Origin of the sequence: Zooshikella harenae, assembly GCF_018837975.1 — a bacterium.
Taxonomy (GTDB): Bacteria; Pseudomonadota; Gammaproteobacteria; order Pseudomonadales; family Zooshikellaceae; genus Zooshikella; species Zooshikella harenae.
Genome location: NZ_JAGSOY010000031.1, coordinates 1 through 56,503 on the forward strand (window position 1 = coordinate 1; position 56,503 = coordinate 56,503).

Genomic DNA, 56,503 nt, shown 5'->3' on the forward strand with positions numbered 1-56,503 from the left:
CTTTAGGAGATTTTTCTTAGTAGCAGTAGAGTTGCTTTAAAAGATAAGTTTTTTACAGCTACTTTTCCTGTTTTGGATTTTTCCCTACTCTTCTCATCTTTGTTTGTATTTTGTTGCCTTACAACTACCTCCTAACTTATTCTTGTACACTTTCCTTTATTATTCCCTCTCTATTTAGACTTGTGACATGAAGGCTCTTTTAGAAATATTAAGTGATGGTAAATTTCACTCTGGTGAAGCTTTGGGAAAAAGCTTAGGGGTGACCCGCGCTGCTGTATGGAAGAAACTAAAAAGCCTACAGTCTTTGGGGCTACGTTTAGACTCTGTACCTGGTAAAGGATATCGAGTGCAGAAAGGCGTTGAATTGCTTGAAAAGCAAAAAATTATTAATGATTTAAGCTCCGATTTTACTGATGGTTTAGAAATGGATTTTTTTGTCACTATTCCTTCATCAAATGATGTAGCAATGAGTAAAGCGCGTTCAGGTATCAAAAAGAATTATTTTTGTTTTACTGAGCACCAAAGTGTTGGGCGTGGAAGGCAAGGACGAACATGGGTAAGTCCGTTAGGAAATAATCTGTACTTTTCTACACTAAGGACATTTTACAATGGCATTGCTGGGCTGGAAGGTTTAAGTCTGGCGGTGGGATTGACTGTCGTAAAAGGCCTTGAGCAACTAGGTGTACAGCAGTTAACACTTAAGTGGCCGAATGATGTTCTTTTAGGGGGAAAAAAGGCAGCAGGTGTTTTACTGGAAGTGATGGGAGACCCTGCTGGAGAATGCCAGGTTATTATTGGGATAGGTATAAATATAGATTTGCCAAGTACAAGTGAGACAGAAAAAGAAATTAGTCAGTCTGTTGCTGCAGTCAGTCAGTATACCTCAAATAAAGTCAGCCGAAATAAACTTGCTGCTGTTTTAATCAGTGAGCTAAGTAAAATGCTTTCTACATTTCAACGTGAAGGTTTTACCTATTTTCAGAGTGACTGGCAAAGTTATGATGCATTTTTCGAACAGTCTGTAAATATCATTCATGGGGATCAATATATCCCTGGTGTTGCAAAAGGCGTTGATGTGTCTGGTGGAATTAAAGTGCTTACTGCAGAAGGAATGGTGGTATATAAAGGTGGTGAAGTTTCTTTGCGTAGAAGAATAGAGTCTTATGGCTAGTATATGGCAACTTGACGCGGGTAACTCTCGCATAAAATTACGAGTAGTGCAAAACGACCGAGTTATTTACTACGATGCTTTTAACTCTGAGGATGTGTTTATTAACTATTTCTTAGAGAAAACAGAAAGTATTGATGAAGTTCAACTTGCGTGTGTTTGGAGTGAAGAGCGTAAGAAAAGATTAATTGAAGTAATTGTCAAAGCATGTAACTGCACACTGAAAGTTGCAAAAGTAAAAAAGGAATTTGCTGGACTCAAAATTGCTTATCAGGATGAAGCTACGCTAGGTGTTGATCGCTGGCTAGGAATGCTAGCTACCCAAGTCCAGTATCCAGATGAAGTTATACTATTGGTTAGCCTCGGCACAGCAATAACAGTCGATGTTATTGATAAAAGAGGAGATCATTTGGGAGGGTATATTATTCCAGGCTTTCGCTTGTTGCATGAGTCTCTAACGAAAAATACTGGACGAGTGTGGTTTACCAGTAATGAGTTAAATGAGATGGCATTGGGACAGTCAACAACTCAGGCCGTGAACAATGGTATCCGAAGGCTTGTAGTTAGCATGTTGAAATCCTTAATTGCTGATCAAAGCTTACAAGTTGATAGAGTCATCTTGGCAGGAGGGGATGCTGAGTACGTTAAAGCATTGGCAACCATTGATGCAGAAATCAAGCAAGATTTAATATTTGAAGGTCTTACTCTGGCTTTTCATAAATAGGACTGAGAATGCGCTGGATTTTTTTAACCCTATTATTAGCAAATGGTTTTTTATATGGGTATTTTTGGTACCAAGGAAATCATAGTAACCCTGTTCAAGTCGAGCCAGAAGTAGTTGAGACTTTTTCTGAAGGGAAGGGGATTCAGTTATTAACAGAAGTAAACCCAACCAAGCTTGAAAAGTTAGATCAAAATAATACGACGGTTGCTGTTCCTCAAAAAACACCTCATGAACCTGAACGGTTTTGTATAGGGCTTGGACCTTTTACGGAAGTTGCTCCTTTTAAAGAGGTTCAGCAGCGTTTTTTTGCGTTAGGTGTCCAGCCTGATGTTGAAAAACAGCATATTGAAACTGAGCCTGATTACTGGGTTTATATTCCTCCACAGCCATCAAGAAAATACGCGTTACGAAAATTAAAAGAGCTGAAAGAGCAAAATATTGATAGTTACATAATCAATGATGGTGAGTTGAAAAATGGTATCTCACTTGGTTTATTCACTAAGAAAGCATCAGCTGATAAATTGCATAAGACCATTGCTCAGGCTGGATATAATGTAAAAGTTAAGCGAGTAGAGCGTTTTAAAGACGAGATTTGGCTTGTTTTTGCGCCGGATCAAGTTGATTTAGTAGGTGATAAAATCTGGGTCGAAATTGCAAAAAAATATCATTACATAGAAAAAAGAAGAAATCGTTGTAAACCCATTGCATCTTATATAAATATCCCTTAGAATTGCGCCCGCGATTGAGGGAGAGCCGGTATAGCTCAGTTGGTAGAGCAACTGACTTGTAATCAGTAGGTCCTGGGTTCGACTCCTAGTGCCGGCACCAAGCCTTAAATTAATCGCTCCTCTTTAGGTGGGGTTCCCGAGTGGTCAAAGGGATCAGACTGTAAATCTGACGCGCGAGCTTCGAAGGTTCAAATCCTTCCCCCACCACCAAATTTTTCACTATGATTGTTTAAGTGGTAATGTGCGGGCGTCGTATAATGGCTATTACCTCAGCCTTCCAAGCTGATGATGCGGGTTCGATTCCCGCCGCCCGCTCCATATTATATTTTTCAGGTTGCTCATATAGCTCAGTCGGTAGAGCACTTCCTTGGTAAGGAAGAGGTCACCGGTTCAAATCCGGTTATGAGCTCCAGTTTTAAGAGAAGAGGGTGGAACATAGTTCTACCCTTATTTGTGTTGTAGATCTTCGTCTGGTAGGAGATGGTCTCGATGGCTAAAGCTAAGTTTGAGCGTAATAAGCCGCACGTTAACGTGGGTACTATTGGCCACGTTGACCACGGTAAAACTACATTGACAGCAGCCCTGACTCGCGTATGTGCTGAAGTATGGGGTGGTGAAGTTAAAGCGTTTGACCAAATCGATAACGCACCTGAAGAGCGTGAGCGTGGTATCACAATCTCAACAGCACACGTTGAGTATGATTCTCCAAGCCGCCACTATGCACACGTAGATTGCCCCGGACACGCTGACTACGTTAAGAACATGATAACTGGTGCTGCACAGATGGACGGAGCGATTCTGGTTTGCTCTGCTGCTGACGGCCCCATGCCTCAAACACGCGAGCACATCCTGTTGTCTCGTCAGGTAGGCGTACCTTACATCGTTGTGTTCCTAAATAAAGCGGACATGGTTGATGATGAAGAGTTGTTAGAGCTGGTTGAAATGGAAGTACGTGAACTGTTGAGCGAATATGAGTTCCCAGGCGACGATACTCCAATCATCACTGGTTCTGCGTTGATGGCGTTGGAAGGTAAAGACGACAACGAAATGGGTGTTTCTGCAGTGAAAAAACTAGTAGAAACATTGGATGAGTATATCCCTCAGCCAGAGCGTGCGATTGATCAGCCTTTCTTGATGCCAATCGAGGACGTATTCTCAATTTCTGGTCGTGGTACTGTAGTAACAGGCCGTGTTGAGCGTGGTATTGTTAAAGTAGGTGATGAAGTAGAAATTATTGGTCTACGTGACACCACTAAAACTACCGTAACAGGTGTTGAAATGTTCCGTAAGCTGCTTGACGAAGGTCGTGCAGGTGAGAACGTTGGTGCCTTATTACGTGGTACTAAGCGTGATGATGTAGAGCGTGGTCAAGTATTAGCTATACCAGGTTCTATTACACCACACACTAAGTTTGAATCAGAAGTTTACGTGCTGAGCAAAGAAGAAGGTGGACGTCATACTCCATTCTTCAAAGGCTACCGTCCACAGTTCTACTTCCGTACAACTGACGTGACTGGTGCATGTGAGTTGCCAGAAGGTGTTGAGATGGTAATGCCAGGTGACAACGTGCAAATGAAAGTAACATTGATTGCACCAATTGCGATGGAAGACGGGCTACGCTTTGCGATTCGTGAAGGTGGCCGTACTGTTGGTGCGGGTGTTGTTGCCAAGATTATCGAGTAAACCACTTTACAAATAACGGCATGAGCTGCATAATGTGCGGCTCTGCACTACAGATACAGGCCAGTAGTTCAATTGGTAGAGCACCGGTCTCCAAAACCGGGGGTTGGGGGTTCGACTCCCTCCTGGCCTGCCATTTAAAGTTTCCCGCAAGCTTGATGAGGCGCTTACTTCTATGAGTTCCAAAGCTGAAAGCGATAACAGCAATCAGTCAGGTTCTACTAAGACCTTGGATGGTCTGAAGTGGTGTCTGGTTGTTATTATTGTCGGAGTTGGCGTCTACGGCAATCACTACTTTGCAAAGTACTACGAGCAATTTCTGCTGTATAGGGTGTTAGGCTTATTAGTTCTAGCTCTATTTGCGGGTTTTGTTGCATTTAGTACAGAAAAAGGCAGCCGCTTCTGGACATTATTAAAAGATGCAAAGGCTGAAATAAGAAAAGTAGTTTGGCCAACTCGTCAGGAAACCACACAAACGACACTTATCGTAGTTGCTGCTGTTTTATTAGTAGGGCTACTTTTGTGGGGCCTTGACTCCTTGCTAAGCTGGATAGTAAATAGTTTGATTGGGTAACATAACATGGCGAAGCGTTGGTATGTGGTTCATGCCTATTCCGGCTTTGAAAAGCAGGTAATGCGTTCTATTAAAGAACGTATTGAGCTGCATGAAATGCAAGATCAGTTTGGTGAAGTTTTAGTGCCGACTGAAGAAGTCGTTGAAATTCGTGGTGGGCAAAAACGGAAAAGTGAGCGTAAATTTTTTCCTGGCTATGTATTAGTCGAAATGGAAATGAATGACGACACTTGGCACCTTATTAAAGATACACCGCGAGTGATGGGTTTTATCGGTGGAACTGCCGATAAACCAGCACCAATTACCAAGCGAGAAGCCGACGCTATCCTTCGTCGAGTACAAGATGGTTCTGATAAGCCTAAACCGAAAACCTTATTTGAGCCAGGTGAAGTCGTTCGTGTTATTGATGGCCCATTTAGTGACTTTAATGGTGTAGTTGAAGAAGTTAACTACGAGAAAAACCGCTTACAAGTTGCTGTATTAATTTTTGGCCGTTCTACACCGGTTGAATTAGAATTTAGCCAAGTAGAAAAAGGTTAGTTGAATTTTAGTAGCTTCCCCTCACTGCCATCGCGGTGAGGGGTTGTTGCGTCTGTAGAAGCTGTTTAAATAGGGGAGCCGAAAGGCGTTTAACCCAACTGAGGTAGTGTAATGGCTAAAAAAGTCCAAGCATATGTAAAACTGCAAATTCCTGCAGGTCAAGCAAACCCAAGTCCACCTGTTGGTCCTGCTCTGGGTCAGCAGGGTGTGAATATTATGGAGTTCTGTAAAGCGTTTAATGCTAAAACGCAAGGTATGGAACCCGGTCTACCTACACCTGTTGTTATCACTGTTTATAGTGATCGTAGTTTTACATTTGAAACTAAAACTCCACCTGCATCTGTACTATTGAGAAAAGCACTTAAGCTGAAAAAAGGTAGTAGTCGTCCTAATACCGAAAAAGTAGGCACTGTAACTCGTGAGCAATTGGAAGACATTGCTAAGCAAAAAGAGCCTGACTTAACGGCTGCTGACTTAGATGCTGCTGTACGAACCATTGCTGGAAGTGCTCGTAGTATGGGCTTGAATGTGGAGGGTGTGTAAATGGCTAAAATGACTAAGCGACTAAAGATGATCGCAGAAAAAGTTGAAGCCAATAAAGCATATCCTATTGAAGATGCTGCAAAATTGCTGGCTGAAATTTCTACAGTAAAGTTTTGCGAATCTTTTGATGTGGCGGTCAACTTAGGTGTTGACCCACGTAAATCAGATCAGGTTGTTCGTGGCTCCACTGTACTTCCTAATGGAACTGGTAAAGACGTTCGTGTAGCGGTATTTACTCAAGGGGCAAATGCAGACGCTGCGAAAGAAGCTGGTGCTGATCTTATTGGTATGGAAGATCTGGCTGATGAAGTAAAAGCTGGAAATCTTAACTTCGATGTTGTGATTGCTTCTCCTGATGCAATGCGCATTGTTGGCCAATTAGGTCAGATTCTTGGGCCTCGCGGTTTGATGCCCAACCCAAAAGTTGGCACTGTGACTCCTAATGTTGCAGAAGCTGTAAAAAATGCTAAGGCTGGTCAGGTGCGTTACCGTACTGACAAAAACGGCATCATTCACTGTGGTGTTGGTAAAGTTGGTTTTGCACCAGAAGCTGTTAAGCAAAATATTGAAGCATTGTTGGCGGACCTTAAAAAGGCTAAGCCTTCATCTTCAAAAGGTGTTTATATGCAGAAGGTTACCCTGTCTACCACTATGGGGCCAGGTATAGCTATTGATATGGCATCACTAAACATCTAATACCCAACTTTGGGGCTCTTGCCAGCTCTTTTCAGTGAGGCAGGAGCCGTCAAAGACCGTAGGTGTCACATTTATGCTGACTTAATCTTCCTACGTAGACGGTGTTGTTTCTAGACCTCTTATCTAGAGCCCTTCACCGTATATTCCACGGGATGCATGTGTATCTCGGTGGTTCTAAACCACATTACGGTTATACCCAGGAGTAAAGCCGATGGCATTAAGACTCGAAGACAAGAAAGCGATTGTCGCTGAGGTCAACGAGGCTGCCGGAAGCGCTTTATCCGCTGTGATTGCTGACTATCGTGGCCTTACTGTTAGTCAGTTAACTGTGCTACGCAAGCAGGCTCGTGAAGGTAATGTTTATCTTCGCGTTGTGCGTAATACGCTTGTGCGTCGTGCAGTTGTTGGTACCGATTTTGAGTGTCTAACAGAGGCTCTAACTGGACCAACCATTTTAGCATTCTCTAAAGAAGATCCAGGTGCAGCAGCACGCTTGATCAAAGATTTTGCTAAAGAAAATAAACAGTTGGAAGTAAAAGCGCTGTCCATTGGTGGCAAGCTACTAGGTGCAGATCAAATTGATGTGTTGGCGAAGATGCCAACCCGCGAAGAAGCATTAGCTATGCTGGCTCGCGTAACAATTGCACCTGTGACCAAGCTGGCACGTGCTTTAAACGATATCCCAACACGCGTCACTCGCGTTATCGCAGCTGTTCGCGATCAGAAGCAAGAAGCTGCTTAATTGACTGTTGGTTTATCGCTTACGTAGTAAAAGTTTTTACACAGTTTACAGGAGATAAGAGTCATGGCTCTGTCTAAAGACGATATTTTGAATGCAATTGCTGAAATGAGCGTAATGGAAGTTGTTGAGCTTGTTGAAGCAATGGAAGAAAAATTTGGTGTTTCTGCTGCTGCTGCACCTGTTGCTGTTGCTGCTGCTCCAGCTGCTGCTGCAGAAGAAGAAAAAACTGAATTTGATGTAATTCTGACTGGCGCTGGTGACAAGAAAGTTAACGTAATCAAAGTAGTACGTGGCTTGACTGGTCTTGGTCTGAAAGAAGCTAAAGCACTAGTTGACGGTGCTCCTTCTCCATTGAAAGAAGGTGTATCTAAAGAAGAAGCTGAAGCAGCTAAGAAAGAGCTGGAAGAAGCTGGTGCTGCTGTGGAAGTTAAGTAATTCTGCAGGATTTTGCACCAAAGCAAGCCTAATATTAATTAGTGCTTATGGCTGGTGCCTCCGGGCACCGGCCTTTTTCCGTTGTAATATGAAAATTTGATGGTCCGCTTAGGGCAGGTTATATACCACATCGGGTATTTATTATAAGAGCAATACCTTGTTCTTGATCAACACAGTGGCACTAATAATGCCTGTTAGGCCGCAATGATTAGCAGGTGACCAAGCTGGGGAACGCTAATGGCATACTCGTTTACTGAGAAAAAACGTATCCGTAAGGATTTCGGCAAGCTGCCGCATGTAATGGATATACCCTATCTCCTAGCAATCCAGTTGGATTCCTATCGCAAGTTTTTGCAATCGGGAGAAAGGGAAAGCCGCAAAGACTATGGCTTGCATGCCGCGTTCAAATCAGTCTTTCCAATTGTCAGTTATTCTGGCAACGCTGCATTGGAATACGTCAGTTATAAACTGGGAGAGCCGGCATTTGATGTTAAAGAGTGTCAGCTTAGAGGTATAACCTATGCAGTACCTTTAAGAGTAAAAGTTCGGTTGATTATTTATGATAAAGAGTCAGCCAACAAAGCGATAAAAGATATTAAAGAACAAGAAGTCTATATGGGAGAAATCCCATTAATGACGGATAACGGTACGTTTGTAATTAATGGTACTGAGCGAGTTATTGTTTCTCAGCTACACCGTTCTCCAGGCGTCTTTTTTGACCATGATAAAGGTAAAACACACTCTTCTGGAAAGTACCTCTATTCTGCCAGAGTTATTCCTTATCGTGGTTCATGGCTTGATTTCGAGTTTGATCCAAAAGACCTGTTGTATGTTCGTATAGACCGTCGTCGTAAATTGCCTGCGACAATATTACTGCGTGCTCTTGGCTATACTGCTGAGCAAATTCTGGACATGTTCTTTGAAGCGACAACGTTTCATATGTCAGAGCAGGGTATCACATTTGAGTTAATTGCTGATCGTCTTCGTGGTGAGGCAGCAACCTTCGATATTAAAGATACTGAAGGTAATGTAATAGTTGAAAGTGGTCGACGTATTACTGCCAAGCATATTCGCCAGCTGCAAAAAGCAAATATTAAACACCTTGAAGCGCCGCTAGAATTTTTAATTGGCAAAGTGCTCGCTAAAGATTTGGTTAATCCTGCAACGGGTGAAATTATTGCGCCATGCAATGTTGAAATTACTGCAGATATCATTGAAAAAGCCGTTAATAACAACATTAAAGTAATCGAAGCTCTTTACATTAATGAGCTAGATAGCGGTCCTTATATTTCAGACACATTGAAAGCCGATAGTACTAATAGTCAGTTAGAAGCTTTAGTTGAAATTTATCGGATGATGCGTCCTGGTGAGCCACCTACTAAAGAAGCCGCTGAAGCACTTTTCGAAAACCTCTTTTTCGCTGCTGAGCGCTATGATTTGTCAGCGGTAGGTCGAATGAAGTTCAACCGTCGCTTAGGTCGTGGTGTTGATGAAGGCCCCGGTGTTCTGGATAACAATGACATTATTGATGTCATGGGATTGTTGGTCTCTATTCGAAATGGCAAAGGTGAAGTGGATGATATCGATCACCTTGGTAACCGTCGTATTCGAAGTGTAGGCGAGATGGCTGAGAACCAGTTCCGTGTAGGTTTGGTTCGTGTTGAGCGTGCAGTAAAAGAACGCTTAAGCATGGCTGAGTCAGAAGGTTTGATGCCACAGGACTTAATTAACGCAAAACCTGTTGCGGCGGCTATAAAAGAATTTTTTGGTTCTAGTCAGCTATCCCAGTTCATGGATCAGAATAACCCCCTGTCTGAGGTCACTCACAAGCGTCGGGTATCAGCGTTAGGCCCTGGTGGTCTTACTCGTGAGCGTGCAGGGTTTGAGGTTCGTGACGTACACCCAACTCACTATGGCCGTGTGTGTCCTATCGAAACACCTGAAGGTCCAAACATCGGCCTGATCAACTCGTTAGCAACTTATGCCCGGACTAATGCCTATGGCTTCCTTGAGAGTCCTTACCGAAAGGTTGTTGATGGCATTGTTACTGATGAAATTGAATATTTGTCAGCCATCGAAGAAGGTGAGTATGTTGTAGCACAGGCTAATGCTGAAGTTGATGAAGAGATGTGCCTGACAGATGCGCTTGTTAATGTGCGGCATCGTAATGAGTTTACCTTGATGCCCCCTGAAAACGTTAACTATATGGACGTTTCTCCTCGGCAGGTGGTATCAGCAGCAGCTTCTTTGATTCCATTCCTCGAGCATGATGATGCTAACCGGGCGTTAATGGGATCAAACATGCAACGTCAGGCTGTGCCTACACTACTTGCAGAAAAGCCATTAGTGGGTACAGGTATGGAGCGTAATGTTGCCAGTGACTCTGGTGTTTGTGTTATTGCGCGTCGTGGTGGTGTGGTTGAGTCGGTTGATGCGGGTCGTATCGTGATTCGTGTTAATCAGGATGAAATCATCACAGGTGAAGCGGGTGTTGAAATATACAATCTAACCAAGTACACACGCTCAAACCAAAATACCTGTATTAATCAGCAGCCATTGGTGAAAACGGGTGATGTTATCAACCGTGGTGATATTTTAGCTGATGGACCCTCAGTTGACATGGGTGAATTGGCACTAGGCCAAAACATGCGTGTCGCGTTCATGCCTTGGAATGGTTACAACTTTGAGGATTCCATTCTTATCTCTGAGCGTGTGGTTCAAGAAGACCGTTTTACCACTATTCATATTCAAGAACTGACCTGCGTTGCACGTGATACCAAGTTAGGGCCAGAAGAAATTACTTCTGATATTCCTAATGTGGGTGAAGGTGCACTCTCTAAGCTAGATGAATCTGGAATTGTTTATGTTGGTGCTGAAGTAGGCAGTGGTGACATTCTCGTTGGTAAAGTGACACCTAAAGGTGAAACTCAATTAACACCAGAAGAAAAACTATTACGTGCAATTTTTGGTGAGAAAGCATCTGATGTAAAAGATACATCATTGAGAGTGCCTACCAGTGTTAAAGGTACTGTTATTGATGTTCAGGTCTTTACGCGTGATGGTGTTGAAAAAGATCAGCGTGCTATCTCTATAGAAAAAGCTCAGCTTGATGAAGTCCGCAAAGACCTGAATGAAGAATTTCGTATTGTTGAACAGGCAACCTTTGAGCGGTTGCGTGTAGCGTTGATTGGGCAAGCCGCAGAAGGTGGTCCAAACTTGAAAAAAGGTGACGTTATATCTGACGCTTACCTTGACGAGCTTGAGCATAAGAACTGGTTTAAGTTGCGCATGGCTGATGATGCACTGAACGAGCAACTTGAAGCAGCTCAAAAGCAACTGCTAGAGCGTCGTGAGCAGCTAGATCAACGCTTTGAAGACAAAAAGAAAAAGCTGCAAAGTGGTGATGACCTGGCACCAGGCGTTTTGAAAATTGTTAAGGTGTATTTGGCAATTAAGCGTCGTATACAACCTGGCGATAAAATGGCGGGACGTCATGGTAACAAAGGTGTTATCTCCGTCATCATGCCTGTTGAAGATATGCCTTACGATGAAAACGGTACACCCGTTGATATCGTGCTTAACCCTCTAGGTGTACCTTCTCGGATGAACGTAGGGCAGATCCTGGAAACTCACCTTGGTCTAGCCGCTAAAGGTCTTGGTGAAAAAATTAATCGTATGCTGGAAGCGCAACGTTCCATTGCTGAAATACGAGAATTTCTGGATCAAGTTTACAACGGAACTGGAGAAGGCCGTTATGAAGACCTCAACTCACTAAGTGATGAAGAGGTTATTGAATTGGCTAAAAATCTCGAAAAAGGTGTGCCAATGGCAACTCCAGTTTTCGATGGTGCGAAAGAGAAAGAAATCAAGGCATTACTCCGGCTAGCTGATATGCCTGAATCAGGTCAAATGAGGTTAAGTGATGGGCGGACAGGTGACCTGTTTGATCGGCCAGTAACCGTCGGCTATATGTACATGTTGAAACTGAATCACTTGGTTGATGACAAGATGCATGCTCGTTCAACAGGTTCTTATAGCCTTGTTACTCAGCAGCCATTGGGTGGTAAAGCTCAGTTTGGTGGTCAGCGCTTTGGAGAAATGGAGGTCTGGGCACTTGAAGCATATGGTGCTGCTTATACCCTTCAGGAAATGCTTACTGTGAAGTCTGATGACGTAGCAGGTAGGACGAAGATGTATAAGAACATCGTTGACGGTGATCACCGAATGGAGGCTGGTATGCCCGAGTCGTTCAATGTACTGATTAAAGAAATCCGTTCATTGGGCATCGATATCGAACTGGAAAGCGAATAACGTTAGCTGGCTTATAGCTATGGGAGGCTTAGCCTCCCTCAGCGAGGAGAGAGGACCTTGAAAGACTTACTTAACCTTCTCAAACAAGGGCAATCTGAAGAATTTGATTCCATTCGTATCGGCTTGTCATCACCAGAGATGATTCGGTCATGGTCATACGGTGAAGTCAAGAAACCAGAGACGATCAACTATCGTACCTTCAAGCCCGAACGTGATGGTTTGTTCTGTGCCAAAATCTTTGGCCCTGTTAAAGATTATGAGTGTTTATGCGGAAAGTACAAACGCTTAAAGCATCGTGGTGTTATTTGTGAAAAGTGTGGTGTAGAAGTAGCCCTGGCAAAAGTACGCCGTGAGCGAATGGGGCATATTGAACTAGCTAGCCCAGTTGCACATATTTGGTTCCTTAAGTCGTTACCTTCCCGTATTGGCTTAATGCTGGATATGACCCTGCGTGATATTGAGCGTGTGCTTTACTTTGAGTCTTATGTGGTGATTGATCCAGGTATGACGACGCTGGATAAAGGTCAATTGCTCAATGATGAGGAGTACTACGAAGCACTTGAAGAGTTTGGTGATGATTTTGATGCGCGTATGGGTGCTGAAGCTATTCAGGCAATTTTGAAAGAAATTGACCTTGAAACAGAAGTTGGCCAGCTACGTGAAGAAATTCCAAATACAAACTCTGAAACCAAGATAAAGAAGCTCACCAAGCGTTTGAAGCTAATGGAAGCTTTCTACCATTCAGGTAACAACCCTGAGTGGATGATTTTAGAGGTATTACCTGTACTACCACCTGATTTGCGTCCATTGGTTCCTTTGGATGGTGGTCGTTTTGCTACATCTGATTTGAATGACCTTTATCGTCGAGTGATCAACCGTAACAACCGTCTGAAGCGTCTGCTTGATCTGAGTGCGCCTGATATTATTGTGCGTAACGAGAAGCGTATGCTTCAAGAGGCAGTGGATGCGTTGCTAGATAATGGTCGTCGTGGTCGCGCAATTACAGGTTCAAACAAGCGACCTTTGAAGTCCTTGGCTGACATGATTAAAGGTAAGCAAGGTCGTTTCCGTCAGAACCTGCTAGGTAAACGGGTAGACTACTCTGGCCGTTCGGTTATTGTGGTAGGTCCTACTTTACGTTTGCACCAGTGTGGACTGCCTAAAAAAATGGCGCTTGAGCTATTCAAACCATTTATTTTTGGCAAGCTTGAACATCGTGGTTTGGCTACAACTATTAAAGCTGCAAAGAAAATGGTTGAGCGTGAGACTGCAGAAGTCTGGGATATTCTAGCGGAAGTCATTCGTGAGCATCCCGTGCTACTTAACCGTGCACCGACTTTGCACCGTTTGGGTATCCAAGCGTTTGAGCCAGTGTTGATTGAAGGTAAAGCTATCCAGCTACACCCATTAGTTTGTGCGGCCTATAATGCTGACTTTGACGGTGACCAGATGGCTGTTCATGTGCCATTGACACTTGAAGCCCAGCTTGAAGCTCGTGCTTTAATGATGTCCACCAACAATATTCTGGCACCTGCGAATGGTGAGCCTATTATTGTACCTTCTCAGGATGTGGTTCTAGGTCTTTACTATATGACCCGTGACGCAATCAACGTTCCTGGTGAGGGCATGGCGTTTGCGGATATTCGTGAAGTCCACCGTGCTTACCGTGCAGGAAAAGTAGATTTGCATGCCAAGGTTAAAGTGCGTATCAGTGAAGTGAATAAGGATCATGATGGTAATGAAACCAGCAGAACCTTAATCGCAGATACAACTGTTGGTCGTGCGCTGTTATTTGATGTTTGTCCAAAAGGAATTCCTTTTGAGCTTGTTAACCAAGCAATGGTCAAGAAGGCCATTTCTCGATTAATTAACACCTGCTATCGCAATGTTGGCTTGAAGGAAACCGTTATTTTTGCTGACCAGCTAATGTATACCGGCTTTCACTTTGCCACAATTTCTGGAAGCTCTATTGGTGTAAATGACTTTGAGATACCAAAAGAGAAGGTGGATATAATTGAAGCCGCAAACCGTGAAGTAGAAGAAATCGAAAATCAATTTGCTTCAGGTTTGGTAACTCAAGGTGAGAAATACAACAAAGTGATTGATATTTGGTCTCGAGCCAATGAGTTGGTAGCCAAGAAAATGATGGAAAGCTTGGGTACTGATTTGGTTGTTGACCGAGAAGGTAAAGAAGTTGGTCAACCATCATTTAACTCAGTTTACATGATGGCCGATTCTGGAGCTCGGGGTAGTGCTGCTCAGATACGTCAGCTAGCAGGTATGCGGGGTTTGATGGCTAAGCCAGATGGCTCGATTATCGAAACGCCAATTACAGCAAACTTCCGTGAAGGGTTGGATGTATTACAGTACTTTATTTCGACTCACGGTGCGCGTAAAGGTCTGGCAGATACAGCGTTAAAAACAGCAAACTCAGGTTACTTAACGCGTCGTCTGGTTGATGTTGCACAAGATTTGGTTGTGACTGGGGTTGATTGCGGCACTGAAGAAGGCTTGCATATGGCGCCTCATATTGAAGGCGGTGATGTTGTTGAGCCATTAGGTGAACGTATTCTTGGGCGGGTTGTTGCGCGAGATGTGGTCCGCCCAGGAACAACCAGTGATATTGCAGTTCCTGCAGGAACACTTATTGATGAGCGCTGGGTTGAACGCCTTGAAAACTTAAATGTTGATGAGGTTATTGTTCGATCTCCAATCACTTGTGAAACGCGTTATGGTGTATGTGGCAAGTGCTATGGTCGTGATCTTGGTCGTGGTCATTTGGTTAATGTGGGTGAAGCTGTTGGTGTTATCGCGGCTCAGTCAATTGGTGAGCCAGGTACACAGTTGACGATGCGTACTTTCCATATCGGTGGTGCGGCATCTAGAACCTCTGCAACTGACAGTGTTCAAGTCAAAAATAAAGGTAAAATCAGGTTGCACAACCTGAAGTCTGTAGAGCGTACAGATGGTACTTTGGTTGCCGTATCTCGCTCTGGTGAATTGGCTGTTGCTGATGAATTTGGCCGTGAGCGTGAGCGTTATAAGCTACCTTATGGTGCAATGCTTTCTGTGAAAGATGGCAGCGACATTGAACCAGGCCAGATTGTTGCTAAGTGGGATCCACATACTCACCCAATTATCACTGAAGTGGGTGGAACTGTGTCGTTCTCAGGAATGGAAGACGGTATCACCATCAAGCGTCAGACAGATGAACTGACAGGACTTTCTAATATAGAGGTTATTGATCCTAAAGATCGTCCAACAGCTGGTAAAGATATTCGTCCAGCAGTAATGTTGCTTGATAGTGCTGGTAATGAGATTAAGTTCCCTAACTCAGACATGCCAGTTCAATACTTCCTGCCTGCAAGTGCATTATTGAATTTAACTGATAATGCAAAAGTAGAAATAGGGGATGTTATTGCGCGGATCCCACAAGCCAGCTCGGGTAACAAAGATATCACAGGTGGTTTGCCTCGGGTTGCGGACTTGTTTGAGGCGCGGAAGCCAAAAGAGTCAGCTATCTTGGCTGAAATTAGTGGAACAATCAGTTTTGGTAAAGAAACCAAGGGTAAAAAACGTTTGGTTATTTCTCCACCTGATGGTAACGATAATCATGAGGAACTCATTCCAAAGTGGCGTCAGCTTAATGTGTTTGAAGGTGAGCAGGTGGCACGTGGTGAGGTAATCGCTGATGGTCCTGCGAATCCACATGATATCCTTCGTTTACAAGGTGTGAGCGCACTGGCTAAGTACATTGTCAATGAAATTCAAGACGTTTACCGTTTGCAGGGTGTAAAAATCAATGATAAGCACATTGAAACCATTCTGCGGCAAATGTTGAGAAAGATTGAAGTGGCTGATGCTGGAGACTCTGATCTGATCAAAGGTGAGCAGTTAGAGTTTACTCATGTACAGGAAGTTAACGAAGCGCTTGCAGCTGAGAATAAGTTTCCGGCTAAGTTTGAGCGCGTATTGCTAGGTATAACCAAAGCATCGTTGGCAACAGAGTCCTTTATTTCTGCTGCATCTTTCCAGGAAACTACTAGGGTTCTGACAGAAGCGGCAGTAACTGGTAAGCAGGATCACTTAAGAGGCCTAAAAGAAAATGTTGTGGTAGGTCGATTGATTCCTGCGGGTACTGGACTAGCTTATCATAGTGAGCGTAAGCGTAAGCGTGATCAAGCTTTAGCCAAAGCAACCACAACAAGTAAAGTCAGTGCGAGTGATGTAGAACAAGCCTTGAGTGAAGCATTGAACTCTGGTAACTCCTAATCACCTGTTACGGATATGCGACATGTTGACAGTTCCCTTGTGAGCTGTCACTTGACTCGCACCTACTTGACTTTTACAATTTCGCGTCCTTAAAAAGGCGGGTCTATCACCTGCTTTTTTTTGGTTCTTTATTATCCATTAGTTAGTAATTGGAGTTTGCATCCATGGCTACTATTAACCAGTTGGTTCGTAAGCCTCGCAAACGCAAAGTCGCTAAAAGTGACGTACCTGCGCTACAGGGTTGTCCTCAGCGTCGTGGCGTTTGTACACGTGTTTATACGACCACTCCTAAGAAGCCTAACTCAGCGCTTCGTAAGGTATGTCGTGTTAGATTGACCAACGGATTTGAAGTGACTTCCTACATTGGTGGGGAAGGTCATAACTTGCAAGAGCACAGTGTTGTGCTAATCCGTGGTGGACGGGTAAAAGACTTGCCAGGTGTGCGTTATCACACTGTACGTGGCAGCTTGGATACCCAAGGTGTTAATGATCGTAAGCAAGGCCGTTCTAAGTACGGTACTAAACGTCCTAAATAAAGGATGTAGACTCATAGAGCAATTTCGTTCTTTGAGTAAAGTTGCTTATCGGTAAGAGTAAGGCTAAGTGCTATTTTCTGACAGTGTAAACACTGACAATCTGTAGATCTTAGTTTCTTAGGTTCACCCTGAAGACCTATTGAGGGCTTATCATGCCAAGAAGACGTGTAGTCGCAAAGCGAGAAGTTTTACCAGATCCAAAGTACAAAAGTCAGACTTTGGCTAAATTTATTAACCATGTAATGGTTAGTGGTAAAAAATCTGTTGCAGAAAGAATTGTTTATGGTGCTCTGGATAAAGTTGAAGAGCGCACTAAAGGATCTGAGCCTTTAGATTTGTTTGAGAAAGCGCTTGAGCAAGTTGCTCCAGTGGTTGAGGTTAAATCTCGTCGGGTTGGTGGTGCTACCTATCAAGTACCCGTTGAAGTACGTCCTTCTCGCCGGACTGCGTTAGCAATGCGTTGGTTAGTAGATGCGTCACGTAAGCGTGGTGAAAAGTCTATGGCTTTGCGCTTGGCTGGTGAAATCTTAGATGCTGTTGATGGAAAAGGTTCTGCAGTTAAGAAACGTGAAGACGTGCATCGTATGGCAGAAGCCAACAAAGCATTTTCCCACTACCGTTTCTAATGATCAGAGGATAGTGTCGTGGCTCGAAAAACCCCTATTAGTCGCTACCGTAATATCGGTATTTGTGCGCACGTAGACGCAGGTAAAACGACGACTACTGAACGAGTGCTGTTTTATACAGGTCTCTCTCATAAAATTGGTGAAGTGCATGATGGCGCTGCGACCATGGACTGGATGGCGCAGGAGCAGGAGCGTGGTATTACCATTACTTCAGCTGCAACAACCTGTTTCTGGCAGGGGATGAATAAGCAGTTTAGTGAGCACCGCGTTAACATCATTGATACTCCTGGGCACGTTGACTTCACAATTGAAGTAGAGCGTTCTTTGCGCGTGCTTGATGGTGCTGTAGTGGTGCTTTGTGGTTCGTCTGGTGTTCAACCACAAACTGAAACAGTATGGCGTCAAGCGAATAAATATCATGTACCACGTATGGTCTTCGTAAATAAGATGGACCGTGCGGGCGCTGATTTCTTTATGGTTGTTGATCAGCTGAAAGAGCGTCTAGGTGCTAATGCTGTACCAATTCAAATTAATATTGGTGCAGAAGATGAATTCAAAGGTGTTGTTGATTTGCTTCTTATGAAAGCCATTATGTGGAATGAAGCAGATCAAGGCATGACTTACCAGCTAGAAGACATTCCTGCGGACTTGCAAGGTGTTGCTGCTGAATGGCGTGAAAAAATGCTTGAAAATGCTGCTGAAGCATCTGATGAGCTGATGGAAAAATACCTTGAAGAGGGTGATCTTTCAGTTGAAGAAATCAAGCAAGGTCTTCGTCAGCGTACTCTAGACAATGAAATTGTTCTGGTTACTTGTGGCTCAGCATTTAAGAACAAAGGTGTTCAAGCTGTACTTGACGCTGTTATTGAGTATCTACCATCGCCTACAGAAGTTAAGGCAATTGAAGGTACGCTTGATGACGATGAAACAGTAGAAACGCGTGAAGCTGATGATAATGCACCTTTTGCTGCATTGGCATTTAAGATTGCAACTGACCCATTTGTGGGTACATTGACATTCGTGCGAGTTTACTCTGGTAAGCTTTCTTCTGGCGACTCAGTTTTTAATCCAGTCAAGCGCAAAAAAGAGCGTGTTGGCCGGATGGTGCAAATGCACTCAAATAACCGCCAAGAAATTAAAGAAGTATTAGCAGGTGATATTGCTGCGCTTATTGGTATGAAGGATGTCACCACGGGTGATACGCTTTGCGCTCAAGACAGTATTATTACTTTGGAAAGAATGGAATTTCCTGATCCTGTTATCTCTGTGGCTGTTGAGCCTAAGTCTAAGGCTGACCAAGAGAAAATGGGTATAGCGTTAGGTAAGCTTGCTCAGGAAGATCCATCTTTCCGTGTTGAGACAGATGAAGAGTCTGGCCAAACAATCATTTCCGGCATGGGTGAGTTACATCTGGATATTATCGTTGACCGGATGAGACGTGAATTCAATGTTGAGGCGAACATCGGTAAACCTCAGGTTGCTTATCGCGAAGCATTACGTAGCACTGTTAATGCTGATCACAAGTTTGCTCGTCAGTCTGGTGGTCGTGGTCAGTATGGACACGTAGTGATTGAGTTTTCACCTTCTGAACAAGAAGGTTTGGAGTTTGTCAACGAAATCGTTGGTGGTGTTATTCCAAAAGAATACATTCCAGCTGTGCAAAAAGGGATTGATGAGCAGATGAAAAACGGTGTTATTGCCGGTTATCCGCTGCTTAACCTGAAAGCTCGCCTATATGATGGCTCTTATCATGACGTTGACTCCAGTGAGATGGCGTTTAAAATCGCTGCTTCTCAGGCGCTGAAAAAATATGCACCTCAAGCACAGCCAGTGCTACTTGAACCGGTAATGAAGGTTGAAGTAGTAACGCCTGAAGACTACATGGGGGATGTCATGGGTGACTTGAACCGTCGTCGAGGTTTGGTTCAAGGTATGGATGACTCTTCTTCAGGTAAAGTGATTCGTGCAGAAGTGCCTCTGGGAGAAATGTTTGGTTACGCTACAGACCTTCGCTCTGCGACACAAGGTCGTGCAACCTACTCCATGGAGTTTGAAAAATACGCTGAAGCGCCTACCAGTGTTGCTGAGGCAGTAATTAAGAGCAAAGGTTAATCAATCTAATTCTGATAAGAAGGTATAACTCACAATGGCTAAAGCTAAGTTTGAACGTAATAAGCCACACGTTAACGTAGGTACAATTGGTCACGTTGACCACGGTAAAACTACATTGACAGCAGCCCTGACTCGCGTATGTGCTGAAGTATGGGGTGGTGAAGTTAAAGCGTTTGACCAAATCGATAACGCACCTGAAGAGCGTGAGCGTGGTATCACAATCTCAACAGCACACGTTGAGTATGATTCTCCAAGCCGCCACTATGCACACGTAGATTGCCCCGGACACGCTGACTACGTTAAGAACATGATAACTGGTGCTGCACAGATGGACGGAGCGATTCTGGTTTGCTCTGCTGCTGACGGCCCCATGCCTCAAACACGCGAGCACATCCTGTTGTCTCGTCAGGTAGGCGTACCTTACATCGTTGTGTTCCTAAATAAAGCGGACATGGTTGATGATGAAGAGTTGTTAGAGCTGGTTGAAATGGAAGTACGTGAACTGTTGAGCGAATATGAGTTCCCAGGCGACGATACTCCAATCATCACTGGTTCTGCGTTGATGGCGTTGGAAGGTAAAGACGACAACGAAATGGGTGTTTCTGCAGTGAAAAAACTAGTAGAAACATTGGATGAGTATATCCCTCAGCCAGAGCGTGCGATTGATCAGCCTTTCTTGATGCCAATCGAGGACGTATTCTCAATTTCTGGTCGTGGTACTGTAGTAACAGGCCGTGTTGAGCGTGGTATTGTTAAAGTAGGTGATGAAGTAGAAATTATTGGTCTACGTGACACCACTAAAACTACCGTAACAGGTGTTGAAATGTTCCGTAAGCTGCTTGACGAAGGTCGTGCAGGTGAGAACGTTGGTGCCTTATTACGTGGTACTAAGCGTGATGATGTAGAGCGTGGTCAAGTATTAGCTATACCAGGTTCTATTACACCACACACTAAGTTTGAATCAGAAGTTTACGTGCTGAGCAAAGAAGAAGGTGGACGTCATACTCCATTCTTCAAAGGCTACCGTCCACAGTTCTACTTCCGTACAACTGACGTGACTGGTGCATGTGAGTTGCCAGAAGGTGTTGAGATGGTAATGCCAGGTGACAACGTGCAAATGAAAGTAACATTGATTGCACCAATTGCGATGGAAGACGGGCTACGCTTTGCGATTCGTGAAGGTGGCCGTACTGTTGGTGCGGGTGTTGTTGCTAAGATTATCGAATAACAACACTACTTTTTAATAGTAAAAAATCTATAAGAGGCTCCGCCAAGGGTGGGGCCTCTTATCGTGTATGCTTGACAGAGTGATGTTGCGAAAGTAGAATTTTGCCTCCTTTTGCTATGACAACATCGTGTGTCTAGTGTAGTTCTTTATTCTGGAGTTTTGATCAAATGCAAAGTCAGCAAATCCGTATTCGTTTGAAAGCGTTTGATCACCGCCTGATAGATGTCTCCACCCAGGAAATTGTTGAAACAGCAAAGCGTACTGGGGCCCAGGTGCGTGGTCCGATCCCATTGCCTACGAAAAAAGAGCGCTTTACTGTGCTCATTTCTCCTCACGTGAATAAAGACGCGCGTGACCAATATGAAATTCGCACCCACAAGCGACTTTTAGATATCGTTGAACCAACTGATAAGACTGTTGATGCACTGATGAAGCTGGACTTGGCTGCTGGTGTAGAAGTTCAAATCAGTCTGGGTTAACCACGGAACATCGGGTGTACATTCCACTGGGTGCGCAACTTAGTGTAACGCTCTGAAATGGGTGGCCATAGTGGGTAATAGCCCCGTACACATGAGAGGTTTAATCATGACTATTGGTTTAGTCGGAAAGAAATGCGGTATGACGCGCATTTTTACCGAAGATGGTGCCTCTGTGCCTGTCACGGTAATTGAGGTTGATCCTAACCGCGTCACACAGGTTAAAACAGTAGATACTGATGGCTATTCTGCTATTCAGGTAACTACAGGTAGTAAGCGTGAGCGTAAGCGTCCTGGCCGCGGTTTAAATCGTGCTGAAAAAGGCCTGTTTGCTAAAGCTGGTGTTGAAGCTGGTGCAGGTCTTTGGGAATTTCGCGCTGGAAATGAAGAAATCAATGTTGGTGACCAAATCAAAGTTGATCTTTTTCAGGCTGGACAGAAAGTTGATGTAACTGGACAGTCCAAAGGTAAAGGCTTTGCTGGAACAGTAAAACGCTGGAACTTTGCGACTCAAGATGCAACCCACGGTAACTCATTGTCTCACCGTGCGCCTGGTTCAATCGGTCAGTGTCAAACACCTGGTCGAGTGTTCAAAGGCAAAAAGATGGCTGGCCACATGGGTAATCGCCGCGTGACAGTTCAGTCTTTAGAGGTTGTTCGAGTTGATGCTGAGCGTAACCTGCTTCTAATTAAAGGTGCAGTTCCTGGTGCTACTGGCGCTCAGGTTGTTGTTCGACCAGCAGTCAAAACTGGTGCCTGAGGGGGGTTGAACTCATGGATTTAAATGTAACAGGTGCAGGTACGATTCAAGTTTCAGATCATACTTTTGCAGCTGAATTTAACGAAACATTAGTGCATCAGGCAGTTGTTGCGTATTTAGCTGGTGCTCGTCAGGGTACTCGTTCGCAAAAAACTCGCTCTGAAGTAAGTGGTGGTGGACGCAAACCATGGCGTCAGAAAGGTACTGGACGTGCGCGTGCTGGTACAATTCGCAGCCCAATTTGGCGTTCTGGTGGAGTAGCATTTGCTGCTAAGCCACAAAATCACGAGCAAAAGCTGAACAAGAAAATGTATCGTGCAGCGATGCGTTCTATTCTTTCAGAACTTGTTCGTCAAGAGCGTTTGGTTGTTGTAGAAGACTTTAAAGTTTCAGCGCCAAAAACTAAAGAATTGGTAGCCAAGTTAAAAGAGCTGAATGCTGGCAATGTCTTGATCGTAAGTGAAGAAGTAGATCAAAACTTGTATTTGGCTGCACGTAACATTCCTTATGTGGATGTCAGCGATGCGATGGCTGCAAATCCAGTCAGCATGATTGCCTATGAAAAGGTTGTCGTAACAGTTGCTGCGCTGAAGAAATTCGAGGAGATGCTGGGATGAACCAGGAAAGAGTATTTAAGGTACTGCTTGGTCCGCACATTTCCGAAAAGGCAACTGTCTTAGCGGAAAATAACGGTCAGTACGTTTTCCGTGTGGCAAAAGACGCGACCAAGCGTGAAGTCAAAAAATCAGTAGAAACACTGTTTGACGTGAAGGTCAAGTCAATTCAGACGCTTAATACTAAAGGTAAAACTAAGCGCACTACTCATGGCTTAGGTAAGCGTCCTGACTGGAAGAAAGCATATGTTCGTCTGGAGCAAGGTCAAGAAATTGACTTTGTAGACGCTGAATAAGGGGAGTGTAAGGTATGCCAATTCAAAAATGTAAACCTACTTCTCCTGGCCGTCGCTTTGTTGTAAACGTAGTCAATCCTGATTTGCACAAAGGTGCACCTTATGCTCCTTTGGTAGAAAAGAAAAGTAAAACGGGTGGCCGTAATAATAATGGCCGTATTACTACCCGTCATCGTGGTGGTGGCCATAAGCATCACTACCGCATGATCGACTTCCGTCGCAATAAGGATGGCATTCCAGGAGTTGTTGAGCGTTTAGAGTATGATCCAAACCGGACTGCTTATATTGCGCTCGTGAAATATCTTGACGGTGAACGCCGTTATATCATTGCGCCAAAAGGCCTGAAGCAAGGTGGTCAGGTTATATCTGGCGCTGATGCTCCAATCAAAGCAGGAAACACCTTACCTCTACGAAATATTCCTGTAGGTAGTGTTATTCACTGTATTGAAATGAAACCTGGCAAAGGTGCGCAGATTGCTCGTAGTGCTGGAGCATCTGTACAACTTGTGGCTCGTGAAGGTGGCTATGTAACTGTACGTCTTCGTTCAGGCGAAATGCGTAAAATTCTTGCTGACTGCCGTGCCACATTAGGTGAAGTGTCCAACAGTGAGCATAACTTGCGTTCTTTGGGTAAAGCGGGTGCCAAGCGTTGGCGTGGTATTCGACCAACAGTTCGCGGTGTTGCGATGAACCCTGTTGATCACCCTCATGGTGGTGGTGAAGGTCGTACTTCTGGTGGCCGTCATCCGGTTTCTCCATGGGGTCTACCCACTAAGGGGCGCAAAACTCGCAGTAATAAGCGTACTGATAAGCTTATTGTGCGTCGTCGCGGTTAAACAGGTTAGCTAAAGAGGATACGACACCGTGCCACGTTCATTAAAAAAAGGTCCTTTTGTAGACCTTCATTTATTGAAGAAGGTTGAGGACGCTGTAGATAAAGGTGACAAGCGTCCAATTAAAACATGGTCACGTCGCTCGATGATTATTCCGCAAATGGTAGGTTTAACCGTTGCGGTGCACAATGGTCGTCAGCATGTACCAGTCTTTGTTACAGAAGATATGGTTGGACATAAACTCGGCGAATTTGCTGCCACTCGTACCTATCGTGGTCATGCAGCAGATAAGAAAGCCAAGCGTAGGTAAGGGGTTATTAAGATGGAAGTAGCTGCTAAGCATAAAGGCGCTAACATATCTGCCCAGAAAGCCCGTTTGGTTGCTGACCAGATTCGCGGAAAATCGGTAGATGAAGCGCTTAATATTTTGGCCTTCAGTCCTAAAAAGGCAGCAATGCTATTTAAGAAAGTGCTTGAGTCGGCAGTTGCCAACGCTGAGCACAATGAAGGTGCGGATATCGATGAGTTGAAAGTTTCCACTGTTTTTGTAGACGAGGGAACTACACTCAAGCGAATTCGCCCACGTGCTAAAGGCCGTGCTGACCGCATATTGAAGCGGACTTGCCATATCACGGTTAAAGTTGCTGAGAAATAGGGGTCAGTCATGGGGCAAAAAGTACATCCAACTGGAATTCGTTTAGGCATCGTAAAAAAACATACTTCTGTATGGTATGCCGAAGGAACAGAATACTCGGACAAGCTAATCACTGATTTGCAAGTTCGTGCACGTATTCAAAAGAAGCTGAAAAATGCCTCTGTTAGTCGCGTCGAAATTCAGCGTCCAGCACAGAGTGCTCGTATTACCATCCATACCGCTCGTCCAGGCATTGTGATTGGTAAAAAAGGTGAAGATGTTGAAAGGTTGCGCCAGGAAGTTTCTGGTGCGATGGGTATTCCTGTCCATATCAACATTGAAGAAATTCGCAAGCCTGAGCTTGATGCTATGTTGGTAGCACAAAGTGTTGCTAACCAGCTTGAGCGTCGTGTGATGTTCCGTCGCGCTATGAAGCGTGCGGTGCAAAATGCAATGCGTCTTGGTGCGAAAGGCATCAAGATTCAAATCAGCGGTCGCCTGGGTGGTGCAGAAATCGCACGTACTGAATGGTATCGGGAAGGTCGTGTACCACTACATACGCTTCGTGCAGATATTGATTATGCAACCTACGAAGCACGCACCACATATGGTGTATTGGGCGTTAAAGTTTGGATTTTCAAAGGCGAGGTTATTGGTGGCCAACGTGAAGACGAGAAGCCAGCTAGCAAACCCGCTAAGAAAAAAGCTGCTAAATAAGGGGTACTTCGATGCTGCAACCAAAGCGTACGAAGTTTAGGAAGCAACAGAAGGGCCGTAATCGTGGGTTAGCTCTTCGAGGCTCAAAAGTAAGCTTCGGTGAATATGCTTTAAAAGCGACTGGTCGTGGTCGCATTACTGCACGCCAAATTGAGGCTGCACGTCGTGCCATGACTCGTCACATCAAGCGTGGTGGTAAAATCTGGATCCGCATTTTCCCAGACAAACCAATCACTCAAAAACCACTGGAGGTGCGCCAGGGTAAAGGTAAGGGTAGTGTTGAATACTGGGTTTGCCAGATTCAACCTGGTCGTGTTCTTTACGAGATGGAAGGTGTTTCTGAAGAACTGGCACGTGAAGCTTTCGCATTAGCGGCAGCTAAGCTACCCGTTGAAACAACTTTCGTTAAGCGGACGGTGATGTAATGAAAGTACAAGAGCTACGTGATAAGTCACCCGAGGAGCTGCGAGATCAGCTTCACTCACTGTTGCGCGACCAGTTCAATTACCGTATGCAAAAGGCCGTTGGCCAGCTAACGCAGACCCATCTGCTGAAACAGGTTCGTCGCGACATCGCACGGGTTAAAACAGTGCTAACTGAGCAGGTAGGTAAGAGCAATGGCTGAGCAAGAAAGTAAAGGCCGTACCCTGAGCGGTCGGGTGGTGAGCAACAAGATGGATAAAACCGTCACTGTAATGACTGAGCGCCATGTTAAGCACCCTATTTATGGGAAATATCAAAAGCGTTCAACCAAGTTACATGCTCATGACCCAAACAATGAGTGTCAAATTGGTGATTTGGTAACCATCAAAGAAATCAGACCTCTGTCTAAGACGAAGGCATTTTCTCTGATTTCTATTGATGAGCGGGCAACACAGGTTTAATTCAATTAGCCTCAACGCCTAGCGTAAAACATGAGGTTGGAGAAAGCACATGATTCAGGCACAAACCATGCTCGATGTGGCTGATAACAGCGGTGCACGTCGGGTAATGTGTATCAAGGTTTTAGGTGGTTCTCACCGCCGTTATGCCAATATCGGTGACATCATCAAAGTGACTGTCAAGGAAGCAATTCCTCGTGGCAAGGTCAAAAAGGGCCAGGTGATGACCGCTGTTGTTGTGCGCACTAAAAAGGGTGTGCGTCGTCAAGATGGCTCATTGATTCGTTTCGATGGCAATGCAGCAGTTTTGTTGAATAATCAGCAGCAGCCAATTGGTACTCGTATTTTTGGGCCTGTAACTCGTGAGCTGCGCTCTGAGCAGTTTATGAAAATTATTTCTTTAGCACCAGAAGTGCTATAAGGAGGGGCCCAGCGATGCGTAAGATCAGAAGTGGTGATGAAGTCATCGTAATTGCCGGTAAAGATAAAGGTAAGCGCGGCAAGGTAATGACCGTAAAGCCAGATAACAAGCTGATTGTTTCTGGTATAAACATGGTCAAGCGCCATACAAAGCCAAACCCAATGCTGAATCGTCCCGGCGGTATTGTCGAGAAAGAAGCGGCGATTCACGTTTCTAATGTTGCGATCTTTAATTCAGAGACCAACAAGGCTGATCGGGTGGGCTTTGAAGGTGAAGGCAAAGAAAAACGCCGTATCTTCAAATCTACTGGCAAGCCTGTAAATGCCTAAGGCAGGATAGGTTGAACAATGGCTAGATTACACGAAAAGTACAAGAGTGAAATCGTACCTCAGCTTCAGAAAGAGTTTGGGTACAATAACATTCATGAAGTACCGAAGATCACCAAAATCACCCTAAATATGGGTGTTGGTGAAGCGGTTGGTGACAAAAAAGTCATCGATAATGCAGTTGCAGATATGGTTAAGATTTCTGGTCAAAAGCCAGTTGTCACTAAAGCACGTAAATCTGTTGCTGGATTTAAAATTCGTCAGGGTTGGCCAATTGGTGTAAAGGTTACCCTGCGTAAGCAAAGAATGTATGAATTTCTGGATCGCTTAGTATCCGTTGCATTACCTCGTGTTCGTGACTTCCGTGGTTTAAGCCCTAAGTCATTTGATGGTCGTGGTAACTACAGCATGGGTGTTAAAGAGCAAATTATCTTCCCAGAAATTGAGTACGATAAAATTGACACCTTGCGTGGTCTGGATATTACGTTGACCACCACTGCTAAGACCGACGAAGAAGGGCGCGCTTTACTTAAAGCGTTTAACTTCCCGTTTAAAGGTTAATAGGGCGGGGTTATGGCAAAAGTATCAATGAAACAGCGCGAATTAAAGCGCATCCGTACAGTAGCCAAGTACGCTGAAAAGCGTGCCAAGATTAAAGCGGTTTTGGCTGATGTAAACGCAACAGAAGAGCAAAAGTGGGAAGCACAAATGGCGCTACAAAAGCTGCCACGTAACGCTAGCCCCATTCGTGTTCGTAACCGTTGTCGTGTTACTGGTCGCCCACATGGCTACTATCGCAAATTTGGTTTAAGCCGGATTAAGTTACGTGAAGCTGCAATGCGTGGTGATGTTCCAGGTTTGGTTAAAGCAAGCTGGTAGTGCGTAGTTTAATTCGAGGAGATGTTTAGACATGAGTATGCAGGACCCGTTGGCAGATATGCTGACTCGTATCCGTAATGCCCAAATGGCAGAAAAAGCTTCTGTCAGTATGCCATCGTCCAAAATAAAAATGGCTGTTGCCAAAGTATTGAAAGACGAAGGTTATATCACTGGTTATGCGGTTGAAGGTGAAGCCAAGCCTGTGCTGAGCATTGAGCTGAAGTACTTCAATGGCAAGCCTGTTATTGAAGAGCTTAAGCGTGTAAGCCGTCCTGGTTTGCGTGCCTACACTGGTAAAGATGCACTGCCAAAAATCAATGGTGGCTTGGGTGTAGCGATTGTCTCCACTAATAAAGGTGTGATGACTGATCGTGCTGCTCGCGCTGCTGGTATTGGCGGTGAAATTCTCTGCACCGTATTTTAAGGGGGGGGTTAAGATGTCTCGAGTCGCTAAAAACCCTGTTGTTATCCCTAACGGTGTAGAAGTTAAGCTGGATAATCGCCACATCACTGTAAAAGGTTCTAAAGGCTCTTTGGAAATGAACCTTCACCACAGTGTAGAAGTCAATCAGGCTGATGGCAGTTTAACCTTTGCAGCCCGTGATGGTGCAAAGCACTCTCGTGCAATGGCAGGTACTACTCGTGCACTGGTAGCTAATATGGTTACTGGTGTCAGCAATGGTTTTGAGAAAAAGTTACAGCTGATTGGTGTTGGTTATCGTGCTCAAGCCAAAGGCAAATCCCTAAACCTGACACTTGGCTTCTCACATCCTGTTGACTACCAATTACCAGAAGGTGTTCAAGCAGAAACTCCTTCGCAAACGGAAATTGTTCTCAAAGGGATCGATAAACAGCTGGTTGGACAAGTTGCCGCAGAAATTCGCGACTTCCGTCGCCCTGAACCTTATAAGGGTAAAGGTATTCGTTATGCGGATGAACATGTTCACCGTAAAGAAGCGAAGAAGAAGTAAGGTAGGGCATTGATATGAGCGTAAAGAAACAATCAAGACTCCGTCGCGCCCTTCAAGCTCGCCTGAAAATGCGTGAGCTCAAGGCAACTCGCTTATGTATACATCGCTCTGGGCAGCACATGTATGCACAAGTGATTTCTTCAGAAGGGGATAAAGTACTGGTCTCTGCGTCAACTTTAGATAAAGACCTTCGCAGTACCACTACAAGTAATGTTGAAGCAGCGAAAAAGGTCGGTGCATTAGTTGCCGAGCGTGCTAAAGCTGCAGGTATAACTAAGGTGGCGTTCGATCGCTCTGGTTTTAAATACCATGGTCGTGTCAAGGCGTTAGCTGACGCTGCACGCGAAGCTGGGTTGGAATTCTAAGGGTAGACGCATGGCTAACAACGAACGTAAGAGCGACGAAGGTTACATTGAAAAGTTGGTTCAGGTTAACCGGGTTGCTAAGGTAGTCAAAGGTGGTCGTATCTTTGGCTTTACCGCGTTGACAGTCGTCGGCGATGGTAAAGGCAAGGTCGGTTTTGGGCGTGGTAAAGCACGTGAAGTGCCAATCGCTATTCAAAAAGCGATGGAAGCTGCACGTCGTAACATGATTCAAGTTGATCTGGATGGCACTACATTACAGTATCCAGTAAAAGCAAGGCATGGAGCTTCTAAAGTATTCATGCAGCCAGCCTCTGAAGGTACTGGTGTTATTGCTGGTGGTGCAATGCGTGCAGTACTTGAAGTTGCCGGCGTACAAAACGTATTGGCAAAATGTTATGGCTCTACAAATCCTGTGAACGTAGTGCAAGCAACCTTTAATGGTTTGCGTGATATGCGTTCTCCGGATGATGTCGCAGCCAAGCGTGGTAAGTCTGTTGAGGACATTCTGGGATAAGACAATGGCAGAAGCTAAACGTATTAAAGTGACGCTTGTCCGTAGTACGAGCGGTCACCTTGCCAGTCATAAAGCCTGTGTTTCTGGACTAGGCTTGCGACGCATTGGTCACACCGTTGACGTTGAAGACACACCTTCCGTACGCGGCATGATTAATAAAGTATCTTACTTGGTACGAGTGGAAGGAGAATAATCATGCATCTGAATTCTCTAAAGCCCGCACCTGGCAGCCGCAAATCCGGTAAGCGCGTTGGTCGCGGTATTGGTAGTGGCTTGGGCAAAACTGGTGGTCGTGGCCACAAAGGTTTGAAGTCCCGTTCAGGTGGTACGGTTAAACCTGGATTTGAAGGCGGTCAGCAGCCATTACAGCGCCGACTGCCCAAATTTGGCTTTACTTCCCGTAAGGCTTTGTACACGGCAGAAGTTCGTTTAAACGAACTTGCTAAAGTTGAAGCTGAAGTAATTGATTTGCAAGCATTACGTGCAGCAAATATCATCAGTGCCAATGTAAAACGTGTTAAAGTTATTCTTTCTGGCGAGATCACCACAGCGAAGACTGTTAAAGGTTTAGCTATGACTAAAGGTGCTCGCGCCGCAATTGAAGCAGCTGGTGGTAAAGTCGAGGACTAAATGGCTAAACAAGGATCACTCCCTGGTGGATCACAAAGTGGTTTGACTGAGCTTTGGGCAAGGCTCCGCTTTGTATTATTGGCGATCATTGTGTACCGCATTGGGGCACATATTCCTGTACCAGGAATAAACCCGGATACGTTAGCGCAATTGTTCAGTCAAAACGAGGGTACTATCCTTAGCCTTTTTAACATGTTCTCAGGTGGTGCCTTAGAGCGCATGTCTGTGTTAGCTCTAGGTATCATGCCGTATATTTCAGCTTCCATCATTATGCAGTTGTTGACTGTAGTCAGTCCTCAACTGGAACAGCTTAAAAAAGAAGGTGAAGCTGGTCGACGTAAGATCAGTCAGTACACTCGTTATGGCACAGTGTTACTTGCAACCATTCAAGGTTTCGGTATCACTGTTAGCCTAGCTAATCAAGGTGTTACTTATACTACAGATATTGGGTTTTATTTTACTGCAGTAACAACCTTTGTTACTGGTTCAGTCTTCTTGATGTGGCTTGGTGAACAGGTTACTGAGAGAGGTATTGGTAATGGTATTTCAATCCTAATTTTTGCGGGTATTGTTGCTGGATTACCTAGCGCTATAGGGCAGGCGTTTGAGTCAGCTCGGCAAGGTAATTTGGAAATCTTGGTGTTATTGCTAGTTGCGTTGATTGCAGTTGTCGTAATTGGTTTTGTGGTGTTTGTAGAGCGTGGTCAACGGAGAATTACTGTTAACTATGCTAAACGTCAGCATGGCCGAAAAGTTTTTGCGGCACAGTCTAGTCATCTTCCATTAAAGGTAAATATGGCTGGTGTTATTCCAGCGATTTTTGCTAGTAGTATTTTGCTGTTTCCAGCATCTATAGCTCAGTGGTTTGGTACTGGCGCTACAGATGCTGCAGGTGAGGAAAGTTGGGCTTTCAGCTGGTTACAGGATGTTGCTCATGCGATTAGTCCTGGGCAACCATTAAATATCATTCTGTTTTCAGCTGGAATTATATTCTTCTGTTTCTTTTATACAGCACTTGTCTTTAATCCAAAGGAAGTGTCTGATAACTTGAAACGATCAGGGGCATATATTCCTGGTATACGGCCTGGAGAACAATCTGCACGCTACATTGATGGCGTGTTAACACGCTTAACGATGTTTGGTGCATTGTACATGACTGCAGTGTGCTTACTTCCTCAGTTTTTGAATGTTGCTTGGAATGTACCATTCTATCTGGGAGGAACGTCACTGTTGATTGTTGTGGTTGTGGTGATGGACTTTATGTCTCAAGTGCAGTCACATCTTATGTCGCATCAATATGAGTCGTTAATGAAGAAATCAAATCTTAAGGGTTTTGGCAGCGGTGGACTGTTGCGCTAACTCTGCCGGTTGATTTGGAGAAAGCTATGAAAGTACGTGCATCTGTGAAAAAGATATGCCGTAACTGTAAAATTATCCGCCGTAAAGGTGCGGTAAGGGTAATTTGCAGTGCTGAACCGCGCCATAAACAGCGTCAGGGCTAAGGAATACCAGCTTTTATAAGTTAGCCGCCCAGCTAATTAATTAGCTGGGCGGTTGATTTATTGATCAGCAAACGGTATGCTGTTGCGCCTTTCGCGGATGGTGTATTTCGTTTGATAAAGAGCATAATGCTCGATGGGATTGGAGTAGATTGAATGGCCCGTATTGCAGGCGTCAATATTCCAGATAACAAACATGCTGTTATCTCCCTGACCTATATCTTTGGTATAGGCAGACCAAAAGCTCAGAAAATTCTAGCTGATGCTGGTATTGATCCAGTAAGCAAAGTAAAAGATCTGAGTGAAGACCAAATAGAGATTTTGCGGACAAAAGTCGCTGAGCACACTACAGAAGGTGACTTGCGCCGTGAAATTAATATGAATATTAAAAGGTTAATGGATCTGGGTTGCTACCGTGGTTTACGCCACCGTCGTAGTCTTCCAGTGCGTGGCCAACGTACTAAGACGAACGCCCGTACTCGTAAAGGTCCTCGCAAACCTATTCGTAAGTAAGTATCTGCTCTAAGAAAAGTTTCTTAGCTGCAGCAGGTATAGCATAGACAGGACATATCTGATATGGCAAAGCCAGGTACTCGTTCACGTAAGAAAGTAAAAAAGACGGTGGTTGATGGGGTCGCCCATATCCACGCGTCTTTTAACAATACGATCGTGACCATTACCGATCGTCAAGGCAACACCTTGGCATGGGCCACTGCTGGAGGTTCAGGCTTCCGCGGTTCTCGTAAAAGCACACCTTTTGCGGCGCAGGTCGCTGCAGAAAGAGCTGGCCAAGCTGCTGCTGAATACGGTCTAAAGAATCTTGATGTCTGTGTTAAAGGCCCTGGTCCAGGACGTGAATCTGCAGTCCGTGCACTTAATGCATGTGGCTACAAGGTTACTAACATTGTGGATGTAACACCTATTCCCCACAATGGCTGTCGTCCACCTAAGAAGCGTCGTGTATAAGGCAGGAGACGAGAAAAAATGGCTAGATATTTAGGTCCTAAGTGTAAGCTCTCTCGTCGTGAAGGCACAGACCTTTTCCTGAAAAGCGGCGTGCGGCCTCACGACTCGAAGTGTCGTGCAGAAACCGCTCCAGGGCAACACGGACAACGTCGTGGTCGTTTATCCGACTACGGTCTTCAGTTGCGTGAAAAGCAAAAAGTACGTCGTATGTACGGTTTGCTAGAAAAGCAATTCCGCAACTACTATAAAAATGCTGACCGTTTAAAAGGAGCAACAGGTGTTAACCTGCTGCAGCTTTTGGAATGTCGCCTAGATAATATCGTTTATCGTATGGGTTTTGGTTCCACTCGTGCAGAAGCTCGCCAGTTGGTCAGCCATAAGGCTGTCATGGTAAATGGTAAGGCAGTAAATATTCCGTCTTATCAGGTTAAGCCGGGTGATGTAGTCGCTATCCGTGAAAAAGCCAAGAACCAACTGCGGATTAATGCTGCTCTAGAACTTGCAAGTCAGCGTGGCTTGGTTGAGTGGGTTGAGGTGGATACCAAGAAGAAAGAAGGGGTATTCAAGGCTCGACCTGAACGGAGTGAGCTCTCTGCAGACATCAATGAAAACCTCATTGTAGAGCTTTACTCCAAGTAAAGGATAGACAATGGCATCAAGTAGGGTATTACTTCCATGCAGAGTTCGGTAACAGACTTTCTCACACCACGTCACATAGACGTTCAGGAAAACAGCGCAACTCGTGCAAAGGTTACTCTGGAGCCACTAGAGCGTGGCTTTGGGCATACTTTGGGAAATGCGTTACGTCGTATATTGCTCTCATCGATGCCAGGGTGCGCTATAGTTGAGGCGGAAATAGAGGGCGTTTTACACGAGTATAGTGCCATCGAAGGTGTGCAGGAGGATGTTATTGAAATCCTGCTTAACCTTAAAGGTGTTGCTATTAAGATGCATGGTCGTGATGAAGCAGTACTGAGTCTTTCAAAGCAAGGTCTGGGTGTTGTAACTGCCGCAGATATTCAGCTAGATCATGATATCGAAGTGGTTAATCCTGATCATGTGATTGCTCATTTGAGTGATGCAGGTTCATTAAACATGAAGCTTAAGGTCCGTCGTGGCCGTGGTTATGAACCTGCTGATGCACGTATCAGCGATGATGATGAAAGTCGCTCTATTGGTAGACTTCAGCTTGATGCCACCTATAGCCCCGTTTTTCGAGTGTCCTATGTTGTCGAAAGCGCTCGTGTTGAGCAACGTACAGACTTAGATAAGTTGGTACTTGATTTAGAAACTGACGGTACTTTGGATCCAGAAGAAGCAATTCGTCGGGCTGCAACTATTCTTCAACAACAGCTGGCTGTCTTTGTTGACTTAGAGGGAGACAAAGAGCCTGAGCCAGAAGAAATTGAAGAAGAAATCGATCCGATTTTATTGCGTCCAGTAGATGATCTTGAGCTAACAGTACGCAGTGCAAACTGCTTGAAAGCTGAAAACATTTACTACATTGGTGACTTGATCCAGCGTACAGAAGTTGAGCTTTTGAAAACCCCTAACTTGGGTAAAAAATCGCTCACAGAAATCAAAGATGTACTAGCTTCTCGAGGTTTGTCGCTTGGCATGCGTCTCGATAATTGGCCTCCCGCTAGCTTAAAAAATGACGATAAGGTTTCTGCCTAGCGTCACTGAATAGCCAAGCAAAGCAAGTTTGGTAAGGAATTGAGTTATGCGTCATCGAAAGAGTGGTAGAAAGCTAAATCGTAATAGCTCTCACCGCAAAGCCATGTTTCAAAACATGACCTGTTCTTTGGTAGAGCACGAAATTATCAAGACTACATTGCCTAAGGCAAAAGAGCTGCGTCGTGTTGCTGAGCCATTAATTACTTTGGCTAAAAAAGACTCTGTAGCTAACCGTCGTTTGGCGTTTGATCGTCTACGTAGTAAAGCTACTGTCGGTAAGCTATTTGCCGAATTGGGTCCTCGTTTTGCTGAGCGTCCAGGTGGTTACATTCGTATTTTGAAATGCGGTTACCGTCATGGCGACCAAGCACCTATGGCTTATGTTGAATTGGTTGATCGTCCTGAGGTTCAGGTCGAAGCAGCTGATGAAGACTAAGTACAATTGAGCCGGGTTTTTAGCCCGGCTTAGTTTTTATATTTTAATCTTGCTATTACTACTCCTGCATTATTTTTTGTCTTCTTTTTCTTGTTCAGTAAGAAGTTCAACAGCAATCCTAACGAAATCAACTGATGTAACAAGACCTATAAGCTTGCCTTGCTCAACAACTGGTAAGCAGCCATACTTTGTTTCCAGAAAGTATTTACCAGCTTCTGATAATGGGAGTTCAGGTTGGACGGTTTCTACATCTTTTGAATAAGCTGACTTAACAGTAACTCCCCTACCAAAAGTCCACATATCAACTGATCCAAAGAGCTTTGCTTGTTGAAAAGCTTCTTTAAGTAAGTGCTTTTGAGTGATAACACCAAGGAAGTCGCCATTTTCACTAGAGATAACAGGGATGTGACGAATACTATGCTCTGCCATTAAGCGGTTAGGTACATCCAAAGAGTCTTTTTCGGTACAACTAATCACATCCCTAATCATGATGTCCGAGATTGTTTTGTAAGGCATTATCCTTTCCTGTAGTTATCTACGAGTGTGTTTTTTAAATTATAGTGATTTATTGATATGTAGATACTGATATGTGGAAGAGGATATGAGTAGTTTTACTTCTGTTGTGGAACCACTGGATTATAAGTCAAAAACCCCAACTTTTTGGCTAAGTTAGGGTTGTATATGTTTTAAATAAAAGGAAAACACGGAGTATTTATTTTGCTAGCTGTGCAGATAAAAAGTGTCCAGTATGTGAGCTTTTAACATTTGCGATTTCTTCTGGAGTGCCTGTCGCGATAATTTCACCGCCGCCATCTCCTCCTTCTGGACCCAAGTCAATAATCCAGTCTGCGGTTTTTATGACATCCAAGTTGTGTTCAATAATCACTATAGTATTACCTTGATCGCGTAAGCGGTGTAATACTTCAAGCAAGTGCTTAATGTCGTGGAAATGTAGCCCAGTTGTTGGTTCATCTAGAATGTATAACGTTCTTCCTGTATCTCTTTTAGACAGTTCTTTGGAAAGCTTAACGCGTTGGGCTTCTCCTCCAGATAAGGTCGTTGCATTTTGGCCTAGGTGTATATACGACAGACCTACATCGATGAGTGTTTGAAGTTTTCGTTTGATGGCTGGAATTGCACTGAAAAAATCAAGCGCTTCTTCGACAGTCATTTCCAGTACTTCATGGATATTTTTGCCTTTATATTTTATTTCCAGGGTTTCGCGGTTATAGCGTTTGCCTTTGCATACTTCACAAGGAACATAAATATCAGGTAGAAAATGCATTTCAACTTTTATGACGCCGTCACCCTGGCAGGCTTCACAGCGTCCTCCTTTAACATTGAAACTGAAACGTCCGACTTTATAGCCTCTGGATCGTGCTTCCTGTGTACCTGCAAACAGTTCTCTAATGCCTGTGAAGATACCTGTATAGGTTGCAGGATTTGAGCGTGGAGTCCTACCGATTGGACTTTGATCGATATCGATGCATTTATCTAAATGTTTAAGGCCGGTTATACGCTTATAAGGTTCAGGTTTTAGCGTGGTTGCGCCATTAAGCTCAGTTGCGACAATAGGATAAAGTGTATTATTAATAAGAGTTGACTTACCTGAGCCTGATACACCTGTTATGCATGTCATAAGGCCAAGGGGAACGGTTAGGTTGACATTTTTTAGGTTGTTTCCCGTAGCACCAGAAAGTTTTACTGTGTAATTTAAATCTGCAATCACGCGCTCTTCTGGGATTTCGATGCATTTTTGACCAGAAAGGTACTGGCCCGTTAGGGATTTTTTATTGCGTATAATTTGTTTAGGTGCACCTTGAGCAACAATTTCACCACCATGGATTCCCGCTCCTGGACCAATGTCAATGACAAAATCAGCATGACGGATAGCATCTTCATCATGTTCAACCACAATAACGGTATTTCCCAAGTCGCGAAGGCGTATCAGCGTACTAAGGAGACGCTCATTATCTCGCTGATGTAGACCAATTGATGGTTCGTCTAAAATGTACATTACACCGACTAAGCCAGCACCAATTTGACTAGCAAGACGGATACGTTGAGCTTCCCCTCCTGATAGAGAGTCTGCACTACGATCCAGGGTTAAGTAGTTAAGGCCAACATTAACTAAAAATTGTAGGCGTTCACGGATTTCCTTAAGAATCTTGGCTGCAACTTCTCCTTTTTGACCTGGAATAGCTAGGTGTTCAAAGTAGTTTAACGATTGCTCTACTGGTAGTGCTGTTAGGGCAGGTAAATTATGTTCTTCAATAAAGACATAGCGAGAATTGCGCTTTAGTCTAGATCCATGACAGCCTGGGCAGGGCTGAACACTAAGAAACTTGGAAAGCTCATCACGAACGCTTTGCGAATCAGTATCTCGATAGCGTCGCTCCATGTTGGGAATAATCCCTTCAAAACGATGAGCACGATGAATTTTATCTCCACGGTCATTAACATAGGTGAACTTAATAACCTCGTCACCACTGCCATGAAGTATGAGGTTGCGGTGCTTTTTGCTGAGTTTTTGAAAGGGAGTGTCAATGTCAAATTTGTAGTGGTCTGCCAGAGAAGAGAGTAACTGAAAGTAATACACGGTACGTCGATCCCATCCTCGAATGGCTCCTTCTCCTAAGGTTAAGTCGGAGGAGACAATAATTCTGTCTTCATCAAAATATTGTTTTACCCCTAAACCATCGCAGGTATCGCATGCACCAGCTGGATTATTGAATGAGAACATGCGAGGTTCAAGTTCGCTGATGCTATGTCCACAGTGGGGGCAAGCAAAACGTGCGGAGAAAATAATATCCTCGAGTTTTTCATCCATGTCGCAAATAACAGCTATTCCTTCAGTTAGCTGAATGGCTGTTTCAAGTGACTCAGCAAGGCGAAGTTTTAAATCTGCTCTGACTTTAAAGCGGTCAACGATCACTTCAATGGTATGTTTTTTAGTTTTAGTAAGTTTGGGGGCATCATCAAGATCAGTCACAATGCCATTTATTCTGGCGCGGACAAAACCTTGAGACTTCAGGTCATTCAGTACATGCAAATGCTCCCCTTTACGATTTTGTACGATAGGAGCAAGGAGCATTAATTTTGTACCTTCAGGTAGGGCTAACACTTGGTCTACCATCTGGCTGATGGTTTGCGCTTCTAAGGGTAAATCATGGGTTGGACAGCGTGGCGTGCCGGCCCGAGCAAAGAGGAGACGTAAATAGTCGTATATTTCTGTAATGGTGCCCACGGTTGAGCGAGGGTTATGGGATGTAGATTTTTGCTCAATAGAAATAGCGGGAGATAGGCCTTCAATATGGTCTACATCTGGCTTTTCCATCATGGATAAAAACTGACGGGCATAGGTAGATAAAGATTCAACGTAACGACGCTGTCCCTCAGCATAAAGGGTGTCAAATGCAAGAGAAGACTTCCCTGAACCTGATAATCCAGTAATGACAATCAACTTGTCACGAGGGATATCAATATTGATGTTTTTTAAATTATGAGTCCGTGCACCGCGTACGCTAATTATATCCACTATAAACATCCCCAGTTTTATGGCTGAAGTGATGACTAAGTTGCTCAGACTAGAATTATCGAGCAATGTCATTTGTTACATGCTTATGGCAGCGAACAGTTGTACAATGCGCGCTGAGTAAACTGGTATAACAAAATGAATGATTATACTGGATTACCTGTTAATATATACAGTTTTTCTCGTAAGGTTAAAGAGGGGATGGATGAGTTCATCTGTCATGAATAAAACTGAGCGAAAGGTCACTTTTTCCCTAGCAGGTGTTTTTGCCATGCGCATGCTGGGCCTGTTTATGATTTTGCCAGTTTTAACAGTATATGGTGACCAGCTCATTGGTTCGACACCAGCATTGCTGGGGCTGGCAATGGGCGCTTATGGTGTCACCCAGGCAATATTGCAAATTCCTTTTGGATTTTTGTCTGACCGTGTAGGACGTAAGCCCATTATATATATAGGGTTATTATTGTTGATGCTGGGTAGTATTGTGGCAGCAAGCTCTGAATCCGTATATGGTGTAATCTTTGGTCGAGCATTACAAGGTGCTGGAGCTGTTGCTAGTGCTATTATGGCATTGGTGTCTGATCTCACCAGAGAAGAGCAGCGTACGAAAGCAATGGCTATGATTGGCATGAGTATCGGCATGTCATTTTGTATTGCTATGGTGGCTGGCCCTTTGATCACTCATTGGTGGGGATTGACAGGGTTATTTGGCACAAATGGCCTATTGGCACTGCTCGCTATGATACTCGTTTGGCGGGTACCAACACCTGTTCGACAGAGGCTACATCGGGATACATATCCTGTAATCAGTGAAATCCGCCAAGTGTTGGCTAATACGGATTTGCTAAGATTAGATTTAGGCATCTTTGTGTTGCATTTTGTTTTAATGGCTGTATTTGTTGCATTACCTTTGGCATTAGAACGACTTGCGGGTTTACCTAGGGAGCAGCATTGGTGGGTTTATCTCATTACTTTGCTAAGTTCTTTTTTTGCTATGCTGCCTTTTATCATTTTGGCTGAGAAAAAAAGAAAATTAAAACCTGTATTTTTAGGCGCCTTGTGTTTGCTAATTTTCAGTTTAGTGAGCATGTTATGGAGTGGTGAACATTTTATTGGATTACTGTTTAGTATTTTCTTATTTTTCATGGCATTTAATTGGTTGGAAGCATCACTACCTTCAATGGTTAGTAAGTTGGCACCTGCTGGGAGTAAAGGTACTGCAATAGGCATCTATTCTACCTGCCAGTTTTTAGGTGCTGCACTTGGTGGAATTGCCGGTGGTTTAGTCTATCAGCACTATGGCTTTATTGGTGTTATCAGTATGGCTGCAATGGGTGCTGTCATTTGGTGGGTCATTAGCTGGAGTATGTCGACACCACCCTATGTTACAACATTAATGGTTAACTTGAAGCCTGTGAATGATCAATCTGTAGCTGATGTATCTGCAGCACTGTCTGCTATTCATGGTGTGCAAGAAGTTGTGGTGATTGTTGAAGAGCAATCCGCTTATCTTAAAGTCGATCGTACCCGGCTGGATATGCAGGCCCTACAAGCATTTGAACTTAAGGCTTAATCGTTAGGAGAAACTCATGCGTGGAGTAAATAAAGTCATCCTGATCGGTAACCTGGGTGCTGATCCGGAAGTGCGTTATATGCCCAATGGTAATGCGGTTACTAATTTAAGTATTGCTACTAGTGAGCAGTGGAAAGATAAGCAAACAGGTCAGCCTCAAGAGCGGACTGAATGGCATAGAGTTGTCATGTTTGGTAAGTTGGCTGAAGTGGCAGGTCAATATTTAAGAAAAGGTTCTAAGGTTTATTTGGAAGGAAAGTTGCAGACACGTAAGTGGCAAGCTCAGGATGGAAGCGACCGCTATACAACAGAAATTGTTGTAGATATTAGTGGGCAAATGCAAATGTTGGATAGCCGTCAAGATAGCCCTGGTGCACCTAATCAAGGCTTTAATCGGCAGCAAAATATGGCGCCACAACAAAATATGCCGCCTAGTCAGCAACCACAACAAAACTTTAACAATCAGCCACCCGTGGGCCAGCAGTATGCTCAACCTCAACCAGTGGGAGGGCACCAAGCGCCAAATAATCAAACTCAACCTTCACAAAACACAGCGCCTGCTATGGATAATTTTGATGACTTTGATGATGACATTCCGTTTTAAGCTTTTAGTATCAAATACTGACTAGCTGCGTTTAAATGCTCTTGATTGCACAATTAAATTACAAGAGATTGTTTTTACATATGTGATGTAATTGTGCATACTTTGTAAGCATATTTAGTGATAGGCTGGCATAGCTAGCCTGTTTCTACGATTATTACCCACCCTAGTGCTTTTTCTCTATATACTTTCTTTCTTAATATTCTTTTCTCAGATGTCCTTGATAAGCTTAACTTTTCTTGCGAACTATAATGGAGATTAAGTTGTTCGTATTTGGTTGGCTTAGAGTAGGTAAATTGCCCCCTAGTTTCAGACTTCAAACCTTGTTTAGATTTAAAGCAAGTATACAGATTGTATTCGCCTAACTATATGGATAAATTAAATTATACAACACTTGACATATATTTGATCAGGTACCGTTAGTCTTGATTTGCTTAATCTTTATTCACATTTTGTAAAATACCCACAGCGGAGGCGTTAATCTAGTCTGTTAAGACTAGCGATAGCAGCAATAGTTGTTTTAAATGCGCTAGCTGGGCAATCAAGAAATCAAGATAATTTATTGAACTATAGTTTAAGTTTGTGGTGTTTGATATTTGCTCATTGTTTGCTTTATTAGTAGGTTACGCTGTGTTTGAGCGTAACACAGAAAACTTAAGGAGAGTTTAAAAGCATGCTTACAAATAAAAAAACAGTAAAACTTTCACCAATGGTATAGTTGGAATACAAGCAAAGTAAGGTGGAAACAATTCCTATGTTGATGTTTTTTAGTTATAAATTAATTGTTTTTCGCTAACATTCAAAATATACAAAAAATAACATAAATATACACGTCTTGTGCAGTATATGTAGTTAATTGTAACTGCTATTAAGTTGTAGTTGTTACATCGCTTCACTACTTACTAATAAAGTTAGCCTTAATTGACTTTTGCATAGCGAAAAGCCATATGTGGTAATTTCTAGTGTTTAAACCATCATATACCAGAGCAGAAGATGATTTTATAAAAAATAAGGACTACTTGGTTTTCGTTATATAGTTTGGCTGTGTCGTAAAGGAATTTTATGATACTTGAGACTTGTATTGCAAATGCAATCCTTTGAAGCTGGTACATTGAAGATAATCTCTGCTTGACACAAATTTATTTCTAGGGATTTTTTTCCATATTAACTGATTATCAGCTAACACATTAGCTTAGTTCCTGAAAAACAATCAGGAGAAAACAATGCAAGGGATTGACTTTAGTTTAATCAAGGTAGATAAACTTCCATTAACCTTACAAGAATTGGTTGATTGTATTGGAATAAAGCAAACATTCATTCTGACCTTAAAATATGGAGGAAGACCATTATATATCGCAAAAAATCCTGATCGCTCTGTTTTGCAGTCATTTTTAGATGAGTATGCCGTAAATGCATTATCTGAGCGGTTTTCAGGAACAACTTTAGAAATTCCAAAAAAAGACCATTTTTTTCGCCAGTTACGAAATCAAGCGATTGTATCTGATACTGAAAAAGGAGCATCACGACGAGAGCTAGCAGTAAAATATGGACTTTGTCTCCGACATATTGGAAATATTCGCAAGTCATGTGATGAAATTAGAAAGCATTAAGTGATTATCGTGGCAAGGTAAAGTCTCGATGTTGTAGCGAAAAAAATGTATAAAGGCTTAGAACACACTAGATTTAATGAGAAGTAATGAAGCCATTAACAAAAAAAATCTTAATAAGTGCTTGTTTGTTAGGTGAGCCGGTCAGATATGATGGGAAAAGTATTTCATTCACAGATAGGAAAATTCGCTATTTCCAGCAACAAGGCTACCTTGTACCTGTTTGTCCAGAAGTTATTGGCGGGTTACCTATACCGAGGGAACCCGCTGAGATTATTAAAAGTGTTGGTGGCTTTTCTGATCAAAAGGTAATCACTAAAGGAGGTTGTGATGTCACTGATGCTTTTCAGCGAGGAGCAAAAATAACCCTTGAAATAGCCTTACAAAACAATGTGATGGCTGCATTGTTGAAAAGTAATAGCCCGTCTTGTGGTAATTTACAGATTTATGACGGTAGTTTTTCTAACCAACTTATTGATGGGTCGGGTATAACTGTAACAGCCTTAAAAAAGGCTGGTATACCGGTATTTAATGAGATGCAGGTTGACTTACTTTGTGATTTTATTGAGCGACAAGATTAACGCTGGGTATGAGAAGCGGTGAAAAATGGTCTATTACAGGTTTTCTTTGTAGCTTAGGCCAAAGATGACAGCTTGATTCCGGCCATGCGCTTTGGCTGAATAGAGTGCTTGATCAGCATCAGCGAGTAACTTTCTTACGCTAAGATTGGGTCTTGCATAGAGTAGTCTGGAGCCACAACTAATGGTAAGTTTCTTGGTAATTTTTGAGGCTTCATGAGGTATTTCCAGAGCAGCAATGCTGGTTACAATTTTGTTACTATGTTCTGATAATGCATTCGCATCAATATCATAAAGCAGTAGTGCGAACTCTTCTCCACCATAACGTGCGACAAGGTCCAAAGGCCTTCGGGCATGGTGGGTTAATTCCGTAGCAATTCGTTTTAAGGCATGATCTCCTGCGATATGCCCGTAGTAATCGTTAAAAAGCTTAAAGTAGTCAATATCAACTAAAATCAAAGCTAGATTTTTCTTTTCTCGGCAAGCCTGCTTCCAGAGTTTGACGAGGTGGTGGTTAAGTGTTCTACGGTTTGATATACCCGTTAGAGGGTCAGTCTCTGCCTGTTGACTGAGCATCTCTTCAATTAAAAAAAACTGTCTGTTTTGAAATTCTTTATAATAACCAGCACCAATACAGAAAATGATTGAGAATAAAAAGAAAATAAAAAAGTCAGATTGTATAAAAATGATGGTTCTTTCAAGATTAAACGATAGCACGCAGGTTAAGGCTGTCAGTGAAATGACAATGCAATCTCGCCAAATCAGACCTGAAAATATATAGGTATAAAGCAAAATAAAAAAGAAAATAAAGTATTGGCTAATACTCGAAGATGTGGTCATTTTATAAAATAATGGAATAGTCAATAATAATAGTAAGTTGAAAATAAAAAGTGACACACGAGAAAGGAAGTGAAGTCGGTGAACAAGTATCCCAGCTGAGGCTAAAATAACACTCAAAACTAGTAATGCACTTAACAGTATGCCTGCCAATTGGCTATCAGGAAAAGTAATGGATTGTGTAAGGTAATAAATAACTACCAATAGAACAATGTTGGTGGTGAAGAGTTTTACGAAACGATTTGTTGCATCGTAGTGATGCCGAAATAAGCTTTCAATGTCTGTGTCAAAATGTAACTGAACGCAACCCCTTAAGTATTGGCTGCCTAGCTTGTCATGAACTTTGTTATGCGCAGTTTTCATTGCTGCACTCTATGTAAGAAACACTCACTTAATGTTACTAGGTAATTACCGCAGTATTGTGTTATCGCTTTAACAGGTTGATATCTGTCAGTATAGACTGAGCTGAGTAGCATATAATAGCCAATATACGGAGTTTCCAAGTTTTAACGCCTAAATAGATTTGTAGTCAGCAATGAGTGAACTTACTGAAATCTCATCATTATTAAGTGCAATTATTTCTCCTATTGTATTAATTTCAGGAGTGGGATTAATTCTCTTAACCCTCACTAACCGGTTGGGGCGTGCGATAGATAGAACTCGCACATTAGTCCTGGCTATCAAGCAAGGTAACGAAGCGATCAGTAACCCCAGAAAACAGTTAACTATCCTGTATCGACGTTGCTTGTTATTACGCTCATCAATGGTTGCACTCTCTTTTAGCACCCTTTTTGCTTGTTTGATTATTATCTGCTTGTTTATTTTGTACTTTTTCCACATTTCAACGACAGCGTGGATCTTTGTATTTTTTGGTTGCAGCATTATTAGTGTACTTATTTCTGTGGTGCTATTTATTTATGACCTCATCCTTAATTTGCATGCAGTGAGTTTTGATGTCCGCTTAGTGTGTGATGAGCTGCCAGATACAGAGAGTATGAATAAGTTAAGCCAAACAGCTGCTCACTAAAGGTTTGTAACGCCAACCACCTCTTACGACTCTGTTGCACGATCTTATACCTTCAGCTCATCTAACATGATGGGTTGAAGGTAGTATTATAGCTCCTTTCTTCATCAATTGGCTTTGCTCCTGGTCCCAGTGGCTGTCCATAGCTGAATTCAATAAAGTTACCATTAGGATCAACAATTCCACAATAGTACCCCACAGGGTAAGGTTCTTCTCGAGGAGACCAAATTAAGATACCGTCCTCTTCTGCTAGTTGGGCTAGTTGATCCACCTTAGCTTTATTTTCGACAGCAAAACCTAAGTGACCATAACCTTGATCAGCTGCGTTACGGTTGGGGCCATCAGACATTATGACTAATATAAGCTCTTGCTCTCGACCTTTCTCTGCCATCCATACAATATCTTTTGATGCATGTCGTTCGTGAATGATGTTGAGTTGACAATATTTTTGATAAAACCTTATGCACGCTTGAAGGTCTGCAACATGAAGCGCGATATGAGTTAGGTTGGGTTTCATGCTTAAAGATTCTCCCTTATTAATTGGATCTACATCGTTGCTTATGATTCAGAATATCTTTAACTATATATTGTTTAGATTAAGTAATAGTGATAGTTGATTTTTTTCTTGGAAAAAGTATCTCTAATTTTTAAATAACATTTTAATTGTTGGGTTTTTATTGGAAGAATTTTTCAAATATTGATGTTTTGCAAATTTATTTAAAAGGGATGTATAGCCATAAAATAGCATCGAATTAATTAAGCTGAGTTTTACTAAAAATTGTAGTTTATAAAATATACCTTTAAAGCTGTGTAATTATATTTATAATAATATGCTTAAGAAATAAGAAATAAGAAATAAGAAATAAGAAATAAGAAATATTGTATAGCACTTTTGCGGGTATGCAAAAGTTAAGCGGCTCGATTTGTTGTAGCTGGGTTTTCTATACATAAGGTTCGAAGTTCTAGCTTGTAACGTTGGTTATATGTTAATCGACGTAGTGTATGAATGCTCTCCTTTACAAATTATCGCCAAATACAGCCTATTTCATAGTTTTATATGAAAAGAGCTGTAGTAGAGCTGCTGTTTGTATTTTTAGAAGTAAATAAGTAGCGTGTAGCAGGGGAATAATCATGCGTTTTATCGTCGTCATTTGGAGTATACTGTGGATGCCATTAGGGGGCGCAGCAGCGATAGATAGGGGTGTTTTTGAATTATTAAAAGAACGTATTGATGATAAGCAGCATCATACTCAAACTGTCAAAAGTGGTCGAGAACGCGCTGTTTTGTGTGGCTATTGTCATGGTAAAGATGGTAATAGTGTAAAAAATTATATTCCAAATCTGGCAGCACAAAATCCAGAGTATTTAGTTAATCAGTTTGAGCAATTTGCGAAAAAGCAACGTAAAAATTATGTCATGGAGCGGTTGGCTGCAAGTTTGTCAGATAGTGAAAAGGTTAATCTTGCATTGTATTTTGCTAGTTTAAAGGTAAGCTCTCGTACTACTGAACACCCAGAGCTTGTAGCTAAAGGAAAATCGGTATTTTTTTGCATATGCTATACTTGTCACGGCAAGGATGCTTTGGGTAAAGAGAATCTTCCTCGACTTGCGGGTCAGCCAGAGGACTATATTGTGAAAACACTGCATTACTTCAAAAGTGGCCAGAAACGTAATGTGGATTCTCCTATGCCAGGAATTGTAACCCAGTTAACAGATCAAGAGATTAAGGCGGTGGCAGCTTACATCACTAGTATGTGAGATGCTTGAGCTGTGGTAGGGTTGCATAGGACTCAATAAGCATAATAATGATGAACTTGTTATGGCTATGCAGCTTTACCCATTCCTGCGTAAACGGTTTCAATTTAAACACAAATTGATTTGGTTCTTTTGTAGCCTGATAATTTCAGTACAGGCGTATAGTGATACCAATATCCAGTTGTGTAATTTTTATACTGAAAATGTATATAGAGGGTTAGGGCTTTTTATTAGTGAGGCAGCTCACATTGTAAAGGCAGCACCTGTCAAACATTATGCATTATTGGAAGATATGGAGGAGCAACGCAAATTTTGCCCTTTTTCAGCAGATCAGACCATTAACTCGCAGCGTTATTTATGTCATATCAGTGAGCAATTGTTATTAAATCACTATTCGTACCTTTCTCAACAACAATCAATAAACGTAGAGGATAATAAATTACTTACCATTCCTTTAAGTTCATTAGTTGCGGATAAAATCAGGCGCTATTGTGCTTATCAGCCAGAAATAATCAAATACACGCAAATTTTATCATTACAAATCCCTGTATTGATTCATAATAAAGTGTCAGAGCCTAAGCAACAAATCTCTCAAGAAAAAGAAAGTAAACAAAAACTGTCTTATCACATTAAAGTCAACAGTGATCTTTCATTTACATTAAAAAGTCAGAAAAAGTTAAATATTTGGCCTCCTTTTCAATATTATCGGTTAGGTGGAAAAACGATTACTTACCAGTTTTCTAACCATGTTGCTGCACTTCCTTAAAGATGATTTTGTTGATTTTAAATGTTACATAATAGAGTGAATAGAAGCTCGCAATTGCGGGCTTCTATTCACTAAAAAGTATTAAGTAATTGACATTAAACTTTGAATAAGCGGGATAGTTTTTTCGGTACAAAGGTGTGCTTTAGGTCGGTGTAGACTGGCATACCATTGTAGTAGGGAGGGTAGTCTTCACCTTGAATGAGTGGCTCAAGGTACGTTTTTGCTTCTTGTGTAATATGGTAGCCATCATCTGTAATAAAACTTCTTGGCATCAGTTTTTCCTGATTGGCGACTTCTGCCAGTGGTGCTTCGCCAATAGCCCATTGGTAAGGTGTTCCAGGTTGTCTCACGATGGTTGGCATAACTGCATTCTTACCTGCCACAGCAAATTCAACAGCAGCTTTACCCACGGCATAAGCTTGCTCAACATCGGTTTTAGATGCGATATGACGTGCTGACCGCTGTAAGTAATCTGCTACTGCATAGTGATACTTATAACCCAGCTCATGCTTAATCATTTTGGCAAGGATTGGTGCTACACCGCCTAACTGTAAATGGCCGAATGCATCTTGCTCTGTTGTGGCATGAAGCATACGTCCACCCTCATAGCAGGTGCCTTCTGATGCAACAATAACGCAATAACCTTGCTTTTGAACAACTTCTTGAACACGCTTCAAAAAGCGTTCTTTATTGAAAGCTATTTCAGGAAATAAAATAATATGGGGTGGGTCCCCATCTTGATAGCTTGCAAGTCCTGCAGCCGCTGCAATCCAACCAGCATGGCGTCCCATCACTTCTAAAATAAAGACTTTAGTAGATGTTTCACACATTGATATAATGTCTAACGCAGCTTCTTGAGTAGAAATGGCAACATACTTTGCTACTGAACCAAAGCCTGGACAGTTGTCAGTGAGTGGTAAGTCATTATCAATGGTTTTTGGAATTCCAATGCAAGTAATGGGATAACCCATCTTCTCACTCATTTGAGATATTTTATAAGCGGTATCTTGGGAATCGCCGCCACCATTGTAAAAAAAGTAACCAATATTGTGGGCATAGAAAATTTCAATTAAACGCTCATACTCCGCCTTACTTGTCTCAAGGTCTCTAAGTTTATAACGGCATGACCCAAATGCGCCTCCTGGCGTATGTTTTAATGCCGCAATTGTTCGATCTGTTTCTAACGTAGTATCGATGAGTTCCTCTTTGAGAGCACCTAAAATTCCGTTATGGCCAGCGTAAACCTTGTCAAATAAATCAGGATACTGACGAGCAGTTTGAATTACAGCACATGCAGTAGCATTGATGACGGCTGTAACTCCGCCCGACTGGGCATAAAAGGCATTTCTCTTTGCCATGCAAGGTTACTCCAGAAGTGTTGGTTCAGTCTTTGTGGATGTTCTTCACTGCTCACAACAAACAGTAATGAAGGGGAATGGAAAACTAAGGGATTTCCTTCTCCTTGTAACTTTTTGGTAATTGGCAGTGTTAAATGTTACCCCTTCTACAGACATACGATTATCATTTTTGTCATAGTGTTTACTGCAACGCTCTATTTCTCGGTGCCTTGCTGTAAACAGACATACATCATTGTTAGACAATGCATCTAACAGTAGGATAAATATAATTTTGTCTGTGTAACTCAAAATTAGCATAAGTCGCTTAGTTAAGAGTAAGGGTTTATATTGTTGTGCGGCGAATAATAAATGAAAACGAAATGTTTTGCATGGTGCAATATTATGCAAAATAAAATTTTGGTTAAGAAACCTAGTGCATTAATTATTGTCGATAAAGTGATAGCAGTTTACCTTGTTTGTTGGTTTTTAATAAAAACTGGATGTTGACTATAAGGTTTTATTGATAAATTGGAAGTATTTACCCTTTGTGAATCTATTTCGCTTTTTAATTATGAGGCTGTATTCAAAAATAAAATAATAGTTAGTATTCATGAAAATTGGCTTATTGAATGTCTGTTTTGTGTAAAAATGAGTTAGTGAATAAAGGTATTTTATTTTTTAATTTAAGCCATGCTTAAGAATAGAGATGAGCACTTAACGAGAGTTATGTTTATCTTGCTTACCGTTTAAGCTTTTCAGTTAGGTTTATGATGTTTTTACTGCTGAAGTGTCGTTAGCTTAGATAAATATTCCTTTTGTTAAAGGTTTTATAGTTTGCTAAACCTGTTTAGTTTATTGTTGAGCACAGTAATGTTGTATGACAGGCTGTTAAAGTTCACCAGAACTTTTTTGAGGGGTTACCGCTGGCGGCATGTTCCACTGGAAGGAAAAATTGAGCCAAGCCGATCAAATTGACTCTATCATCAAATGTTGGCTAATGTTGGAGTCCCTTCTCTTCATTTGTTTATTTCAGAAGTGAAAACTACTCGTCATATGCTAATAAGGGTAGGATAACTATGCTGAGTCGTGATGAGTTGTTTCCTGAGTATTAAGTTGAGAGTGATATGCATATACATATTTTAGGCATTTGTGGAACATTTATGGGGAGTTTGGCTCTTTTGGCTAAAGCAATGGGCCATAAAGTGACTGGCTCTGATGCTAATGTGTATCCACCAATGAGTACCCAGCTTGAAGAGTCAGGAATAACAATTCAATCAGGTTTTGAATCAGATCATTTAAAACCAAAGCCAGATCTTGTTGTTATTGGCAATTCGATCTCTCGTGGAAATGCTGCTGTTGAGTATGTGTTAAATGAGCAAATTCCTTATACCTCAGGCCCTCAGTGGTTGGCAGATTATGTACTTCGAGATAAGTGGGTACTAGGTGTAGCAGGCACCCATGGGAAAACCACCACAAGCAGTATGTTAGCATGGATTTTGGATTATGCTGGTATGTCGCCTGGCTTTTTGATTGGAGGGGTTCCAGAGAACTTTGGTGTATCTGCGCGCTTAGGTGAGACACCTTTTTTCGTCGTTGAAGCAGATGAGTATGACTCTGCTTTCTTTGATAAACGGTCAAAGTTCGTTCATTACCACCCGCGGACATTGATCTTAAATAATTTAGAGTTTGACCATGCGGATATTTTTTCTTCGCTAGAGGATATTCAACGACAATTTCATCATTTAGTAAGAACTGTGCCTGGCAATGGGCTTATTATTTATCCCTCAGCTTGTTCCGCAATGGAGCAAGTGATTGCACAAGGTTGTTGGAGTGAGACACAAACCATCGGTAAAGAGTGGCAAGCACAATTGCAAGATGCTGCAGGGCGTTCTTTTACTGTGCTCCATCATGATTTGCCTGTTGGCGATATTCACTGGACATTGACTGGGCAGCATAATGTTGAAAATGCACTTGCCGCAATGGCAGCAGCACGACATGTTGGTGTGACTCCTTCCCTGGCTTGTGAAGCGCTGGCAAAATTTGTCAATGTAAAACGGCGTATGGAGTGTATCTTTGAAGATGAGCGCGTGACTGTTTATGATGATTTTGCCCATCACCCGACGGCTATAACGACAACCATAGAGGGGTTACGTAAAGCAGTAAATGACGATCATATTATTGCTATTCTTGAGCCACGTTCTAACACCATGAAAATGGGGATTCACACAGACCAATTAGCTGCCTGTGTTAAGTCTGCCGATGAGGTTATTTGGTTTGAGCCTGAAGGGTTGAAGTGGTCTCTGGATGATGTCATGCAGAAAAGTGAAGTTAAGTCTTCAAAGTTTGATGATGTAACAGCAATTGTGGGCTATGTCTTACACCGTGTAGTTGAGCTTGAAAAATCTTCAACTAAAACAAATGTACTGCTAATGAGTAATGGTGGGTTTGGGGGTATTTATCAACAGCTAACAGAAGCCTTATCTCATCAGCAGAATTCTTAAGAACGTTGTAGCCAGCCTGGTTCAAATACGGAACTTGTTATAGTTATACTTACAAAGAGTATATGATGTTGTTTTATTTAAAGGTAATAGTTCATGCGGGTGACATTAGCGATAACGGGGGCATCTGGGGCTCAATATGGTTTAAGGCTTCTTGAAGTACTTTTAAGCAATGGACATCAAGTGTATCTCATGGTGTCAAAAGCTGCACAAGTCGTTATTGCTACAGAAACAACATGGCAGTTACCTGCTCGACCTGCAGAGCTTGAAGCTGAGTTGGTTAAACGCTTTGCTGTAGACCCTTCATTACTCCATGTCTTTGGACGCGAACAATGGATGGCTCCAGTGGCTTCAGGCTCTGGTGCACCCAGTGCCATGGTTATTTGTCCTTGTAGTACTGGCTCGTTATCAGCTATAGCAACGGGTGCTTGTAATAACCTGATTGAACGAGCAGCAGATGTTGCACTTAAAGAGCGTCGAAAGTTAATTGTAGTGCTAAGAGAGTCACCTTACTCAGCAATACATTTAGAAAACATGTTGAAAATAACCAATATGGGAGGGGTGATTTTACCTGCTTCTCCAGGTTTTTATCATCAGCCAGCACATGTCAGCGATTTGATTGATTTTATTGTTGCAAGAATCCTTAATCAGTTGGGAATCGAGCAGCAATTGCTTCCTCGTTGGGGAGAACAGTTTTCTTAGTACTGTTCTTACTGTCAGAAACACAGATATTTTATAGCACTCATCCTTGCTTTCACTTGGTTGTGACGGTTGGCTAAAAGACATGACCAAGCTTTCTAGTATAAAACGCTCTCATAGAGAGTAGATATCATGAGATAGTTTTACTCTCACTGGTTTTTTTTACTGAACGTCTATAATTCAGTGATCTTGATGTATTAGGTTACCTGTATTAACTAGGTACTGGTAGTCATTATGAATATAACATGGCTAAATACTGCCTCGTTTTATACGAGAGAATAACTAGGATCTTTTGTTGTGATTGTTCACACATACGTTTAATACTATAGGCAGGCAAATTATGTGCGATTTTTGTCACATTAACTTGCGGGTATAGTTCCAAATTGGATGATTTTTTTATGATAGTATGACACTAAAAATGAACATCATTTGTAGGGATTATTTTGCAAGTATGCCAATTATAAAATTTGTTTCATGGTTTTTTGGGGCAGTTCTACTAGTGAATTTACCGGCTGTTTGGGCTGGTGAAAAAGACACTGTATTAACAACAGATGCTGAGCAGGTTATTAATGCTTATATGGATGCATATATTCATAAGGATTATTTATTAGCGTCGAGTTATCACCAGCCTCAATCAATTGAACAGCAGCGTAATTACTTTTTAAAAGAGCTGCTTGCTCATGATGCTTATTTGGCAAAACAACTTTTTGGGCAAGAGTTCGGTAATGAAAGTGCCTTAAGAGCGATGGATAGTAAGCAGTTTTTTGCCAAACTTTCAGCGCTAGTGTTAGGTGGAAGTGTTATTGATAATTTTCCTGCACAATCAATAACTTCTAAGCTGGAGGGTATACTGTTTCCGCAGTCAGACGTGGCTTATGCCGTCTTTAAAATTGAAGCACAGGTTAAAGGAAAAGGTAAATTAATTCATTTTAATCTATTTAAAACGCTACGTTTGCAAATGTATGCTGATCGATGGTATGTCGATATTCCTGAAGAGTTTGGAGTATTTAAGGCTTCACTTGAATATGAAGAGTAAAGGAACTTATTTAATTCCACTGCAACAGATAAAAAGTTAAAGTTATTAAGCAGTACAATGTTATTTTTTTGTTGATGCATATTATAAAATACTGGGTTTGACCTTTCGCCAGATTTACTCCTGCTTTTTACTCATTAAATATATATTCTTTTAGTGAGACTTTGTGGTGGTTGAGTTTGTTTTTGGGCAGATGCTGGGAGCACTGTGAGCAGTGGAGACCAAGGATAGTCTTCTGCTGTGGAAGGAAAAAATTAATTCATGCACGGCATTGGCTCAATCTAAATGCATTACGAACTATGTTATATGCAATGGCTCAGCTTATTTAATATAAACGCATAACAACGCTTATAAATAAATTAAAGTAGCTACCGTAAGTATTACAGTAGCAGACTTTCCCCACTAAAAAGCCTTAGCTGTGGGATATATTTATTCCTATATTAACTTGTTACGAACTCAGCAAATACGATTTGATATGTTTTATTAATATATTCACTGAATTAGCATCTACATCTTTGTGAGTCACAAAACGAATTGGATTAGATTGGCTGATAAGAATGTTATGCTGTTTTAAATATGCTGAAAGCTCAATTGATGATCCTTGATGTAAGTGTGCAAAAACCATATTAGTTTGTACCTGAGTCATATCAGCAGACAATGCCTCAATTTTGTTCAACTCATCTGCAAGATGTTTAGCATTGTCATGGTCTTCAGTTAATCGATCAACTTGCTCTGTTAATGCAATAATACCTGCAGCGGCAAGTATGCCTGCTTGGCGCATTCCTCCACCAACAACCTTTCTCCAGCGACGAGCTGTATTAATGAAGTCTGTTGAGCCAGCAATTATAGAACCTACAGGTGCAGCCAGTCCTTTTGATAAACAAATGGAAACAGAGTCAAAGTATTGAGTAATTTCTTTTATGTTGAGGTCTTGTTTTACTGCAGCATTAAACACGCGGGCTCCATCTAAGTGGCAGCTTAAACCATGTTTCCTCGCCAATGTTGTTGCTGCTTCAATATAGTTTTGAGGTAACACTCTGCCTGAGTGAGTATTTTCAAGGCAAAGTAAGCGTGTCCGGGCAAAGTGAGGATCTAGAGGTTTGATAACTGACTTGATGCTGTCTAAGGGAAGAGTACCATTTTCACCTTCCATGATAGGTTGGGGCTGAATGCTGCCTAAAATAGCTGCACCACCGCCTTCAAATTTGTAAGTATGAGCATTTTGACCCACGATATACTCATCACCACGTTGACAGTGAGCCATGATAGCAATTAAGTTACCCTGAGTGCCTGAGGGGACGAAGAGTGCTGCTTCGAAGCCTAATAGATCGGCTGCAAGCTGTTGTAATTGGTTGATGGTAGGATCATCACCATAAACGTCATCACCTACGATAGCTTCAGCCATAGCTGTCCGCATTTTTGTTGTAGGTGTTGTAACAGTATCACTCCTGAAATCGATTACTGACATCTTTTTCCTCTCTCAACAAGCTAGAAATTTAGTGATGTTGTTTTGTATTGCAGGCCTGCTAGGCTGTGTATTTTGAGTAACAATCAAACTCACAAGTTATAGTAAAGAAAAAGCAATGGTATAAATAGATACAGATCGGCTGTTATTGAGCATAACAGATTAACCAACATACACTTACTCAAGCGGTGATCACTTGAGGGCATCTCTAAAATGCACTTTTTCCTTGATAGCTGTGTCAGCGTTGTACTCGGATCCTCATGTATTCCTTATGCACTGTGCTCCTCCGTGCAGTGCTTTCTTGCTCTCACAAAAAAATCACTATTTTTAGAGGTGCTCTTAATTTAATAGGTACTGGTGTACTTTTATGAAGCAATTGCTGTATTTATCGTTAGCTCAACAGCTATGCAAGCAAATACATTCAGGTGTATTTATAGCTGGCCAGCGTTTACCTTCAGTTCGTGTCTTAGCTCAGCAAACGAATATGAGTATTTCGACGGTCCTACGTGCTTATCAACTTGTAGAAGATAAAGGGTTGATCGAGGCTCGTCATAAATCTGGGTACTATGTCAGCAGTGAATTGATTACCCTACAAACGCAATTAGAGGAACAGAAACCAATCTCTCCTGAGTGGGTTACAGGATCTGCATTAATTGTTGATTTAATAGCGAATGCAACAAAAGAAAACTTCCATCAGTTTAGTACTGCGCAACCTGCTGAAGACATAGCAGCCAACAAAGAAATAAAGCAGAATATGTTACGGATACTCCGTGATAATCACTTAATATTATCAACTAACTCAGAACTAATTGGCTCATTAAAGTTAAGACAGCAGCTTGCTTATCGGTTAACTAAGTTAGGCATTCTAGCCAGCGTAGAAAATATTTTGATAACAACGGGTTGTCAAAGTGCGATGATGCTGTGTTTGAAAACATTTACTCGACCTGGTGATGTTGTCGCTATTGCAACACCTGCTTACTATCGTATTTTACAATTAATGGAAGTGCTACAGTTAAAAGTAGTAGAAATTCCAACGCACTCACTTACAGGTATTGATATTCCTTTACTAAAAAAAGCATTAAGTGAATGGTCAGTTAAAGCGATTATTATTAGTCCTACAGTCGGTAATCCTTTAGGGGAATCGATGTCAAAGGAGAGTAAACAACAATTATTAACGCTCATTGAAGAAAAAAATATACCTCTTATAGAAGATGATGCTTTTGCTGATTTAAGTTTTGAACAGGCTCGACCAGAGCCAATTAAGGCGTTAGATAAAAAAGGCGTGGTTTGGTATTGTGGTACTGTGTCTAAAACGATTAGTCCTCAGCTCAAAGTGGGGTGGATGGTTATGGGAGAACATGCTGATAGAGTTATCTACCAGCATTCGTTAATGGGTATTACTCCTCCGCACTTGAACCAGTTAGCAGTCGCTGAATATTTAGCTCAAGACAAGTATCAAAAACATTTACAGCACACCATCTTAACGTATCAGCAAAGATACTATCAGACACTTAGTTTAATAAAAAAATATTTTCCAAAAAATATAAGGGTTTCTTCGCCAACAGGTGGTTTTGTTTTATGGATAGAACTCCCTGAGTATATTGATGCCACTAAGATATATTTTAAGGCAAAACAGCAAGGTATTTTAATAACACCTGGAGAGTTATTTTCAGTCCAATCAAGTAAATATAAACATTGCTTGCGTATTAATTTTTCGAAGCCATGGACTGAAGATAGAACAAAAGCAATTATTTGGTTAGGTCATTTTATAGAACAACAAAACATTTAATTTCTTTGGGGTGTTGTATGTCAATAGCTGCTCATTAGTATAATCTTTTTATTTTGGGTGGTTGCCTGTTGGGCCTTTTGCGTGGTGAGTGTAAGAAAAAATTCTTTCTTTTACTACATAATATTAATATTTCAACGAATAGCTTACTCTATACTCCTATCAAATTATTATAAAAAATAATATTTAATTGCATGAAGTATTAACTGCTTGTAACTAATATATAAAAAATTTTTATATAAGTTGCTTTGACGGTCGCTTGTTGTTAGATATTAAGCTATGTGGGTGAGCAAGCCATATATGATTAGGATATAGAAAAATTTTTCTAAGGATAGATGGTTCTATTATCAATTAATAGATTGTTGTTATGGCGGATGACTTCATCTTAAAAGGATGATTATAGCAAAGATTTTTATGTAGAGTTGGATGAAATAATTGAAAGAGTAACCAATTGTTTTTGTTGATATGAAAAATAGTAATATTTACTGTTTGTGATAATGAATTTATTGGTGAATGAGTTTTGTTAAAAGGTTTGGCATTAGTATGATTTTTATTTTGTATAAGTTATATAGCTGAAAGGGGTGAGAGTTTATGTGTAT

The 56,503-nt window shown here is 42.2% G+C and carries 61 protein-coding genes and 5 tRNA genes; 60 read left to right on the top strand and 6 right to left on the bottom strand.

What is annotated here, in order from left to right; translation table 11 throughout:
* The first annotated feature begins 187 nt into the window (after positions 1–187).
* From birA to rplQ, 49 genes are all read left to right on the top strand, one after another.
* Complete coding sequence (gene birA / locus KCG35_RS13625; RefSeq protein ID WP_230409183.1) at positions 188–1,171, top strand: bifunctional biotin--[acetyl-CoA-carboxylase] ligase/biotin operon repressor BirA; 984 nt, start codon at positions 188–190, stop codon at positions 1,169–1,171.
* Positions 1,164–1,892 carry a type III pantothenate kinase gene (locus KCG35_RS13630; protein ID WP_215820347.1) on the top strand — a complete coding sequence of 243 codons (729 nt, stop codon included), beginning with the start codon at positions 1,164–1,166 and terminating at the stop codon, positions 1,890–1,892. Before birA ends, KCG35_RS13630 begins: the two co-directional genes overlap by 8 nt.
* Positions 1,893–1,900: 8 nt before the next feature.
* Positions 1,901–2,620: a hypothetical protein gene (locus tag KCG35_RS13635; protein ID WP_215820348.1), complete on the top strand. Its 720-nt coding sequence runs from the start codon at positions 1,901–1,903 to the stop codon at positions 2,618–2,620.
* Positions 2,621–2,644: 24 nt separating this feature from the next.
* Positions 2,645–2,720, top strand: a tRNA-Thr gene (locus KCG35_RS13640).
* A gap of 26 nt (positions 2,721–2,746) precedes the next feature.
* A tRNA-Tyr gene (locus tag KCG35_RS13645) sits at positions 2,747–2,830 on the top strand.
* A 33-nt stretch (positions 2,831–2,863) separates the two neighbouring features.
* Positions 2,864–2,938: transfer RNA gene (locus KCG35_RS13650), tRNA-Gly, on the top strand.
* An 18-nt stretch (positions 2,939–2,956) separates the two neighbouring features.
* Positions 2,957–3,032, top strand: a tRNA-Thr gene (locus KCG35_RS13655).
* A gap of 77 nt (positions 3,033–3,109) precedes the next feature.
* Complete coding sequence (gene tuf, locus KCG35_RS13660; RefSeq protein WP_215820359.1) at positions 3,110–4,303, top strand: elongation factor Tu; 1,194 nt, start codon at positions 3,110–3,112, stop codon at positions 4,301–4,303.
* A gap of 57 nt (positions 4,304–4,360) precedes the next feature.
* A tRNA-Trp gene (locus KCG35_RS13665) sits at positions 4,361–4,436 on the top strand.
* Between the two features lie 39 nt (positions 4,437–4,475).
* A complete protein-coding gene (gene secE / locus KCG35_RS13670) occupies positions 4,476–4,874 on the top strand; it encodes a preprotein translocase subunit SecE (protein ID WP_215820349.1) in 399 nt (132 codons plus the stop codon).
* A gap of 6 nt (positions 4,875–4,880) precedes the next feature.
* Positions 4,881–5,414 (top strand): transcription termination/antitermination protein NusG, encoded by a 534-nt coding sequence (nusG, locus tag KCG35_RS13675; RefSeq protein WP_215820350.1) that lies wholly within the window; start codon positions 4,881–4,883, stop codon positions 5,412–5,414.
* A 111-nt stretch (positions 5,415–5,525) separates the two neighbouring features.
* A complete protein-coding gene (gene rplK, locus KCG35_RS13680) occupies positions 5,526–5,957 on the top strand; it encodes a 50S ribosomal protein L11 (RefSeq protein ID WP_215820351.1) in 432 nt (143 codons plus the stop codon).
* On the top strand, positions 5,958–6,653 hold the full coding sequence (gene rplA / locus KCG35_RS13685) for a 50S ribosomal protein L1 (protein ID WP_215820352.1): 696 nt from the start codon (positions 5,958–5,960) through the stop codon (positions 6,651–6,653).
* A gap of 211 nt (positions 6,654–6,864) precedes the next feature.
* Positions 6,865–7,395, top strand: a complete 531-nt coding sequence (rplJ, locus tag KCG35_RS13690; protein WP_215820353.1) for a 50S ribosomal protein L10 — start codon at positions 6,865–6,867, stop codon at positions 7,393–7,395.
* Positions 7,396–7,458: 63 nt separating this feature from the next.
* Positions 7,459–7,830 (top strand): 50S ribosomal protein L7/L12, encoded by a 372-nt coding sequence (rplL, locus tag KCG35_RS13695; protein ID WP_215820354.1) that lies wholly within the window; start codon positions 7,459–7,461, stop codon positions 7,828–7,830.
* Between the two features lie 237 nt (positions 7,831–8,067).
* The gene (gene rpoB / locus KCG35_RS13700) at positions 8,068–12,141 is read left to right on the top strand and encodes a DNA-directed RNA polymerase subunit beta (protein WP_215820355.1); all 4,074 of its coding nucleotides are present in this window, start codon (positions 8,068–8,070) and stop codon (positions 12,139–12,141) included.
* Between the two features lie 57 nt (positions 12,142–12,198).
* Positions 12,199–16,413, top strand: a complete 4,215-nt coding sequence (gene rpoC, locus KCG35_RS13705; RefSeq protein ID WP_215820356.1) for a DNA-directed RNA polymerase subunit beta' — start codon at positions 12,199–12,201, stop codon at positions 16,411–16,413.
* 164 nt (positions 16,414–16,577) lie between these two features.
* Positions 16,578–16,949 carry a 30S ribosomal protein S12 gene (gene rpsL, locus KCG35_RS13710; RefSeq protein WP_027709425.1) on the top strand — a complete coding sequence of 124 codons (372 nt, stop codon included), beginning with the start codon at positions 16,578–16,580 and terminating at the stop codon, positions 16,947–16,949.
* Positions 16,950–17,101: 152 nt separating this feature from the next.
* Positions 17,102–17,575 (top strand): 30S ribosomal protein S7, encoded by a 474-nt coding sequence (gene rpsG, locus KCG35_RS13715; protein WP_215820357.1) that lies wholly within the window; start codon positions 17,102–17,104, stop codon positions 17,573–17,575.
* Positions 17,576–17,593: 18 nt separating this feature from the next.
* Positions 17,594–19,687, top strand: coding sequence for an elongation factor G (gene fusA, locus KCG35_RS13720; RefSeq protein ID WP_215820358.1), 2,094 nt, complete (start codon positions 17,594–17,596; stop codon positions 19,685–19,687).
* A gap of 34 nt (positions 19,688–19,721) precedes the next feature.
* Positions 19,722–20,915 (top strand): elongation factor Tu, encoded by a 1,194-nt coding sequence (tuf, locus tag KCG35_RS13725; protein WP_215820359.1) that lies wholly within the window; start codon positions 19,722–19,724, stop codon positions 20,913–20,915.
* A gap of 167 nt (positions 20,916–21,082) precedes the next feature.
* Positions 21,083–21,394: a 30S ribosomal protein S10 gene (gene rpsJ, locus KCG35_RS13730; RefSeq protein WP_027709000.1), complete on the top strand. Its 312-nt coding sequence runs from the start codon at positions 21,083–21,085 to the stop codon at positions 21,392–21,394.
* Between the two features lie 106 nt (positions 21,395–21,500).
* Positions 21,501–22,151 (top strand): 50S ribosomal protein L3, encoded by a 651-nt coding sequence (rplC, locus tag KCG35_RS13735; RefSeq protein WP_215820360.1) that lies wholly within the window; start codon positions 21,501–21,503, stop codon positions 22,149–22,151.
* Between the two features lie 14 nt (positions 22,152–22,165).
* Entirely contained in the window at positions 22,166–22,768 is a 603-nt protein-coding gene (gene rplD, locus KCG35_RS13740) for a 50S ribosomal protein L4 (protein WP_215820361.1), read from the top strand.
* Positions 22,765–23,061, top strand: a complete 297-nt coding sequence (rplW, locus tag KCG35_RS13745; protein ID WP_215820362.1) for a 50S ribosomal protein L23 — start codon at positions 22,765–22,767, stop codon at positions 23,059–23,061. The genes rplD and rplW overlap by 4 nt, the downstream gene beginning before the upstream one ends.
* Positions 23,062–23,075: 14 nt before the next feature.
* On the top strand, positions 23,076–23,897 hold the full coding sequence (gene rplB, locus KCG35_RS13750) for a 50S ribosomal protein L2 (RefSeq protein WP_215820363.1): 822 nt from the start codon (positions 23,076–23,078) through the stop codon (positions 23,895–23,897).
* Between the two features lie 28 nt (positions 23,898–23,925).
* On the top strand, positions 23,926–24,204 hold the full coding sequence (gene rpsS / locus KCG35_RS13755) for a 30S ribosomal protein S19 (RefSeq protein ID WP_215820364.1): 279 nt from the start codon (positions 23,926–23,928) through the stop codon (positions 24,202–24,204).
* A 6-nt stretch (positions 24,205–24,210) separates the two neighbouring features.
* Entirely contained in the window at positions 24,211–24,549 is a 339-nt protein-coding gene (gene rplV, locus KCG35_RS13760; RefSeq protein WP_431722382.1) for a 50S ribosomal protein L22, read from the top strand.
* A 9-nt stretch (positions 24,550–24,558) separates the two neighbouring features.
* Positions 24,559–25,245 carry a 30S ribosomal protein S3 gene (gene rpsC, locus KCG35_RS13765; protein WP_215820365.1) on the top strand — a complete coding sequence of 229 codons (687 nt, stop codon included), beginning with the start codon at positions 24,559–24,561 and terminating at the stop codon, positions 25,243–25,245.
* Between the two features lie 11 nt (positions 25,246–25,256).
* Complete coding sequence (rplP, locus tag KCG35_RS13770) at positions 25,257–25,670, top strand: 50S ribosomal protein L16 (RefSeq protein WP_027709008.1); 414 nt, start codon at positions 25,257–25,259, stop codon at positions 25,668–25,670.
* Entirely contained in the window at positions 25,670–25,870 is a 201-nt protein-coding gene (gene rpmC, locus KCG35_RS13775; protein WP_215820366.1) for a 50S ribosomal protein L29, read from the top strand. Before rplP ends, rpmC begins: the two co-directional genes overlap by 1 nt.
* A complete protein-coding gene (gene rpsQ / locus KCG35_RS13780; RefSeq protein WP_215820367.1) occupies positions 25,863–26,129 on the top strand; it encodes a 30S ribosomal protein S17 in 267 nt (88 codons plus the stop codon). The genes rpmC and rpsQ overlap by 8 nt, the downstream gene beginning before the upstream one ends.
* 49 nt (positions 26,130–26,178) lie before the next feature.
* Positions 26,179–26,547, top strand: coding sequence for a 50S ribosomal protein L14 (gene rplN / locus KCG35_RS13785; RefSeq protein WP_215820368.1), 369 nt, complete (start codon positions 26,179–26,181; stop codon positions 26,545–26,547).
* Positions 26,548–26,561: 14 nt separating this feature from the next.
* Complete coding sequence (rplX, locus tag KCG35_RS13790) at positions 26,562–26,876, top strand: 50S ribosomal protein L24 (protein WP_027709012.1); 315 nt, start codon at positions 26,562–26,564, stop codon at positions 26,874–26,876.
* An 18-nt stretch (positions 26,877–26,894) separates the two neighbouring features.
* Positions 26,895–27,434 carry a 50S ribosomal protein L5 gene (gene rplE, locus KCG35_RS13795; protein ID WP_215820369.1) on the top strand — a complete coding sequence of 180 codons (540 nt, stop codon included), beginning with the start codon at positions 26,895–26,897 and terminating at the stop codon, positions 27,432–27,434.
* Between the two features lie 12 nt (positions 27,435–27,446).
* A complete protein-coding gene (gene rpsN, locus KCG35_RS13800; RefSeq protein ID WP_027709014.1) occupies positions 27,447–27,752 on the top strand; it encodes a 30S ribosomal protein S14 in 306 nt (101 codons plus the stop codon).
* Between the two features lie 31 nt (positions 27,753–27,783).
* Complete coding sequence (gene rpsH, locus KCG35_RS13805; protein ID WP_215820370.1) at positions 27,784–28,176, top strand: 30S ribosomal protein S8; 393 nt, start codon at positions 27,784–27,786, stop codon at positions 28,174–28,176.
* Positions 28,177–28,189: 13 nt separating this feature from the next.
* Positions 28,190–28,723 carry a 50S ribosomal protein L6 gene (gene rplF / locus KCG35_RS13810; RefSeq protein ID WP_094788823.1) on the top strand — a complete coding sequence of 178 codons (534 nt, stop codon included), beginning with the start codon at positions 28,190–28,192 and terminating at the stop codon, positions 28,721–28,723.
* Between the two features lie 14 nt (positions 28,724–28,737).
* The gene (gene rplR, locus KCG35_RS13815) at positions 28,738–29,088 is read left to right on the top strand and encodes a 50S ribosomal protein L18 (RefSeq protein WP_215820371.1); all 351 of its coding nucleotides are present in this window, start codon (positions 28,738–28,740) and stop codon (positions 29,086–29,088) included.
* A 10-nt stretch (positions 29,089–29,098) separates the two neighbouring features.
* Complete coding sequence (rpsE, locus tag KCG35_RS13820) at positions 29,099–29,602, top strand: 30S ribosomal protein S5 (RefSeq protein ID WP_215820372.1); 504 nt, start codon at positions 29,099–29,101, stop codon at positions 29,600–29,602.
* A gap of 4 nt (positions 29,603–29,606) precedes the next feature.
* Positions 29,607–29,795, top strand: a complete 189-nt coding sequence (gene rpmD, locus KCG35_RS13825; protein ID WP_215820396.1) for a 50S ribosomal protein L30 — start codon at positions 29,607–29,609, stop codon at positions 29,793–29,795.
* 2 nt (positions 29,796–29,797) lie between these two features.
* Positions 29,798–30,232, top strand: coding sequence for a 50S ribosomal protein L15 (rplO, locus tag KCG35_RS13830; RefSeq protein ID WP_215820373.1), 435 nt, complete (start codon positions 29,798–29,800; stop codon positions 30,230–30,232).
* A complete protein-coding gene (secY, locus tag KCG35_RS13835; protein WP_215820374.1) occupies positions 30,233–31,591 on the top strand; it encodes a preprotein translocase subunit SecY in 1,359 nt (452 codons plus the stop codon).
* 26 nt (positions 31,592–31,617) lie between these two features.
* The gene (gene rpmJ, locus KCG35_RS13840; protein ID WP_084611293.1) at positions 31,618–31,734 is read left to right on the top strand and encodes a 50S ribosomal protein L36; all 117 of its coding nucleotides are present in this window, start codon (positions 31,618–31,620) and stop codon (positions 31,732–31,734) included.
* Positions 31,735–31,887: 153 nt separating this feature from the next.
* A complete protein-coding gene (gene rpsM / locus KCG35_RS13845) occupies positions 31,888–32,244 on the top strand; it encodes a 30S ribosomal protein S13 (protein WP_215820375.1) in 357 nt (118 codons plus the stop codon).
* A gap of 63 nt (positions 32,245–32,307) precedes the next feature.
* Positions 32,308–32,697 (top strand): 30S ribosomal protein S11, encoded by a 390-nt coding sequence (gene rpsK / locus KCG35_RS13850; RefSeq protein WP_027709023.1) that lies wholly within the window; start codon positions 32,308–32,310, stop codon positions 32,695–32,697.
* An 18-nt stretch (positions 32,698–32,715) separates the two neighbouring features.
* Positions 32,716–33,336 (top strand): 30S ribosomal protein S4, encoded by a 621-nt coding sequence (gene rpsD, locus KCG35_RS13855; RefSeq protein WP_027709024.1) that lies wholly within the window; start codon positions 32,716–32,718, stop codon positions 33,334–33,336.
* Positions 33,337–33,372: 36 nt separating this feature from the next.
* Positions 33,373–34,374, top strand: a complete 1,002-nt coding sequence (locus tag KCG35_RS13860; RefSeq protein WP_215820376.1) for a DNA-directed RNA polymerase subunit alpha — start codon at positions 33,373–33,375, stop codon at positions 34,372–34,374.
* A 46-nt stretch (positions 34,375–34,420) separates the two neighbouring features.
* Entirely contained in the window at positions 34,421–34,810 is a 390-nt protein-coding gene (gene rplQ / locus KCG35_RS13865; protein ID WP_215820377.1) for a 50S ribosomal protein L17, read from the top strand.
* A gap of 69 nt (positions 34,811–34,879) precedes the next feature.
* On the opposite strand, the gene KCG35_RS13870 is transcribed toward rplQ, so the two are convergent.
* A complete protein-coding gene (locus KCG35_RS13870; RefSeq protein ID WP_215820378.1) occupies positions 34,880–35,326 on the bottom strand; it encodes a CBS domain-containing protein in 447 nt (148 codons plus the stop codon).
* A gap of 196 nt (positions 35,327–35,522) precedes the next feature.
* Positions 35,523–38,348 carry an excinuclease ABC subunit UvrA gene (uvrA, locus tag KCG35_RS13875; protein WP_215820379.1) on the bottom strand — a complete coding sequence of 942 codons (2,826 nt, stop codon included), beginning with the start codon at positions 38,346–38,348 and terminating at the stop codon, positions 35,523–35,525.
* Between the two features lie 202 nt (positions 38,349–38,550).
* Between uvrA and KCG35_RS13880 the strand changes: the two genes are divergently transcribed.
* From KCG35_RS13880 to KCG35_RS13895, 4 genes are all read left to right on the top strand, one after another.
* Positions 38,551–39,918 (top strand): MFS transporter, encoded by a 1,368-nt coding sequence (locus KCG35_RS13880; RefSeq protein WP_215820380.1) that lies wholly within the window; start codon positions 38,551–38,553, stop codon positions 39,916–39,918.
* Between the two features lie 16 nt (positions 39,919–39,934).
* Positions 39,935–40,522 (top strand): single-stranded DNA-binding protein, encoded by a 588-nt coding sequence (gene ssb, locus KCG35_RS13885; protein WP_215820381.1) that lies wholly within the window; start codon positions 39,935–39,937, stop codon positions 40,520–40,522.
* A gap of 1,220 nt (positions 40,523–41,742) precedes the next feature.
* Entirely contained in the window at positions 41,743–42,129 is a 387-nt protein-coding gene (locus KCG35_RS13890; protein WP_215820382.1) for a Mor transcription activator family protein, read from the top strand.
* Between the two features lie 86 nt (positions 42,130–42,215).
* On the top strand, positions 42,216–42,707 hold the full coding sequence (locus tag KCG35_RS13895) for a 2-thiouracil desulfurase family protein (RefSeq protein WP_215820383.1): 492 nt from the start codon (positions 42,216–42,218) through the stop codon (positions 42,705–42,707).
* A 33-nt stretch (positions 42,708–42,740) separates the two neighbouring features.
* Here the strand turns inward: KCG35_RS13895 and KCG35_RS13900 are convergent, their stop codons facing one another.
* Positions 42,741–43,904 carry a diguanylate cyclase gene (locus KCG35_RS13900; protein ID WP_215820384.1) on the bottom strand — a complete coding sequence of 388 codons (1,164 nt, stop codon included), beginning with the start codon at positions 43,902–43,904 and terminating at the stop codon, positions 42,741–42,743.
* Positions 43,905–44,076: 172 nt separating this feature from the next.
* Here KCG35_RS13900 and KCG35_RS13905 point away from each other — a divergent pair, with 172 nt between their 5' ends.
* Positions 44,077–44,568, top strand: a complete 492-nt coding sequence (locus KCG35_RS13905) for a DUF2721 domain-containing protein (RefSeq protein WP_215820385.1) — start codon at positions 44,077–44,079, stop codon at positions 44,566–44,568.
* Between the two features lie 61 nt (positions 44,569–44,629).
* Here the strand turns inward: KCG35_RS13905 and KCG35_RS13910 are convergent, their stop codons facing one another.
* Positions 44,630–45,082: a VOC family protein gene (locus KCG35_RS13910; RefSeq protein ID WP_215820386.1), complete on the bottom strand. Its 453-nt coding sequence runs from the start codon at positions 45,080–45,082 to the stop codon at positions 44,630–44,632.
* A 614-nt stretch (positions 45,083–45,696) separates the two neighbouring features.
* Here KCG35_RS13910 and KCG35_RS13915 point away from each other — a divergent pair.
* Together KCG35_RS13915 and KCG35_RS13920 are read left to right on the top strand one after the other, a co-directional pair.
* Positions 45,697–46,323 carry a c-type cytochrome gene (locus tag KCG35_RS13915; protein ID WP_215820387.1) on the top strand — a complete coding sequence of 209 codons (627 nt, stop codon included), beginning with the start codon at positions 45,697–45,699 and terminating at the stop codon, positions 46,321–46,323.
* Positions 46,324–46,384: 61 nt separating this feature from the next.
* Positions 46,385–47,086, top strand: coding sequence for a hypothetical protein (locus KCG35_RS13920; protein WP_215820388.1), 702 nt, complete (start codon positions 46,385–46,387; stop codon positions 47,084–47,086).
* Positions 47,087–47,181: 95 nt separating this feature from the next.
* On the opposite strand, the gene KCG35_RS13925 is transcribed toward KCG35_RS13920, so the two are convergent.
* Positions 47,182–48,444, bottom strand: a complete 1,263-nt coding sequence (locus KCG35_RS13925) for a 6-phosphofructokinase (protein ID WP_215820389.1) — start codon at positions 48,442–48,444, stop codon at positions 47,182–47,184.
* Between the two features lie 1,103 nt (positions 48,445–49,547).
* Here KCG35_RS13925 and mpl point away from each other — a divergent pair.
* From mpl to KCG35_RS13940, 3 genes are all read left to right on the top strand, one after another.
* Positions 49,548–50,924 (top strand): UDP-N-acetylmuramate:L-alanyl-gamma-D-glutamyl-meso-diaminopimelate ligase, encoded by a 1,377-nt coding sequence (gene mpl, locus KCG35_RS13930; RefSeq protein ID WP_215820390.1) that lies wholly within the window; start codon positions 49,548–49,550, stop codon positions 50,922–50,924.
* A 93-nt stretch (positions 50,925–51,017) separates the two neighbouring features.
* The gene (locus KCG35_RS13935) at positions 51,018–51,623 is read left to right on the top strand and encodes a flavin prenyltransferase UbiX (protein WP_215820391.1); all 606 of its coding nucleotides are present in this window, start codon (positions 51,018–51,020) and stop codon (positions 51,621–51,623) included.
* A 448-nt stretch (positions 51,624–52,071) separates the two neighbouring features.
* On the top strand, positions 52,072–52,656 hold the full coding sequence (locus KCG35_RS13940; RefSeq protein ID WP_215820392.1) for a hypothetical protein: 585 nt from the start codon (positions 52,072–52,074) through the stop codon (positions 52,654–52,656).
* Between the two features lie 445 nt (positions 52,657–53,101).
* On the opposite strand, the gene ltaE is transcribed toward KCG35_RS13940, so the two are convergent.
* Positions 53,102–54,121, bottom strand: a complete 1,020-nt coding sequence (gene ltaE / locus KCG35_RS13945) for a low-specificity L-threonine aldolase (RefSeq protein WP_215820393.1) — start codon at positions 54,119–54,121, stop codon at positions 53,102–53,104.
* A gap of 364 nt (positions 54,122–54,485) precedes the next feature.
* On the opposite strand from ltaE, the gene KCG35_RS13950 reads away from it, so the two are divergent.
* A complete protein-coding gene (locus tag KCG35_RS13950) occupies positions 54,486–55,907 on the top strand; it encodes an aminotransferase-like domain-containing protein (protein WP_215820394.1) in 1,422 nt (473 codons plus the stop codon).
* Positions 55,908–56,503: the final 596 nt, after the last annotated feature.

What these genes read in the sequence shown, in the direction of transcription:
- birA (WP_230409183.1), top strand. Translation starts at nt 188, where the DNA reads ATGAAGGCTCTTTTAGAAATATTAAGTGATGGTAAATTTCACTCTGGT.
- rpsC (WP_215820365.1), top strand. Translation starts at nt 24,559, where the DNA reads ATGGGGCAAAAAGTACATCCAACTGGAATTCGTTTAGGCATCGTAAAA.
- rpsJ (WP_027709000.1), top strand. Translation starts at nt 21,083, where the DNA reads ATGCAAAGTCAGCAAATCCGTATTCGTTTGAAAGCGTTTGATCACCGC.
- rpsN (WP_027709014.1), top strand. Translation starts at nt 27,447, where the DNA reads ATGGCAAAAGTATCAATGAAACAGCGCGAATTAAAGCGCATCCGTACA.
- ltaE (WP_215820393.1), bottom strand. Translation starts at nt 54,121, where the DNA reads ATGTCAGTAATCGATTTCAGGAGTGATACTGTTACAACACCTACAACA.
- KCG35_RS13910 (WP_215820386.1), bottom strand. Translation starts at nt 45,082, where the DNA reads ATGAAACCCAACCTAACTCATATCGCGCTTCATGTTGCAGACCTTCAA.
- rplJ (WP_215820353.1), top strand. Translation starts at nt 6,865, where the DNA reads ATGGCATTAAGACTCGAAGACAAGAAAGCGATTGTCGCTGAGGTCAAC.
- rplO (WP_215820373.1), top strand. Translation starts at nt 29,798, where the DNA reads ATGCATCTGAATTCTCTAAAGCCCGCACCTGGCAGCCGCAAATCCGGT.
- mpl (WP_215820390.1), top strand. Translation starts at nt 49,548, where the DNA reads ATGCATATACATATTTTAGGCATTTGTGGAACATTTATGGGGAGTTTG.
- rplX (WP_027709012.1), top strand. Translation starts at nt 26,562, where the DNA reads ATGCGTAAGATCAGAAGTGGTGATGAAGTCATCGTAATTGCCGGTAAA.
- rplA (WP_215820352.1), top strand. Translation starts at nt 5,958, where the DNA reads ATGGCTAAAATGACTAAGCGACTAAAGATGATCGCAGAAAAAGTTGAA.
- rplF (WP_094788823.1), top strand. Translation starts at nt 28,190, where the DNA reads ATGTCTCGAGTCGCTAAAAACCCTGTTGTTATCCCTAACGGTGTAGAA.
- rpsM (WP_215820375.1), top strand. Translation starts at nt 31,888, where the DNA reads ATGGCCCGTATTGCAGGCGTCAATATTCCAGATAACAAACATGCTGTT.
- KCG35_RS13940 (WP_215820392.1), top strand. Translation starts at nt 52,072, where the DNA reads ATGCCAATTATAAAATTTGTTTCATGGTTTTTTGGGGCAGTTCTACTA.
- KCG35_RS13890 (WP_215820382.1), top strand. Translation starts at nt 41,743, where the DNA reads ATGCAAGGGATTGACTTTAGTTTAATCAAGGTAGATAAACTTCCATTA.
- KCG35_RS13925 (WP_215820389.1), bottom strand. Translation starts at nt 48,444, where the DNA reads ATGGCAAAGAGAAATGCCTTTTATGCCCAGTCGGGCGGAGTTACAGCC.
- tuf (WP_215820359.1), top strand. Translation starts at nt 3,110, where the DNA reads ATGGCTAAAGCTAAGTTTGAGCGTAATAAGCCGCACGTTAACGTGGGT.
- KCG35_RS13860 (WP_215820376.1), top strand. Translation starts at nt 33,373, where the DNA reads ATGCAGAGTTCGGTAACAGACTTTCTCACACCACGTCACATAGACGTT.
- rplE (WP_215820369.1), top strand. Translation starts at nt 26,895, where the DNA reads ATGGCTAGATTACACGAAAAGTACAAGAGTGAAATCGTACCTCAGCTT.
- rplL (WP_215820354.1), top strand. Translation starts at nt 7,459, where the DNA reads ATGGCTCTGTCTAAAGACGATATTTTGAATGCAATTGCTGAAATGAGC.
- KCG35_RS13915 (WP_215820387.1), top strand. Translation starts at nt 45,697, where the DNA reads ATGCGTTTTATCGTCGTCATTTGGAGTATACTGTGGATGCCATTAGGG.
- rplR (WP_215820371.1), top strand. Translation starts at nt 28,738, where the DNA reads ATGAGCGTAAAGAAACAATCAAGACTCCGTCGCGCCCTTCAAGCTCGC.
- rplD (WP_215820361.1), top strand. Translation starts at nt 22,166, where the DNA reads ATGGATTTAAATGTAACAGGTGCAGGTACGATTCAAGTTTCAGATCAT.
- nusG (WP_215820350.1), top strand. Translation starts at nt 4,881, where the DNA reads ATGGCGAAGCGTTGGTATGTGGTTCATGCCTATTCCGGCTTTGAAAAG.
- KCG35_RS13895 (WP_215820383.1), top strand. Translation starts at nt 42,216, where the DNA reads ATGAAGCCATTAACAAAAAAAATCTTAATAAGTGCTTGTTTGTTAGGT.
- rplQ (WP_215820377.1), top strand. Translation starts at nt 34,421, where the DNA reads ATGCGTCATCGAAAGAGTGGTAGAAAGCTAAATCGTAATAGCTCTCAC.
- KCG35_RS13950 (WP_215820394.1), top strand. Translation starts at nt 54,486, where the DNA reads ATGAAGCAATTGCTGTATTTATCGTTAGCTCAACAGCTATGCAAGCAA.
- ssb (WP_215820381.1), top strand. Translation starts at nt 39,935, where the DNA reads ATGCGTGGAGTAAATAAAGTCATCCTGATCGGTAACCTGGGTGCTGAT.
- rpmJ (WP_084611293.1), top strand. Translation starts at nt 31,618, where the DNA reads ATGAAAGTACGTGCATCTGTGAAAAAGATATGCCGTAACTGTAAAATT.
- rpmD (WP_215820396.1), top strand. Translation starts at nt 29,607, where the DNA reads ATGGCAGAAGCTAAACGTATTAAAGTGACGCTTGTCCGTAGTACGAGC.
- rplK (WP_215820351.1), top strand. Translation starts at nt 5,526, where the DNA reads ATGGCTAAAAAAGTCCAAGCATATGTAAAACTGCAAATTCCTGCAGGT.
- KCG35_RS13900 (WP_215820384.1), bottom strand. Translation starts at nt 43,904, where the DNA reads ATGAAAACTGCGCATAACAAAGTTCATGACAAGCTAGGCAGCCAATAC.
- KCG35_RS13870 (WP_215820378.1), bottom strand. Translation starts at nt 35,326, where the DNA reads ATGCCTTACAAAACAATCTCGGACATCATGATTAGGGATGTGATTAGT.
- KCG35_RS13920 (WP_215820388.1), top strand. Translation starts at nt 46,385, where the DNA reads ATGGCTATGCAGCTTTACCCATTCCTGCGTAAACGGTTTCAATTTAAA.
- rpsD (WP_027709024.1), top strand. Translation starts at nt 32,716, where the DNA reads ATGGCTAGATATTTAGGTCCTAAGTGTAAGCTCTCTCGTCGTGAAGGC.
- rplC (WP_215820360.1), top strand. Translation starts at nt 21,501, where the DNA reads ATGACTATTGGTTTAGTCGGAAAGAAATGCGGTATGACGCGCATTTTT.
- KCG35_RS13635 (WP_215820348.1), top strand. Translation starts at nt 1,901, where the DNA reads ATGCGCTGGATTTTTTTAACCCTATTATTAGCAAATGGTTTTTTATAT.
- tuf (WP_215820359.1), top strand. Translation starts at nt 19,722, where the DNA reads ATGGCTAAAGCTAAGTTTGAACGTAATAAGCCACACGTTAACGTAGGT.
- rpmC (WP_215820366.1), top strand. Translation starts at nt 25,670, where the DNA reads ATGAAAGTACAAGAGCTACGTGATAAGTCACCCGAGGAGCTGCGAGAT.
- rpsK (WP_027709023.1), top strand. Translation starts at nt 32,308, where the DNA reads ATGGCAAAGCCAGGTACTCGTTCACGTAAGAAAGTAAAAAAGACGGTG.
- rplN (WP_215820368.1), top strand. Translation starts at nt 26,179, where the DNA reads ATGATTCAGGCACAAACCATGCTCGATGTGGCTGATAACAGCGGTGCA.
- rpsQ (WP_215820367.1), top strand. Translation starts at nt 25,863, where the DNA reads ATGGCTGAGCAAGAAAGTAAAGGCCGTACCCTGAGCGGTCGGGTGGTG.
- rpsL (WP_027709425.1), top strand. Translation starts at nt 16,578, where the DNA reads ATGGCTACTATTAACCAGTTGGTTCGTAAGCCTCGCAAACGCAAAGTC.
- rpsG (WP_215820357.1), top strand. Translation starts at nt 17,102, where the DNA reads ATGCCAAGAAGACGTGTAGTCGCAAAGCGAGAAGTTTTACCAGATCCA.
- rplB (WP_215820363.1), top strand. Translation starts at nt 23,076, where the DNA reads ATGCCAATTCAAAAATGTAAACCTACTTCTCCTGGCCGTCGCTTTGTT.
- KCG35_RS13935 (WP_215820391.1), top strand. Translation starts at nt 51,018, where the DNA reads ATGCGGGTGACATTAGCGATAACGGGGGCATCTGGGGCTCAATATGGT.
- secE (WP_215820349.1), top strand. Translation starts at nt 4,476, where the DNA reads ATGAGTTCCAAAGCTGAAAGCGATAACAGCAATCAGTCAGGTTCTACT.
- rplW (WP_215820362.1), top strand. Translation starts at nt 22,765, where the DNA reads ATGAACCAGGAAAGAGTATTTAAGGTACTGCTTGGTCCGCACATTTCC.
- KCG35_RS13880 (WP_215820380.1), top strand. Translation starts at nt 38,551, where the DNA reads ATGAGTTCATCTGTCATGAATAAAACTGAGCGAAAGGTCACTTTTTCC.
- KCG35_RS13630 (WP_215820347.1), top strand. Translation starts at nt 1,164, where the DNA reads ATGGCTAGTATATGGCAACTTGACGCGGGTAACTCTCGCATAAAATTA.
- KCG35_RS13905 (WP_215820385.1), top strand. Translation starts at nt 44,077, where the DNA reads ATGAGTGAACTTACTGAAATCTCATCATTATTAAGTGCAATTATTTCT.
- rpoB (WP_215820355.1), top strand. Translation starts at nt 8,068, where the DNA reads ATGGCATACTCGTTTACTGAGAAAAAACGTATCCGTAAGGATTTCGGC.
- rpsH (WP_215820370.1), top strand. Translation starts at nt 27,784, where the DNA reads ATGAGTATGCAGGACCCGTTGGCAGATATGCTGACTCGTATCCGTAAT.
- secY (WP_215820374.1), top strand. Translation starts at nt 30,233, where the DNA reads ATGGCTAAACAAGGATCACTCCCTGGTGGATCACAAAGTGGTTTGACT.
- rplP (WP_027709008.1), top strand. Translation starts at nt 25,257, where the DNA reads ATGCTGCAACCAAAGCGTACGAAGTTTAGGAAGCAACAGAAGGGCCGT.
- rpsE (WP_215820372.1), top strand. Translation starts at nt 29,099, where the DNA reads ATGGCTAACAACGAACGTAAGAGCGACGAAGGTTACATTGAAAAGTTG.